This window comes from Staphylococcus intermedius NCTC 11048 (genome assembly GCF_002902385.1).
Classification (GTDB): Bacteria; Bacillota; Bacilli; order Staphylococcales; family Staphylococcaceae; genus Staphylococcus; species Staphylococcus intermedius.
Map to the genome: position 1 here is coordinate 57,672 of NZ_PPQH01000004.1, position 41,282 is coordinate 98,953.

Sequence of the window (41,282 nt, forward strand, 5' to 3'; positions counted from 1 at the left end):
ACTGCTTTATGAAAACCTTCTTCTACTGACATAATCGGATCTTCATGTTCAATACTGAGTACATAGTCGTAGCCATGAATTCTTAATTGACTGATCATTTCGCCCCATTCGTAAGGACTATGACCATAACCGACTGTGCGGAAGGTCCAAGCACGTGTTGCGACTTGTTGATACGGTTGCATATCTGTTAAGCCGTACATATTCACATTATCTTGATTAATATACGTATCTTTCGCATGGAAATGGTGAATCGCATTCGCTTGTCCTAAAATACGGATCGCTGCGACAGGGTCAATGCCTTGCCACCATAAATGACTCGGGTCAAGGTTAGCGCCTATGTATTCATTCGTCGCTTCTCGTAATTTCAAAAGGGTATATGGCGTATGCACAAGAAAACCGGCATGTAGTTCAATCGCAATTTTGACATCATGGGCTTTCGCAAATGCTGCTAAGTCTTGCCAGTAAGGAATAAGTTTTTGATTCCATTGGTAGTCATAAATTTCAGAGTACGCTGTCGGCCAAGGTGTCACCGGCCAGTTTGGATATTTTGCACTGTCGTCTGAACCTGCAATACCTGAAAACGTATTAACGACAGGTACACCGAGTAACGCCGCGAGTTGAATCGTTTTGCGTAATGTCTCATCTGCTTCTTTGGCTTCTGCTGCATCTGGAGAAATGGGATTATTGTGGCAACTGAAAGCACTAATTTCTAATCCGCGTTGTTGAATTTTGTCCATAAATGTTTGACGTTTACTTTCATCTGCCAACAATTCATCAAGGTTACAAAATTTATCGCCAGGATTGCCGCCTGTACCGACTTCAATCATATCGAGACCTGCCGCAGCCACATCGTCTAACATTTGTTCAAAATCACGATCATAAAACAATACCGAAAATACACCTAATTTCATCTTGAACACACCTTTCTATCGTTTGATTTCTACACTTTGTCGTTCTCTATCACTTTGGTAAATGGCATCAATCAATTGTGTGACACGTCTTGCCTCTTCAGGTTTGACTAATGGTTCTACCTCACCAAAGCAACTACTTATAAAATGGTCCATCTGGCGCATTGCCGCGACATCTTCATTTAAACTGACATCTTGTTCCAAAATGTGATAACCGTCTGGTCGCGGTGCATACACTTCAAACGGGAACAATTGCAATCCACCTGCATCACCTGAAATGCTCACGTCTAACTTGTCATTGTGAATATTCGCTGCCCATGAACACTCAAATTGCATACTGGCACCATTTTCAAACGTCACATAACTGGTCGCATGGTCTTCCACATCAAAGGTCGTATGGTCAAACGTTCCCCACTCATTCAATTGATGTGGCTGGCGACTTAAAGCATTGTATGTACGTCCCGAAACTGCTGTCGGTTTCACGTCATCCAACAGCCACAATACGAGGTCAAGCACATGGCATCCATAGTCGATTAAGCAACCGCCACCTTGCAGCGCTTTATTAGTAAACACACCCCATCCTGGCACCTTACGACGACGCAAAGCTTGCACTCGGGAGACTACCGGCACACCGACCGCACCCTGCGCGACGGCTTGTTTTGCCGCTTGTGCCACATCTGTAAAACGATAATGGTACGCAATCGTTAATATGCGCGCATTTCGATTGGCCGCTTCTATCATCGCATCACATTCTGCTGAGTTCATCGCCATTGGTTTTTCGCATAATACATGAACGCCTGCGTCAAGCGCTGCTATCGTTAATTCAGCATGAAATTGATTGGGCGTACAAATGATGACCGCATCTGCCTGCGCTAATAATGCTTCTAAAGTCGGTGCAACGTATGCAATATCAAATTGTGTCGCAACTTCTCTCGCAAGTGTCTCGTTCACATCGTACACACCGACAAGTTCGGCACGTTCATGCGCGATTATAAGTGGGATGTGGCGATCTCTTGCAATGCCACCTGTTCCGATAACGCCTATTTTTAACGGTTTCATCGTGATGTCTCCTTCGTTGTCTTAATCAAAATAAACAGCTTGTCCTGTCTTCGCTGACTGATAAATCGCTTCTAATATTTGTGTAACGACGAGTGCTTCTTCTGGTTTCACACGCGGTGGTGTATCATTTTGAATACAGTCAATCCATTCCTTTGCTTCCTCTAAGGCTTCGTCCACTGTCTCACCTTCATAAAAATCGACGCCTTGATTGTCCAACTCAATCTGTTTCGTATACAACGTCCCAAACTCTTCACCGTGGATGCGTAAGCCGTCTTTCATATCCGCACCGCCTTTTGTTCCGGATAACGAACATTTCGCTTCATCTACGTCTAAAGAGTTGAGTGCCCACGCGGATTCTAAAATAATTGTGGCGCCATTTTTCATTTTAATAAATCCAAAAGCTGAATCTTCTACTGTAAAGTCTTTCGGATTCCATGGTCCCCAAGCATTGGCCGCATTTTCTTGCTGGCTCAATTGATGGAACGTCGACCCCATGACAGAGGCAGGTTCATAATTATTCATCATCCAAAGTGTGAGGTCTAATGCATGTGTCCCAATATCAATTAACGGGCCACCCCCTTGAGCTTCTTCATCTAAAAAGACACCCCAATTCGGTACCGCACGACGTCGAATGGCATGTGCCTTACCGAAATAAATGTCACCTAAATCCCCACGCTCAGTCGCTTGATGTAAAAATTGGCTGTCTGGACGAAAACGATTTTGATAGCCAATGGTCAATTTTTTACCTGTACGTTTCGCGGCATCTAACATTTGTTGCGCTTCCGCCGTCGTTTTGGCCATCGGTTTCTCGCACATGACATGCTTATCCGCTTCAAGTGCATGAACCGTCATTTCACAATGTAAGTAGTTCGGTGTACAAATATGTACCACATCAATCGATGGATCTTTGAGTAATACTTCATAATCTTGATACACTTTTGCGTCCGCCGTACCATACGTTTCTGCTGCGGTCTGTGCTTTTTCAATATCAATGTCACAAAATGCGACCAATTCCACTTCCTTAATTTTTACAAGACTTGGCAAATGTTTACCATTCGCGATACCGCCACAGCCGATGATTCCTACTTTAATCCCCATACCATACACTCCTATCTTTGATGAGATTGCCGTCACTTTTGTACGATTAAACTTCTTTGTTTTGTAATCGATTACATTTTAAAATATAACAAAAATGCACCCTATTGTAAACGGATTCACATAGGATGCATCAACTTATTTCAAGATATAACGAGATATAGATTGGTAGCACTTTACGTAGACTGACGTATTAACAATTCGCCTTCAAGTAAAGTATCACGTTCTTTTAATGTTTGTCCCTTTAAAAGCACTAACAATTTTTCCATTGCACGCACACCGATTTCAGTAGCGGGTTGTGCATACGTCGTTAAACCTGGGTCGACAATTTCTGACAAAATAATGTTATCAAATCCAACAATCGCCATGTCTTCGGGCACACGTTTGCCATGCTGTTTGAGTACCTTCATAATCCCAATCGCCATCTCATCATTGGCAACAAATAGCGCTGTCGGCATCTCTTCTTGTTCGAGTAACTGCTTGCCGATACGATAACCTGACTCTAAAGAAAAGTCCCCTTCGATAATCCAATCTTCATGCACCTTCAAACCATGACTGTGCATCGCTTCACGAAAGCCTTGTAAACGGTATTGACCTAAAATACCATCCAATGGCCCAGCAATATGTCCCACTTTCGTATGTCCCGCTTCTATTAAATGACGCGTCATTAATGCAGATGCTTCAATATGATTGATTGAGACAGAAGGCACATCAATCTCTTTAATTTGTTCACAAGCGAGTACAAGGGGGTATTGTGCACTGACTTTTTCTAAATTTTCAAGATCAAGATAGGACGTGAGAACAATCATGCCATCGACTTTCTTTTCATATAAATACGAAAAATAAGTATCACCTTGTTGATTTTGAGTATCTCCAAGAATCACTTCATAACCGTGCTCACGTGCAATATTTTCAATGTTTCTGAGTATCGCTGAGAAAAATGAATTCGTAATGTCCGGTACGACAACAAGAATCGTCATTGTTTCCATTTTGCGCAGTTGTCTCCCGATATTATTCGGATGATAGCCGAGTGCTTTTGCTGCTTCTAATACACGTTGTTGATTTTTAGGCTTGACCTTTCCTGTATTACTGAGCACCCGTGAAACCGTTGCCGTCGATACATTCGCTAACTTTGCGACATCCTTTACACTTACCATAGTCCTTCCCCTTTTATGTCTTCATTTAAATTAAATATAACACAAAAAGTATACCATCGCTTATTTCATCTGATTGGCTTGTATTGCCGTCTTGCTGTTTTAACACCACATTTTGTAGACCTCATCCTACGATTCACTATTTTCAAATATAAAATAATGTACAACATATGAAATTTGACATTATAAAAATACTTTGAAAATGTATGACTACTTTAGTATATTTATTATGTATGAAACAAAACTAAGAGAGTAGGGTTACCATGTACTTTACGCAATTAAGTGTAGAAGCTTTTGACGATTTTGTAACAAACCACTTTTCGCATTATACACAAGATCCTGGACACTATCAGTATAGAAACAAATACAAAAATGATGTCCATTTAGTTGGTGTTAAAAATGATCAAGACGAAGTCATTGCGGCTTGTTTATTGACTGAAGCACGCGCACTGAAGTTTTTTAAATATTTTTATACACATCGCGGTCCAGTTTTAGATTACAACAACCTCGAACTGGTCCAATTCTTTTTTGAACAGCTCACACAATATTTAAAACAACAGCGCTGCCTTTATGTGTTAGTCGATCCCTATGTGCGTAATCATATACGTGATGCAAAAGGGAATATAACGCAAAGTTTTGAGCGTCAACAACTTTTTCAAACGTTAGACCGTCTCGGCTACAAACACCAAGGTTTTCCTATAGGTTATTCGAGTATCAGTCAAATTCGTTGGCTTTCCGTTCTTGACCTTAAAGATAAATCGGAACAACAACTTTTAGAGGAAATGGACTACCAAACACGACGTAACATTAAAAAGACGTATGAAATGGATGTCCAAGTTAAAACACTACCTATTGAAGAAACTGCGCGCTTTTTCAAACTTTTCCAAATGGCTGAAGAAAAACACGGCTTTACTTTTAGAGACTTACCTTATTTTGAAGAAATGCAGAAAATGTATGCTAAAAATAGTATGCTCAAGTTAGCTTATATTGATTTGAATGACCTTTTGAAGAAGCAAACTGAGAAATTAGACACATTAAATGCGACGGTTGCAGAAACTCAAGAAGCGCTAGAAAGTAACCCAAATTCTAAGAAAAACAAAACTAAATTAAAACAAGCCGAACAGCAACTGCAAGCGCAAGAACGTAAAATAGAAAAAACACGTCAATTAATCGCTGAAGATGGGGATGTATTAGACTTAGCTGCTGCGATTTATATTTACAACAATCATGAAGTGTATTATTTATCGAGTGGCTCGAATCCTAAGTACAATGCGTATATGGGTGCGTATCGTTTACAGTGGGAAATGATTCAATTTGCCAAACAGCATGGCATTGACCGTTATAACTTCTATGGCATTACAGGTGATTTTACGAAACATGCTGAAGACTATGGTGTGCAGCGTTTTAAAGAGGGCTTCGGTGCGCACGTAGAAGAATATGTGGGTGATTTTGTTAAACCGATTATGCCAACCATGTATCGATTATCACAGTTATTGAAACGTTAGAGGGATTGGAAATAAAAATTTTTGATGCTATGGATGCTGTATTTTGTGCAACTTGCCCTATTCATAAAATTTGTATTTTTGATTGCCCTTATGGCTTCGCGTTCCCAGGGGACTTGTCTCAACTAGCCAACGCTTGATTGAACGATGACATGCATGTAACGTTGGCGGATTTTCGACTGCGTCTGATCCCTCGGGAGTCTCAGCCTTCTGGTCAATCTCATATCAAATGCAGCCACTTAGGGCAAGTTTACAAAATGAAAACAATCCAAAACATCCAATTTTTACGACCCCTTCATTCTCTTTTTTGCTGTTTTTCATCATTAATAAATATAAGTCCATAAAAAAGTTAGGACTGGGATCAAACTTAATGTCCCAGTCCTCTTCCTTTTTTTCATTCAAAATGATTCTATTGTAAAAACCAGTAGTCTTCCTTTTCACCTTTTAGATACGTATATTCTGCCGGTATGTCCCCATTCGCTTTAATATTGTCATTGATATGATCTCTCAAATCCCACACTTGATGAATGAATGTATTGAGATTTCCTCCTAACAAACGTGAAGGGGCATCCATATTCAAAATATTTTCAACTTGTTTTTCCGAAATATGCATCTTGTCTGCAAGCTGTGCTGTTGTCAGTGTCGATTGTGCAAAATGTGCTTTCAACTCTTCACTTGTGACACGTCGTTGGGCTTTATTTAATGACATATTCATCCTTCTTTCAATCCATATGATTTGTCTTGCTTATGAATATCACCTATAATAAACGGATAGTTATCCGTTTGTCAAATTAAACAACGAAAGTAGGTGTTGCCCTGATGAGAAAAGATGCTATTGAAAATCGTCAACGTATTGAACAACAAGCGAAAATCATGTTTGAACGTGATGGCGTCGACCAAGTGAGTATGAACCAAATTTCTAAAGCGTTGAATATTGGAATGGGGACACTCTATCGTCACTTTGAAGATAAAAGCGCGCTTTGTTATGCCTTGGTCAACAACGATTCTGAACAATTGCTAGCAGAACTTGATGCAATTCAATCACAAAATGATGATGTCCAAACCATTTTCACACAAGCGATTGATACGTTTTTACAATTTAAAACAGACCATCGCGCATTACTCAAATGCATTGAAATGAGCCAAAGTAAAATAGATTTTCGACAGACACCCTTTTTCCAGGCACTTCATCAATATTTTTATACTTTAATGGATAAGGGTGAAAATGAGCGGCAGTTGACGTTTAAAGTCGATACGCTACTCAACACATTAACCACACAAAATTATGTCTTTCAACTCGAGAAACGACAGCTGACAAACGTAGAAATACGGGAGCAACTCGTCACATTATTTTTTTAATATCATATCTGGAGGTCGAACAAAATGAAAGTAACGCTCATCACTGGTGATAACAAAGGATTGGGATATGAAACGGCAAAACAACTCAAAAACAAGGGGCATAAAATTTATATTGGCTCACGGAACATGGAACGTGGTAAAAAGGCTGCACGTGAACTTGATGTCGATGTCGTCCAACTTGATGTGACAGACGATGTTTCAGTAGAACAAGCAGCTCAACTCATTTTAGAACGAGAAGGACGATTGGATGTATTAATCAACAATGCCGGTATTTCAGGAGGGTTCACACAACCACGCGACATTACCGTTGAGGATATGCAACGGGTGTATGACACAAACGTTATGGGATTGGTGCGCGTCACACATCGGTTCATTCCATTATTAGAGCAATCTGAGCAGCCTGTCATCGTCAATGTAAGCAGTGGACTCGGTTCATTTGGAATGGTTACCAACCCAGAAAAAATGGAGTCAAAAGTAAATTCACTCGCCTATTGTTCATCTAAATCTGCAGTAACCATGCTAACTGTGCAATATGCGAAAAATTTACCACATTTCCAAATTAATGCAGCTGACCCTGGTTCGACTAATACAGATTTGGTTGGTGACGCAAGCAACAATTCAAAACCTGCTTCAGAAGGCGTACGACCAATTGTTCAACTTGCAACGATTGGTAAAGACGCCCCAACCGGTACATTTATCGATGGCAACGGACCTATCCCTTGGTAAATCAACTCTGATTCAACCTCATTTTTATCGTTATTATCATCAACTGTAGATATAGCTCCACGATAAATAGGTCTGGCATTTCATAATGTCCGAGCCCCATCAACCATTCACAAAAACACTGGAGGTTTCAATCAATGAAAACCATCACATTTGAAGAACATTTCGTACTTAAAGAAGTTCAAGAGGCCATGTCTGACATACTTCAACCTTCACCTGATGGCGTGCCACTGAAAGCAATGTTAGAAGCTTTGGAATCGAAAACAGGATTTACAAATGAAGACGACATTACACAACACGCGCATCGTATTCAATTTATGGATACACAAAATGTTCAAATGCAAGTACTCTCTTATGGCAATGGGTCACCTTCTCTCGTTGAAGGCGATAAAGGCATTGAACTTTGCCGTTATACGAATCATCGCTTGAAACAATATATTGATGCACATCCTGACCGCTTTTTAGGTTTCGCAACATTACCTATTCATTCACCCGACGCAGCTGCCCAAGAATTAAAATACTGTGTGGAAGAATTAGGCTTCAAAGGTGCGCTCATTTTCGGACATCCTAAAGGGCATTTTTTAGATGACGCGCAATTTGATGTTATTTTCGAGACCGCTGCTTCACTGCATGTCCCTATTTACTTACACCCCGCTCCTATTAGTGATGATGCCTATCAAGCTTACTTCAAAAGTGAAAATTATCCAGATGCAACAGCCGCTTCATTTGCAAGTTTTGGCTATGGTTGGCATATGGATGTCGGTATTCACGCCATTCGCCTTATTTTAAGTGGCGTGTTCGATCGCCATCCCCAACTTAAAATGATTATTGGACATTGGGGAGAGTTCACACCATTCTTTTATGAACGGATGGATGACACAATACATGCACCCCATTTAAAACATGCACTGAGCGATTATTTCAAAAACCATTTCTATATCACACCAAGCGGTATGTTGACACGTCCTCAATTTGAGATGGTTAAAAATGCAGTCGGTATTGATCACATTCTTTATTCTGCCGACTATCCTTATATCCAGCCACAAAACTTAGGTACATTTTTAGATGAACTCGGTTTAAACGAAGAGGAAAAAGAGAAAATCAGTTATAAGAATGCCGAAAAGTTATTAAATATATCTACCAACATAAAAGGAGGATTTTAAAATGGAAACTTTAACAGTAAAAGATGCTAAAATTCGTTACCATCAAGTCGGTGAAGGTCCAGTACTCATTCTCGTCCCCGGCGCAAATGGGACAGGCGATATCTTTTTACCACTAGCAGAACAATTGAAATCACATTTTACAGTCGTGGCAATCGATCGTCGTGACTATGGGGAAAGTGAACGAACTGCCCCACTTCCTCCAAATGCACAACAACCCGATGACACGACGCGCGTGAAACAAGATGCAGCAGACGTTGCAGCACTCGCACGTCATTTAAGTGATGCACCCGTGTATATGCTAGGTTCGAGTTCAGGTGCGATTGTCACAATGCACGTGTTGAAAGACTACCCAGATGTCGTGAAACGTATCGCCTTTCATGAGCCACCAATCAATACATTTTTACCAGATAGCCAATATTGGAAAGACAAAAATGATGAAATTGTGCATCAAGTGCTCACTGAAGGTTTACAACAAGGCATGCAAACTTTCGCGCAAACGTTGAACATCGCACCGATTGATGCTAAAAGTATGTCGCAACCTGTTTCTGGTGATGATGCAGCCCAACGCCAACAATATGAGCGCATGCTGTTTTGGGCAGAATATGAAATCCGTCAGTATACACATTCAGACATTACTGTTGCAGATTTAGCAAAACACGCTGACATCATTACACTCTTCAATGGAACCGATTCGAAAGGGTCATTTCCACATGAAGTCAACGCGTATTTGTACGAACAATCACAACTTGACTTGCGCGACATTCCAGGCGGTCACTTAGGTTATGTTCAAAAACCTGAGGGCTTCGCGAACGTCCTTCTTGAGATGTGGACATAGTTTGAATATCGAAAAAGACCAGATGCTCTACGGAAATTCGTAGTGCTACATCTGGTCTTCTTTAAATTTTATTTTGTTATTGGAATAACTGGAACGAGCAAGTGCGAATCAAAATCGCCACCTGTATAAATATGATACTGGCCATGGTTTACTGTCTCGTCATGTTCATAACGTGTTTTTAAACCAGGTGTACTATTACCTTTGACTACTTCACTTGCTTTCACGACCACTTGAATACGTTCACCCTTTTTAAACAATGTGCCTGACGGTAAAATTTCAACTTCTACAGGAACGACTTCTCCCGGTGTCAGTTTATCCTCATGCTGATGTGTATGCCATGGTTGTAGCGGTGTAGAACGGTTCGAATCCAATGCACGGTGAGACACGCGTAACCAACCTGTGGCCACTTGACCATGCTCGATATGGTTAAAGTCTGGAAAATGCACTTCCTCGCCTCGACGGTCTAACTTTTTAATCCCCGCAAAAATATCCATATCATCCGCTTCTTCAGCCACAACCCATAATTTCAACTTCATATTCCCCGTCAGTTCCATATTTGCATCAAAAGTCATCTCAAAACGGACTTCATCTTGTTCAGCATCATCGCTTTGGTATGTGGCACGACTTGATTTTTGCGGTTGTTCCGATGTTAACGTCATCGTCTGTGCATCTAAATAGAATGGTGTCGCTTCTGTTTGTGGTAATGGAAAGTCCGTTGCATCTTTGACATTTCCTTGATAAAACTTTTCACGGACTTCATAACGTACTTTAGGGGTATCTGGCCAATCATTGTCGATGCCTTTTAAATAATAATCGAAAAAGGCCTTTTGTTCTTCAAGTGACTCTCGTGCATAATACATTTCCCATTCTTTACGGCCGTGAACTTTTAACCATTTTTGTTTGGAAGCCGCTTGTTTAAACCCCTCGAATGTCCCACGGTTGTGCAAGCCTTGTGTCGACCAGCTAGCGCATACGAACATGGGCACTTCAATTGCTGACAAATCGGCTTGTTTGCCTTGCCAATATGTATCGAACAGTGGATGGTTTTGTTGTGCCGCGATTAAATCTTCTATCTGTGTATTCGGCCATCTTGCGACAATGCCCTCATACCAAAAGCGATAAAACCCTGTATCAGGAATCCCTCCATGAAAAGCCACTTCACGATACATATCATTGAGGCCTTCCCACGGGATGATGGCTTTCAAATGTTGCGGGTTTAATGAAGCAACCCACCACTGTGTCACAGCAAGATATGACACGCCATTCAAGCCCACGTTGCCATTACTCCAAGCTTGCTGACCTGCCCAGTCGATCACTTCTGCGTACGCTTGTGCTTCAGCTAATCCCCAAGGTGCGAGCTGACCTTCAGAACCAGCAATCCCAGGTAAGGCCACCTTTACAACGACATAGTCATTAGGCACCCAAAATCCTGGGTCCGGTGATTCTTCAGGGGTGATACTTGATGTTGGTATCGTACCTAAAGTCGGCCATAACGCACCCATATTCGTAATCTTCGGGCGATTATCTTTGCCGTATGTATCCGCAGACATCACCACTGGAAAACGTCCTTCTTTGTCTGGACGGATGACATTCACATATAATGTTCGACCATCTTCTAACGTCACTGCTACATCTTTTTCAAATATCATCTGTTGATTGCCATACTGCACACTATCCACAACAATGTGATTGATGCCTTCTTGTATCGCTTCAATGGGTGTCACTTTGAGTTGTGGATGGCCTAATTTTTGTACTGTCATTCCCTTTCACTTCCTTTTATTTTAATTGCAATTTCATTCTAAACATGTCTTGAAAACTTTAACAATCTACAATAGTTTAAAGACTGTTTGAAATTCGACATAAATATTAGAATTGTATATAAAAATAGCCCGATAAACGAATTTCAGCATTCACTTACCGGGACATTTTAGAAATATTTATTGATCTTGTTTTTTATTTTCTATTTTTGGAATGCGCACATCTAAACCAAAGTATGCTTTCAATAACTCACGATAATTCTCTGCAGTAACTGGAATTTTTTCTTTACCGTCCTTAGTCGTTATCGTCACATTGTTCATTGACATCGTATTATGGCCTTCTGGTGTTTTTTTATTAATCATCAACATTTTTTTAAAGGCATATTTCGGGTGATTAATTGTAAAGTCATAACGTGCGTCAAAATAACCGAGACCTCGATCTACATTTTCGAAAAAGAGTAAATCCGTCCACGCTGTACTTTCACCATCATTTTTAATTGTTTGAACATAATACGCATTTTCTTCATCTTCAGCCGGGATAATCCGGTAAATATCATCTTCGTCATAGACATACGTACCATCTAGTGGAATCGGTTGGCTCGGAAAATGACCAAAGCCTGTATCCGCAATATAATCTTTACCATCGATAGTAACGAGTGTAGTCAAATGCGTATCCATCTCTTTCCAATCTTTGTTCGGCGGTTTCACATAACCTGATAGTAGCTTCGTATCAAAACCACGGTCTTTAAGATAAGCATTCGTTACAAGGTTATTTTCATAGCAAAGTCCGCCGCGCTGTTCATTGACAAATTTATCAATATTCTTTTCCACATCCATCGTAATTTTGTCACCGTTGAACACATCTATCGCTTCAAAAGGAATGTTCAACATAAAGTGATAAATGAATTTTTGTAACGCTTCAAATGAATGTTTTTCCATATCTTCTTGATTGATATCGATATAATTTTCAAGATCTTTAAAGTTCATGTCGCTCATCCTTTCTTCAATAAAGTGACTTACATTAATCTATAAAGCACCGCGCTACAACCTAATTCCCATTTCTCACAACAACATCGTCTTCATTGATATCTCAACGAACGTCATTGAAAAGTACAATTAAACAACAAATCATTATATTAATATGATAAACGTCACTATTTATTTTTACAAACGGAATGAATTCCACATAATCAAAACGCTTCAATATCAGGGTTTTCACACACAAAAAGAGACGAGCATATTTTCACACTCGTCCTTCAAAGCATTATTTTCATATTGTGTTTGAAATGATTCAGCGATTGCCTTTCAAATTGTAGTTATGTTCAAAATTTTAAAATACACCATCAATTTGGATACTTTAATTTTGTCTACATCGAATAAATAATATGCTCTTATTTGTCAATTTCGACATTTTTATTATGGCAGAGCATGATAGACTTAAATTATAAATTGTGATTATTTTCACATAAAGGAGTAGATCATTTATGAAAAAAGTATTCATTGCGGGAGCCATTCCTGAAGCTGGACTTGAACAACTTGAAGCACAATTCCAAGTAGAAATGTATACAGGTGAAAAGCTCATTTCCCATGATGCATTACTTGAAAAAGTACATGATGCAGATGCTTTAATCAGCTTATTATCAACACAAGTGACACGTGAAGTGATTGAAGCTGCACCAAATTTGAAGATCATTGCTAACTATGGTGCTGGTTTTAATAATATTGATATTGACGCTGCACGTGAACACGGAATTGATGTGACGAATACACCGATTGCCTCAACTAATGCAACAGCAGATTTAACAATGGGTATTCTACTTGCTGTTGCGCGACGTATTCCTGAAGGCGATCAATTATGTCGCACAACTGGTTTCAATGGTTGGTCTCCACTCTTCTTCAGAGGACGAGAAGTATCTGGTAAGAAAATTGGTATTATCGGCCTTGGTTCTATTGGAACAGCTGTGGCAAGACGTGCCAAAGGTTTCGATATGGAGGTTTTATATACTGGTCCTACACGTTATGAAGACAAAGAAGCTGAGTTAAATGCACGTTATGTCACTTTAGATGAATTGCTTGCTGAATCTGATTTTGTCACTATCAACAGTGCTTATAATGATTCTCTTAAGCACATGATCAACTATGAAGCGATTAAAAAAATGAAACCAACTGCTTATTTAATTAATGCTTCACGTGGTCCTATCGTACATGAAAGTGAATTGGTTCGCGCACTAGAAGACAAATTAATTGAAGGTGCAGCACTCGATGTTTTCGAATTCGAACCTAAAATTACTGAAGCATTAAAAACGATGAAAAATGTTGTCATTACACCACATATCGGTAACGCAACATTTGAAGCAAGAGATATGATGGCTAATATTGCTGCAAACAATGTTGTATTAGCACTCACTGATCAAACACCGAAATATATCGTTAATGCATAGGAGGCCTTAACATGTCACAAGCCAATCAGCGTTTCTTTAATATGAAGGAATTGGAAGCTTTTTCTGATGAAGCAGCTAAAAAGACCATTTTCTATCAATCTGAGCACTCTGCTGGTGCAGTTTGGTGTCTGAAACCTGGCCAAACATTACCTTGTCATACTCATCAAAATGCAGATGATGTATGGATTGTACTGAGAGGGGAAGGCACATTTTATACAAACAACCATGAAAAGAAAACGATAAAAGCTGGCGACATTTTCGTGTCATTACCTGGAGATGCACACGGTATGACGAACACAGGAGATAAGGATTTCGTCATGTTAGGTTTTGCGACACCAATGCCACTTGATTTTATCCCTTATGAAGAAAGTTCAATATAAATACTACAGTTGAATTCGATAGTTCACTTAAAAAACTGGGCCTGTTCATACAAATTTTATATCTTTTGCAATAACACATACTGATTTTTCCGAAAACTAGAGTATAGTGACAACCCTATACTTTATATTTACTTCTAATGTAAACATATCGACGACACAAATAGATTTAAAGTACAGGCCCAGTAATTTTAAGAAGCATATATTTCAAATCAATAACACTCAAAAATTTAGACAAACCTTCTTTAACAGTGGTTTGTCTATTTTTTTCTAGATATATGGGTTCTTTTCTCTATTTAGTTATAGTAGCCAATGTATATATCTTTTAGAAACACATTACTGTCTTCTAATTCTAAAAAATTGTAAATACGTCAACAATCTCCAAATATATTCAAGTGGTCCGTATTTAAAGTAACGCAACCATACCATTGAAAAAATCATTTGGAACGCAATAATGACTAGAGACACCGCACCTGACATTGCGATACCTACAGTCAGAAATTGTCCGACAAGTAAAATCAGTGCAGTATTTAATAAATAGTTCGTTAATGCCATTTGCCCATAATATTTAAAAGGTGATAAAACACGTTTTATCATAGGATTTTCTAAAATTGTTATGAAAAATAAAATATAGAACAAAGAGATAAACGGCGCGGTATAAACTGTGAGATTTGAATAAAAATTATAGCGATCTGCAAATGCTTTGTTGTCCATCTGACCTTTGACTAAATCATAAGTCGGCGCCACATAGAAATAATGTAAAAGCACTAAAGAGATGGCAAAACCTATCAATGACAAGGCAAGTGTAATTCGAAGTGCCTTTTTGTGCTGGTAAATCGTTCGATGGAGACCATATTGTCCAATCGTATAACCCAATACAAAGAGTGCTGGGACGAGCGTAAGTTTGTTTCCACTCAATACACCTAAAATTAATAAAATGAGCCCAATCACTAAATTATATCGCCTCTTCAAGAAAGTCAGTGGCAATAGGAATAGACCTATAATGGCATAAAAAAGGAGTGCTTCCCCAGGTTGGAAAATTTGATGAACAATACCAAACAGCAGTAACACTATGCTTCGTCTTACATATAATATAAATGGATCTACATTTTTACTTTTCGCATTATGAAAAAAGATATAAAATCCTATACCAAACAATAGCGAGAAAATGGAGAAAAACTTTGCTTCAACAAATATATTTAAATACTTGTTATAAAGGACATCTACATGGCTTTGATAGGTCGGCATAGACAGCCCGTGATGATATGAAAAATATTCGAGGATCGGTAAAATATTGGCAAAAATAATACCAAATAGCGCAAAACCCCTTAAATAATCTAAAACTTCAATTCTCTTTTTTATCGGATTCATAAAAATCTCCTTAATAAATTTATGAGATTTATATTACATACCATACTCTAGACATACAATAAGTCTTGCGCCGGATTTTCTGTTACAAGACAAAAAGCTGAGTCTTTCGTAGTTTATAACGAAATTCTCAGCTCTTAACGATATTATAAATATTCTTCTATATAACGATCTTTAGATGAAATCAATCCAACGAAAAGAAAACCACATGCCATCATCATGACTAAAATCAAAGGAATGCGCCATCCATTTGCAATATCATGTATAGTACCTATCACAAACGGACCAGAAGCTGCCACAATATAGCCAATAGACTGTCCAAACCCCGATAAAGCGACACTCCCATCACTTGTATTTGCACGGATTGAAAAGAATGTCATACAAATACTAAATGCTGCCCCTAATGACAATCCTAAAATAATCATTGATACAAATAAGAGCGATACTGGTAGTGTCAATAAAGTAATGAATCCCGCCATATACAATATGAAAATAATCCAAACCAGTGTACTTTGCGACTTCATTTTTGACGCGATGATTGGGAAAGTAAATGTCATTGGGACTTGCGCAAATTGATTTAACATAAAGTAATAACCAGCAGCACTCGGCGACAGACCTCTATCAATAACGATTGAAGGCAACCAAGCGACAACGACATAAAAAATCATAGACTGAAAACCCATTGTCAATGCAATTGCCCAAGCAAGCGGCGTCCGTGAAACTTTCAATCGTTGAACACTTCGCTTTTTCGACTCATTTTTTGATGGCGTAAATTGATCTATCGATAAACGACTATTATGTTTACGCCAAACAATAAGCGCACAGATACAAAGCAATATCCAAAATCCTAATGAGGCTTTATACCCTAATGAACCTATTTGAGACAATGGATAGCTGAGTCCTCCTCCAAGCCCGGCCGTAAAATTCATTGTTGCACTATATATTCCTGTAATCATCCCAATTTGTGTTGGAAAGAGCCATTTTGCATAACTTGGCAATATGACGTTACCGTATGCAATTGCTACACCAATAATCATTGTACCGACGATAAAAAATTCAATTGTTCCTAGAATACGAATCATCAAACCCACGATTAATAATAGCATCGCGCATGTAACTAAATTGGCCATCGACATGTGCGCCATTGTTCTCGCTACAAAGAGTGATACCATACCAAAAATGACGAGTGGAATCGTCGTGAGCAAGCCAGCTAATGCATTATTAATGTGTAATCCACCCTTAATTCCCTCAATGACAGGGCCAACTGATGTTAAAGGTGCTCGAAGTGTCGAAGCAACAAGAATGATCCCAATCACAATCCACCAATGATCCTGAATTCTAAAAATGTACGTCTTCTTTTCCATATTTCACATCCTCGCCATTCTCATTTCATATGGGTATGATTTGATGAGAAAAACGAACGTTCACGGCACTATTCATTCTCCGTGTGTCGTTCGTTTTTCTCATAGTCATTGACACGTCATATTATTTTAAAACAATTCGAGTCCCTGCTTTTCCTGCTAATGCATCCACAGCCTCATCTAACGCACAAATAATCGCTTCTTTACCTGACTTCGCAAATTGGAGTGCAGCTTCTATTTTAGGAAGCATACTGCCTTTTGGAAATTGGTTTTCTTGAATGTATTGTTCAATTTCTTCAACTGAGACCTCATGTAACGCTGCTTGATCTGGACGACCATAGTTAATATAAACGTTAGGTACATCCGTCAACATCATGAAAACATCTGCTTCTATTTGTTCAGCCAATTTAAGACCTGAACGATCTTTATCAATCACTGCTTCCAATCCATGCAGTTGCTGTTCTTCGTCTTTATACACAGGAATACCCCCGCCGCCTGATGAAATAACAATCGTACGGTCAAGCATTTGCTTCATTTCGTCCACACCGTGAATACGCATCGGTTCTGGTGAAGGCACAACACGTCGGTAACCTCGTCCTGCATCTTCAACCATTGGAAAACCTTGCGCTTCCATTTGTTTAGCTTCTGCTTCATTAAAAAAGACGCCAATGGGTTTTGTTGGTGATTCAAATGCTGGATCTTTTGGATCAACCTCAACCATCGTCAACAAACTGACAACATTGTCTGTCATATGACGTTTTTGCAAATGATTTTTGAGACATTGCTCCATCATATAACCAATAAGCCCTTGTGATTGTGCATTACAAGCATCGATTGGTGATGGTGGCACTGTCGCTTTAGCTGCTTCATTTTGCGCAATAATATTACCTACTTGTGGTCCATTTCCATGTGTTACAATAATTTGGTGACCCGCCTCTTTAATTTCTACCATATGACGTGTTGCATTCTCTATATTGCGGTATTGATTTTCAAAGGTAGGTGTTTGCTTCGGTTGTAAAATCGCATTCCCCCCTAGTGCAATCACTACTTTTTTTCCCATCATTTATTCACTCCTTAATTAAACCAATGTATATACCGTATAATGTGTCTTTTCCTGAGCTCGATCCCACTTCAACAAGTGCTTGAATCGCCTCATCAGAAACAGTGTCGTTAAGTTGACTAATTCTCGAACTAAATATGCCTTGAAGTGCAAGATTAAGAAAGTTTTCACTAATGATTGTTGTACGTTCTTGTGCGATCAGTGTCATCATTGTTTGAAAATGTACCGGTGCAATAAACGGTTGAATAAAATGACTATATAGCAAACCAACAAGAATATCGTCACCTGTTGGGGTTAAGCCATTCCCTCTTCCTACAAGAAACGTTAATTGTGGTATCACGTTCTCTTCACTATCTGACAGAACACGCTTAAATTCTTTCATGCGTGATAATGAAAAATCAGTATGGGCATAGTCTGAAAAATCATACGCATTCAAATGCATCCATAACGCCTCTACATCTGCGTCGTGAAAGTTTTGACGTGGTTCGTCGATGATCGTATCCAAATCTAACGAAAACTGCGCATGTTTTAATTTGAGACAATCTACATGAAATTCATCATTACGCTGAATTTGTGCCAACATTTTCTTCTTCGTCTCTTCATCTACCGATATACCAAAAGGAAACGAGCCATTTTCATTCGTCCCAACAAAAATAATGGCCCCATTTTGATTCATTAAATTAAATCCTTTTTGAAATTGACTGTGTACATGCCAAGTTGTTGTTTCTTTTAATAAAGCAAGTACGATCGACCCGACCGCACTTGCATGATACATCATCCTTCAAACCCTAACTTTTTGGCATATGCTGTAATCGCTTTTTCAAAACATGCGATAGGTGGGTGTACCGTGCCCGCACCGATTTGACCATAACCGGCTACTTTATGTGCAATACCAGTATTGATTACCGGTGTAATGCCTGTTTCGACTACTTTACGTGCATCAATACCTAAGCATGCACCTTTAAAATCCCAAGTTGGAATAATAAAATTCGGATTTTCACCTACACAAATTTCCATCATCTGATTACTTGTTTCTAATGCATCTTGAAAACCACCTGTACCAACAAAACGTGTAACGGCTGGTGCTGCAATCATTGCCATACCACCTACACCTATTGTTTCTGTAATGGCAGAGTCACCAATATCTGGGTTCGCATCTTCAGCTGAATACCCTGTAAAATACAACCCTTGTGGCGTATTAACGGGTGCTGTAAACCATTCGTCTCCCATACCTGCAATACGAATACCAAAATTTTCACCGTTACGGCACATCGCAGTGACTACCGTGCCATGTTGAATTGTACGTGCTGCATCCATCATTGCTTTACCAGTTGCCATAGCGATGTTTAAGAAAAATTGATCTGTATCCGCTAAAAATTGGATGACTTCTGTTTTTTCAGCACTTGATACATTTTCTAATTCTGTAATTGCTGGTGAAACCTCTTTTAAAAACGCTAACGATGCTGCGATATTACGTTGATGGAACTCGTCCCCCATTGCGATCGCTTTTGCAATAAGAACGTTCACATTCAATCCGTCTTCAAATGTTTTCAACGCTTTACTTAAAACAGGACCAAGTACGTCTCTCATCCACTCTAATCGCTCAATCACTTGTGTGTTGTATGCACCAAAGCGCAATACTGCTCCAATACCTTCATTCATTTGACAGTAGGCTTCATTGCCATTTTCTTTATTCACAACGACAAGGACTGGCATATTGGGTGACGTAATTCCTCCCATAGGTCCTACTGCATTGACATGGTGACATGGAATGAAAGTAATGTGATTGTTTTCCAATAATTCACGTGCACTTGCTTCATCATTTGCCCAACCTTCGAAAAGAATCGCACCTACACATGAACCTTGCATCGGATCTGTCATATTTTCATATTTGATAGGTGGTCCTGCATGTAAAAGCACATGTTCTTTCAACTCTGGAATCACTGATTTTGCAGGAACGACATCCGTTAAAAATGGTGCTGCTGCAATCATCTTTTGAATGACTGCATCATTTGCTTCATCAATTGTTTTATATGCCATTAGATTGTCTCCCTTTCTAAATGATTTAAAAATTGTAAGACTTTCATGAGTTTCTCATCGCCACCTGCAATAGGTTTCCAATTGAACTGTACGCATTCTGCACCACTGTCACGAATAGCTGCTGAAAAACTCTTTAATCCAATATTAATAATGCTCGGTTTAACATTGAGCAGTTGAACCATCTCATCACTCACTGTTAAATCTACTGTTTCTTTATCAAATGTCTTTTCTACACGTTCAGGTTGTGAGACGTCATAACCCAATAAATGAATCGCTGTACGCACCATTTGATCGTTTGTTTCGCAAATCACAGCACCTGCACGTTTTAAAATATCAATTTGTTGTTGATAACCTTGATGGTCTTGTGCCGTACCTACAACCGTCGCTAACACAACAATGTGGCGCCCTTTTTCTTTCGCATGTTGAATGACTTTTGAAATGGTTGGTGCCAGTTCAGATGCCATATCGTCATGGCTACCATTACCGATGACGTCATCAAGTAAAATTACCGCAGTTGTTTCATCTTCAATGGACGCTTCCAACATTTCGATACGTTTTTCCGGATCAATCATCGGGTGTGGCTTCCCTTGTGTATAAATGTCATCACCTAAGTCAATCACAGCATGAGCTTCAGTTTTTAACATATAACCATCTTGTTTTTCTGATTTTGTATTCTTTAACGCATGATTAATTAACATTGCTGCTTCAGAAGCAAGTGTTCCTCCTGAATAAAATCCCTTAATTCCCATTTGACCTTCTACAAACTCTGCTTCAATATCTGTTAAAATCGATGGCTCGAAATGTGGTGTTTCACCGTTCGACAGCTGAACAGACACACGTGCAGCTTCTTCTAATGTATATGCATGATAAATACCTGGTTCATGATACGTAGGTACATCTCCCAAGAAAAGCGTTACAACAGGTTTCTCAATATTTCTTAATACATTAAGCACCTTTTCTTTAACTTCTTTTGCTGGTGGTTTAGAGATCACCGTAATCACTTTGACTTTTGGATCTTGATTTAACGCTTTAATACTATCTAACATTGTGATCGCACCGATTTCTGTCGATAAATCACGTCCACCAGTACCAATGGCATTTGTAACACCTTTGCCTTCTCTATCAATGATCGTCGTGACTTCTTGAATACCTGTTCCTGAAGCACCAACTAATCCGATATCTCCTTCATTGACAATATTCGTAAAAGCAAGAGGTACCGAATGAATAATACCTGTTCCACAATCCGGACCCATTACGAGTAGGCCTTTTTCATGCGCCATTTCTTTCAAGCGTAATTCATCAGCTTTAGGCACATTATCACTAAACATAAATACATGTAATCCTTCATTGAGTGCATTTTCAGCTTCCATTGCAGCATATTGCCCAGGAATCGAAATCAACGCCATATTCGGTTGTTTCGCTAATTCCATTGCACGCTTCCAATTATGCACTTCTTGTTCGTTTGACGATGCATCGACATTGTTTTCGCCTTTCAATGTCGCTTCAACCATTTCGTCAACTTCATTCACTTTTGCTTCATCTTCAGTGTCAATGACAACAACAATGTCATTAGGATTCGCTTGGTCCAATTCGTCTGAACCTAACCCCGATGCTCTAAAAATATCTTTATTGGCTGGTGTCCCCATCATCACTGATACTTTTTTCACGCCATCAATTGAATTCAGTTTGTTTGACAATAACATTAATACGATTGAATCTTGATACGTATTTTCTTTTATGATTGTATATAACATGATGTTCCTCCATTTTTATTTCGACTTCATTCTGCAAATCGGTTTTTCCCATGATATCGGTCATAATGCACATCATCTGATTTAAGATAGTCATATATCTCGTCTACAATTTCGATTCCTTCTTGATCATATTTTTTACTACGCAAGCGACCGCGTTCACCTGGGAAATAAATTTCACTAAAGCCAGGTGCTGCTGGTTGTGCTTTAAGTTCATCTAACATTTGTGCAACTTGACGTTTAAATTGATCTGCATCTGTAAAATAAGACGGATTAATCACAATGTGCAGTTGGCCTAAGTCGCGACCTTTCGTTAAATCTTCATACATTGAAGACACATGCATACCATGTGGGACCCCCAATAAACTTCCCGCTAGAATGTCGACCATCATCATTAAGCCGTATCCTTTAGGCCCTGCAACTGGTAACAATGCATGTACATCTCTTGAATCAGTTGTAGGCTCACCTTGTGCATTAACCGCCCATGTATCTGGTATGGACTCTCCTTTACTACGCGCATCTAATACTTTGCCCCATGCTTGGACAGTTGTAGCCATATCAAATGTAATGATCCGTTCATCACTTGTCGGTGCGCTAAATGCGATAGGGTTGGTTCCAAAGTACGGTTCTGTTCCTCCAAAAGGGACAACCATTGGATCAGACTGACACATGCTCAACGCAACCATGCCTTCCTTTGCTGCTTGTTCAACAAAATATCCCAACGCCCCACTGTGTGAAAGATGCTTCATGCCGACAACTGCTATGCCTGATTCGCGTGCCATATCAATTGCATGCTGCATACCTATCTTGGCAACCTGATGCCCTGGTCCGTTGTCACCATCGAATATAGCTGTTGATGGGCCAGTTTTTTCAAATTGATAGCGAGGGTGAATTGTTATGCCACCTTTTGCAATACGTTCCGCGTAATACTCTACACGGACTGCACCATGTGAGTGTATACCACGATGATCTGCAAACGTTAAAACGTCAGCCACATCATAAGCCGCTTCTTCTGGCAAGCCTGCTTTCATCAATTTTTGTTGTATTAAATCAAATAATGCTTGTTTCGTGACTTTCATACAATCTCCTCCATTGCTTAATATAGCGTTGGTGACTCAAGATATTGCACGATGTCAGTTGGAATTGGAATACCTGATTGTGCATACGTTTTTGCCACTGTTTCTTGTATTTCACCCGGATAATACACGTTGTCAAAACCTTTTGCCGGCTGAATTTGATGTAATTCTTTAACCATTTGTTCTACTTTATTTAAAAAGGCATCCTGATCTCCAAAGAAACTCGGATTAATCACTAAATGAAATTGACCTAATCGACGATATTCGGATAAATCTTTATACATGGATGTAACATGCATCCCATGTGGCAAACCTAACAAACTTCCGGCTAATATATCGACCATCATCATTAAGCCATATCCTTTCGCGCCTGCCATAGGTAAAAGTGCGCTCACCTCATTCGGGTCTGTTGTTGGATGCCCTTTATCATCGACAGCCCAAGTATCTGGAATCGCACGCCCTTTACTTTGTGCATCTAGAATTTTGCCCCAAGCTTGAACCGTTGTTGCCATATCGAATAAAACCGGTGTTTCATCGACTCTCGGCGTTGCAAATGCAATAGGATTTGTCCCATAGTACGGTTTTGTCCCACCATAAGGCACGACCATTGGATCAGATTGACACATCGTCAATGCCACCATTCCAGCTTCAGCGGCTTGTTTAGCATAATAACCGATCGCACCACTATGTCCCATTTCGTATATGCCAACAGCACCGATTCCGCTCTCTTTTGCTAAAGTAATCGCATGTTGCATGGCTTCATAAGCAACAAAGTGTCCCAGGGCATTGTCGCCATGAAAGACACCTGTACTTGGTCCTGTCTGTTCAAATTTCATTTGCGGTTCCAAATTATATCCTTTTTTCACAATGCGTTCTGCATAATAACGCATTCGAACCGCACCGTGCGAATGAATACCTCTTTCATCTGCAAAAATTAATAAATCTGCTGACTTTTCTGCTTGTGCAACGGGAAGTCCCGCTGCAACAAGCTTTTCTTTCATTAATTGACGTAGCTGTTCACCTTCTACATAGGTCAGATTTTCATTTTCCATGTCAGTCACACCTACTTAAATTTCAACATCTCTGTTGGCATCTTTTGAATAAATATAAGCAAATGGTTCCTCTAATCCAATCGCATATGTCGCTTGTGGCACATATGCGCCCATAAAGATATAATCACCTTTATCGACAGGTAACCAGTCATTGTCTAAGTTGTACATGCCACGACCACTTAATACATAAGCACCGTGCTCTTGTACATGTGTTTCAATATAGCCATGTGAAGCACCTGGTTTGAATGATAAAATGTGAATGTTCATGTCATATGCAATGTCAGCAGGCAATAAATCTTGAATTAGGACTTCATCCATACCTTCATATGGCGTTTGTTTCAGATCATTAACGTTGCCAGATACAATTTCTGGTGAATGCCCTTCAATAGGTTGATAACGCTTTTTATATAAGAAAAGTCGACTATCTTCACCATTATTATTATTTTCAAATGTTAATTTTAAATGCGGCGGCACATAGAGGTAACCACCTTGTTTTAAGCTATACGCTTTATCTCCGGCATAGGCTGTAATTTCACCATATACGACATATACAAATGACTGCACGCCATCACCTGCAAAGCCTTGTTTGTTACCACCATTATTTTTAACTGTTACGAGATAGTCCACAAAGCGTGCACCAAGTCTTGGTGATCCTAAAATTGTAATATCGCAACCTTCAAATCCTGGAACAACATTATTTACGACGCCATCTGGTGTGATCACCGCGTAATTATCCTTTTTAATGACTGATCTCGTTTCTAATAAACCTTCTCTATATCCTTGATTATGGTTTAAGTAACCCATACATGACACTCCTTTATGATTGTTTATTTTTAATATGCGAGCTGGTATAAAACCTCTGCTAATACTTCAATTCCTTTAATTAAATCCTCTGTTTTCGTTTCTTCTGCGGTGTTATGTGATATACCATCAATAGACGGTACAAAAATCATGCCAGTTGGTACATGTTTTGCAAAGATTTGCGAGTCATGACCAGCACCTGATGGCATCACTTTATAATTACCATCAGCTAACTTCTCTGCTGCATTAAGTACTTTTTCAATAATCGTGTCATTCATTAATGTTGGCGTTTCATCCATCCATAAATTAATGTCAACATCCATTTGATTTCGCTCTGCAACACTTCGAATGGTTTTCTCAATTTCATCCGCAAATGTATTTAAAATTTTCTGATCGACATGACGTGTATCTACTGAAAATTCCACTTCTCCTGGAACGACATTGACTGTATTTGGTGTTGGTGTCACATGACCAAATGTTAAAACAAGTGGGTCACCAATTTCTTCAGCGCGTGCTGTCAGTGTTTGAACAATTTCACTAATGGCCACAACTGCATCTCGACGTAATCCCATTGGTGTTGTGCCAGCATGGTTCGCCTCACCTTTCAAACGAACTGTGTAACGTTTTTGACCTACAATGCCATTAACGACACCGATTTGTTTGCCTTCAACTTCAAGTACTTTCCCTTGTTCGATATGAATTTCTACAAACGCTTTGATGTCATCACGTACTTTATTATCTTTACGGAAGTCAAACCCCGCTTCATGCATTGCATCTACAAAGCGAACACCTTCCGCATCTTCAATCGTTTCAACATCTTTTTTGTCTGCGAGATTAAAGAAATTTTTACTTCCCCAAAATGTAAATGGAAAGCGACTTCCTTCTTCTTCAGCCAATGACAACACTTCAATTGAGCGTTTTGGCTGACCATATTTTTCTTTTAAATATTTTGTTGCGATTAATGCTGCTAAAATACCGTACTGCCCGTCCAAATGCCCACCTTCAACGACAGTATCAATATGAGAACCTGACATCACCGTTTCTTCAGGATGCGTCATACCTACCAAACGACCTGAAATGTTTCCAACAGCATCTTTTTGAACTTCGAAACCTTCTTGCTCGAAAATTTGTATGAGTTGATCGACTGCTGCTTTCCATTCTTTTGAATATAAAAGACGTGTAATGCCCCCTTGCTCAAGGCCCCCAAAAGAAGTAAAAAGTTGATCCATTTTTTCAAACTCGCTAAGTATGTTCATTGTACGTCCTCCTTACTCATCTATATATTTCATTATAAAAATAATATGACGCTTCTTCATTGACGTAACAGACAATATCTTACCTCTATTTTATGCATTTCGTACAAATACAATCATCATTTGGTAAGGTACTATATATTTAGGAGATTATTACTTAAAAGGAGCATATCCGATGACTGAAAAATCTGTGCTTGAGACATTTGGTACAACATTCAAACATACAGGCCGTTGGTATCCGACAACGAAGCGTGATGCCCCTCTCGGCACACTGCTTTATATTCACGGAGGGGGTCTCGTATTTGGAAAAATGGATGATTTACCTGAAGCTTATATGGATATTTTAAGAGGCACATTCAACGTATTTACTGTGCCTTACCGTTTTATTCCAGAGGCAAGACTGACAGACATTGTTGAAGATATCACAGCAGCATATGATCATATATCTGAACAACAAAATGCCCCCATATACGTAATGGGACGTTCATCTGGCGCATATCTCGCTAGCTTACTTGCTACACTTCGCCCAGTACATGGACTGATTTTATTTTATGGCTATTACGATTTTAAACACGCGGCATTTCATCGTTTACCATCCGATCAGCACCATATCGCTTCACTACTTACCGATAACCTTGAAAGCGAATTGACACATAACGAACCAATATCACACGAAGAAACACCTATGCGCTACTTGCTTTATCTTTATTACAGACATCGAGGTATTTGGTTAAATCGCATGGGCGAACACATCGAGGCATACCAACTTCAACATTCAGACCTTAAGGCATTACCATCGACTTTCCTTGCGCACTGTACATTTGATCCCGATGTCCCTTTTGAATACAGCAAAACAATGGCACGCTACATTCCACAACATCATTTGGAGACGATTTCAAGTCACGCTCACGATTTTGATCGTCAAGTTACTCAAGATAACATCAATATTTATCGAAAAGCGACACAATTTTTATGGCAACAACAATCACATTAAAGGAGTGTTGATATGAAATTAACTCGTGTATTAAAAACCCTTAATAGTTTTAATAATTTAGGCTTAAGTACCTCTTTGAAAGGGATTAATCGGCTTGCTTTCACGCACAACGAACGTTTAGCAGCGCTCAAATTCTCTATGTACTGCCAAGAAGAAGGATTACAGGTGTATTTTGATGGCATTGGCAATGTTATCGCTAGACGTGAAGGTCGCTATCCAGATTTGCCACCTGTCCTGATTGGTTCACATATCGATACCGTGCCAGAAGGTGGTCGCTATGATGGGTTATTAGGTGTCGTTGGCGCATTAGAATTTGTACGCTATTTAAATGATCAGCAGATTGAGACCGATCATCCTATTGAAATCATTGCATTTACTTGTGAAGAATCTGCGCGCTTTAATGTAGCCACACTCGGCAGTCGTTATTATTGTGGGGATCTTTCAACAGAAGAAATGAAAAAGTTATCTGATCAAGATGGCAAGACTTTATATGAAGTGGTACAAGAAACTGTCACAACACAAGCAGTGGACCGCAAACCCGCACCACAACCGAAAGCTTATGTTGAGCTTCACATTGAACAAGGGCCTGTTCTTGAAAAAACGGCAACTGATATTGGCATTGTGACACATATCGCAGCACCTCAACGATTTAAACTGACACTACAAGGGGTAACAAGTCACTCAGGTGCAACACCTATGATGATGCGACAAGATGCACTCACTTGTGCAGCTGAAATCATTACACAGATCGAAGCAATTGGACAGCGCTACCAAGAAAGCGGCCTAGTTGTCACTGTGGGGCATATCGACATTCGTCCTAATACGATGAACGCGATTCCAGGTGAAGCGACTTTGTTCATTGATCTTCGCAGTATCGATACGACAGCTCGTGATGAAGCTGCTGCTGCCATTGAGCAAGCCATTGCAACGACGACACAACAACGCGATATTCAATACACTTTAACCACACTTACCGAGGAGACGCCAACACAACTATCTCAACCGATTGGTCAAATGATTGAATCTATTTGTCAATCGAATGAAATCACGTATCAATATTTATTTAGCGGCGCTGGACATGATGCGATGCAATTGGCAAAATGTTGTCCTACAAGTATGATTTTTATCCCTTGTGAAAAGGGCATTAGCCATTCACCCGATGAAAATGTCACAGATGCGCAAATACGTATAGGTGTTGAAGTCCTCATACAAACAGCACTTCAGTTAAGCTATAAAACCACACAAGTCAGTTCATAACAAAAGCGCGGTGCATGATCCAATTGAAACCTCGTCACATTGAAATTTCAACGGATTACACACCGCGCTATTACTTATTCTCTATAACTTAATTATGAAATAAATTCACCATATTTTTCATCGCTCAATCCCTTTTCAATGTCATAAATCACATGACCTTTTAAGATTGTTTTCACAACACGTGCACCAATTTCACGACCAATATATGGGCTGATTTGGTGTCTATACGCTAAGTCTTCAGCTTGTAATGTGTAAGATGTATTCGGTGCTATGAATACAAAGTCCGCATCTTTGCCAACTTGGATTGTTCCTTTATTTGTTAAACCAAATCGTTTTGCTGGATTATGTGCAATGATTTCTGCAAAGCGTTGGAGTGACATTTGACGTTTATTGACACCTTCATCAAATAATACATCCACATTGTTTTGTACGCCTGCGATTCCGCCCCATGCTTCAAATGCGTTATCTTTATCTTTAAGGTCAGGTGTACATGGAGAATGGTCAGATGTTACAAACGAAATATCGCCATTTAAAACACGTTGCCACATACCTTCTAAACGTGATTTTTCACGAATTGGTGGTGAACATTTCACAACTGGTCCAATCTCATCCAACTCTTCTTTGTAAAAATAGAGGTAATGTGTACATGTTTCACAAGTGATGTCTACACCTTCTGCCTGTGCTTTTTTCACTTCTTCTACGCCTTCTTCACAAGCAACATGTACAATATGCACACGACAACCTGTTTCTTTCGCAAATAAAATAATTTTTCGAATCGGTTCAACTTCTGTAAATACAGGACGTGAATCCACATATGCAGCTAAAGTTGTTTCACCATTTTCATATGCTTGTTGACCTAACACATCTGTAATCGCTGCATTTTCAGCATGGATAGATAAAATTTTGCCAGTTTTAGCAATTTGTTTCATACCTTCATATAATGAATAGTCATCTACATTCATAAAGTCGCCATCAATTGAACGATCACCACATGTTGCTACAAAGCATTTATATGCAACAACACCGTCTTGATCCAACTCTTGAATACCACCATTTAAGTTGAATGGGACTAAGCCACCATAGCTTGCAACATCGACAGATAACTTGCCTTTACCAGCATCAAATTTAGCTTGAATTGATTCATGATCTACTGTCGCAGGTACTTGGTTGAGTGGCATTTCAACAATTGTTGTCACGCCACCTTTTGCAGATGCGCGTGTGCCTGTTTCATAACCTTCCCATTCATCACGATAGCCTCCACCTGGCTCTGTAATATGAACATGTGCATCAACCATACCTGGTGATACGATATGACCTTGAGCATCAATCACAGTATCAGCATCTCCCAATTCTTGCCCAATTGCCGCAATCACACCGTCTTTAATTCCAATTTCTACATTTGCTTCTCCATCTTGTAAAATAACACGACCGTTTTTAATAATTGAATCAAATTTCATCATAATCACCTTTTCTTCTTAACATTTGATTAAGTGCAAGATAACAAAGACCCGCAATAAAGAAACCTATAAACCATGATAATTGTCCGATAATACCAAGTTGTGGTATGAAGCCCAAAGATGAAACAATTACACCGATAATCGTTGCAACATAAGCACTCATATTAAAACGCTGAACACTTTTCGAAACATCATTCATATCAAAATAGAGTTTCTCTAAGTTAATTTTTTTCTTAGCGACAACATAGAAATGAAAAACCATAACCCCTGCGACCGGACCTAAAATAGCGCCAATCATATTTAAGAAAAGAAAAATACTATCATTATTTTCCATCATCTTCCACGGCATAATTAAGATACTGACAATCCCTGCAATAACAACACCTTTACGGTATGTAATTTTCTTAGGGAAAAGCGCACTAATTTGATAGCCGGCTGGAATAATGTTACTTGTCGCATTGGTAGAAATCGTTGTCATTAACAAAATCCCTACAGCAAATATGATCGCAATGTTACTATCCCATCGCTCAATAATGTTTAAAATATTCCATTCTTGTTTGCCATAATAAATCGAACCACCGATAAGAATACAAATACTTGAAAACGCGAATAACACATGTGCCACAACGACACCAGATATCTGACCAATAATTTGTGCTTTCGTAGATTTTGCGCGTTGAGTAAAATCTGCAACACTCGCACCAGGTGCAGCCCATACAGCAAGCAATGAGTTAAATACGATAAAAAAGCCTAACAATACTGGATAAGCTGTACTACCGTTTGTTGACAACTCATAATTTAAAATGTTGGAAAAACCGCCACCTGCTTTGATTCCCCAAATTGTCATTCCACCAAAAATGATATAAATGAGTGGATTTAACACTGCTGTGAATTTGTTGAGGATTTTTCCACCGCCAAATCCAATCGCAAAATTAATGAGCCAAAAGAGCATAAATGCGATAAATCCTGATACCGTAATACCTAAAAATTTATGTCCACCGCCAATGTCAGAAAAACCAGGAAAAATTTTGTTTAATACGATAATCAATGCAACAGAGCCGGCAAAAGTTTGTAAGCCAAACCATGCGATCCCTGCAATAACACCACGTAAAATTCCAGGTAGTTTTGCACCGATGTCACCATAAGTTAACCGCAAATGAATCGCAAATGGAATTCCGTATTTGGAACCGGCATAGCCATTCACTGCAAGTAAAATCCCAATTAAAAATGAACTGATAACGAGTGCAAACATGACTTGTAGCGGCGAAAGACCGAGTATTAAAAAACCACCTACAGCTGCATAGTTCGGAATATTATGCACCGCACCCATCCACAATGTGAAAAAGTTAAAGGCTGAAGTATCTCTTTGCTCAGGGCCTTTGGGCATAATATCTTTATTGTAACCACGTTGCTCATAGAATGTTGGGTCATACTGATGCAAAGCCATGATGATCCCCCTTTTATGAAGTTTTCAAGATTGTATACAAATCTTTCAAAAATTAGTGTACTATTGAAGCAATGAATATTCTTTGTCACTTTTGACATAAACAAATATTTTTTTAGTTATTTTATACAAAGGTGGTGTGTCCATGGCAACTTTAGCGGACATTTTAAAGGTGGAACAATTTTCGGGGTTATCAGTTTTGAATGATGAGGCCGATTTAAATCGCGTTGTAGAAAGTGTTGATATTACTGAAACACCTGACGTCATGAACTATACAACAGCAAATGCGCTACTCTTAACAACAGGGATGAGTTTCCAAAATAATCAACGTGCGCTCATTGACTTTATCCGTGAACTTCATCATGTTCCTATAGCAGGGCTCGCAATCAAATTATCTCGCTTTTTACAAAAATTAGATCAAGAAGTTATAGATTTTGCGAATGAATTGAACTTTCCATTGATTGAGATTCCTTCACATTGGAAACTCGGACCGCTTACACATCATATTTCATCCTTTATTCTTGATGAAGAAACAGAAAAACTATACTACGCTTTAGATATTCAACAAAAAATGAATCGTATGCTCATTAACGAGTATCCCGTTTCTACCATGATTCATCAAATGTCTAAAATATTGAAAGTGCCTGTCCTGTTAATCAATCCGTTTCACTTAGTTGAATCAAAAGGGGGACATTTTGAAAATGATCAGAGGGCTACACAACAAGCACTCAAGTTTTTTCACCATACGTACCTGAAGCAAGAATTAAAAAACGATCATGATTTCCAACGCGAATATGTCGTTTTAGAGGTCCCTGCTTTCAAATATTTTCCATACTATTTGCTCATTTCAAAGGCATATACGTTAAGTTATCCTTTTAGTCATTTAGCATTAGAACAAGCTATCAATACACTCAGCTTTGCAATTTATAAAAATAGTAAAATTCGAGCAACCGAACAACATGAAAGCAGCCAATTTTTCACTTCTTTGATGTACAGCAAAGATCCAGAACCTATTGATATGAGAATGAATCCAGAATTTTTCAGTCGTTATAACCTAAAGCATTCTAATTATTATCAAGTCATCATTTGTGGTGTCGACAAAGAAGAAGGTATCGAAAATAGTATTTATTTATCAGAACGTCATCAACTCACATTTGATTGGCTTTATAGCATGATGACAGAATTGGATAACGATATTAGTGTCTTTGGACTCAATGATCAAAATAAATTTGCGATTTTACTACAAAAAAGACACACATACTATTTAGACTATTGTCGATTTTTACAAAAGGAATATCAAAAGCACTTTGACAGTACGATTTCGTTTGGTATTGGTCACGAGGTCACAGACTTCAAACAAATCCCGATGTCTTTTGTAGAAGCCAATGACATTTATGATACGTACGTTGAAAAAGAGGAAAAAGAGTTTTTGAACACATATAAATCAAAAAATGTTGAAGAACTACTCCAACTGGTACCTACTGATAAGTTACGTCCATTTGTCACATATACTTTAGGTCCATTAGCCTATCCAGACAACCCTAAAGATCAAGAATTGAAAAAAACATTGAAAACATTTGTAGAACATCAATGCGACATTACACAGACGGCTAATATTTTGTTTATTCATCGGAATACGGTTAAATACCGCATCAAAAAATGTGAAGAATTGCTGAATATGGATGTCACACACCCTAAAAATTCATTAGATATCCGCATTGCTATTTACACATCTGAACATATCGCTATGTAAAATTTGTTAAATGTTACAAAAAAAGACGTGTTTTTTATAGATTTCACCAATTATTCCCTCTCTAGATACGCGTAAACTAGAAATAAAGAAAAATCAGGAGGGAATCATTATGAACAAACAGGTGACGGACGCGAACTATTATAAAAAGATTATTATAGCGCTTGTCCTTGGTTGGATTGCAATATGGATTTATCGTACTGTTTTGACGCCGATTTATCCGCAAATCCAAAGCGATCTCGGCAATGTAAGCGACTCTCAGATTGGGCTCGTCGCAAGTGTATATTTCTTTGCTTATACTGGTATGCAAATTCCATCGGGCGCACTTGTCGATAAATTCGGCCAAAAGCGCGTGTTGATTCCAGCATTCTTAGGATTTGCGATTGCAGCCTTTATCATCGGAACTGCACATACACTGACTCAAGTTTATTTAGGGGCATTAGTTGCGGGGATTTCTACCGGTTCTTATTATGGTGCTGCTTTTTCACTTTCAGCCAAATACACACCGAAAGATAAAAAGAGCTTCTCTAACGCCATCATTAACAGTGGCTCAGCTTTAGGGATGATTATCGGATTAGTAGGCTCATCCGTGTTAGTAGGCGGACTGAATATCCAATGGAACTATATGCTCTTTATGACTGGCATTGTTATTTTAGCAGTTACAGTTGTCTTTATTCTCTTTATTAAAAACGACAAAGCGCAAACGATGCCACAACAAGTCAAAGCACACCCTACTACTGTTTCGACATCAACACAGCATACAAACTTGTTTGCACCAAAGCAACTCGTCATCTATTTCGTCTATTTCGCGACATGTTACGGATACTACATGATTGTGACTTGGTTACCATCATTCTTAGTTGCCGAAAAAAACTTTGAGCAATCGTCTGTTGGTTATGTCGCAGCGATTGTCGCTATTACAGCTGTCCCAGGGGCACTACTCTTTTCAAAATACATTGATAAAAATGCACATCAACGACTAAATTTGATTGTGATTTTGCTTTTTGCAGCTGCTATTACAATTAGCTTAACAGTTTTCTCACCTACACCGATTGTACTCTATATCGCACTCATTCTTTATGGCTTACTCGGTAAATTAGCGATTGACCCTGTGCTCATTACGTACGTGTCTGATTCAGTGAAAGAAGATGTTGTTGCAAAAGCACTTGGCATGTTTAACTTTTTCGGCATGTCTTCTTCTGTCGTTGCACCTTGGTTAACTGGACTCATTGGAGATATGACAGGTTCAAAAGTGATTGCTTTTTACATTTCAGCTATTTTATTAGTGATTGCTGCACTCCTCTTTATCGGTGTAGTCATGCTACGTAAAGATGAGCAACCACATGCAGAATAATGAAAAAAACGAGCAGTTGCCCCCACAGCTGCTCGTTTTTTCATTCAATAGTTAGATCATTTCCGTCCATAGACACCATAAGCCATGTCACGTATAAATGCCGCATCATGACTCTTGGCTTCTTGCTGCATCTGTTGTTTCCATGCTTCCAGTGAAAATTCTTCGCTCACCACGCCATGTTTTCGCATCCGTGGTAACATCATTTCCGTCAACCATTGTAAATCGTTGTTGTCAGACGTTTGAATCATCGCTTCTGCATTCACATGAATCTCGGTCATACCTGTTTGTAGAAATAAGTTATACAATTTCTGTCCAATATGAATATCGCCACCTTCTTGTTGAACCGTTGACCACACACGTTGAATGGCTTGTTGATGTTCCGGTAACGCCGCCGCGCCAACACCGCCATTAATCGCATCACTTTCTTGAAAACACATGATGCCTTGAGGTTTTAAGTGTTCTTTCAATATTGCCAAACTTTGAGGAACATCCGGTAAATACATCAGAATTCTTCGTCCCACAATCACATCGAACTGTCCGAGTGATGCAGATAACTGATAAAGGTCCGCATTCAAAAATTGCACGTTCGCTGACTCGTTTTCTTTTTCCGCAATATTAAGCAGGTCCTGATTCATATCTACACCGATGACCTCACCTGTATCACCCACGAGTTTTGCAACAAGCTGTGTCACTTCACCTGTCGCACAACCTACATCCAACACACGCATCCCCGCTTCAATACCCACATTTTCAAGCAATCTCTTTATAAAATCATTTCGACCTTGCATGACACGACCTCCTCTTTAATACAACATCGATTGTACTGTATGATACAGTCATTTTCGAGTTTTGTGATTAGACGATGCTGTATGGAGCGTGAATGGGTGTTTTCTCACTTAAAGTCCGCACAATTTGATCAACTTTTCTTAATCATAAAAGAACATCAATAAACAGTCGTAACACTTGAAGCTACGACTGTTTATTTCATTGCTTATGCATTTTTCTCTTCATCGATTGTCTTATAATATTCAAATTCACTGATACGCGTTTTATCCCCGACAATAATAAATTCCTTCTTTGCACGTGTTACAGCCACATTGATTAAATTTGGTTTTTGACATGACCATTTAATTGCACCATTTTGTGTTTCGTCTGTACCTGTCACAAAATACACTTTAGCTGCTTCTTTACCTTGAAAAGTATGCACTGTTCCAATTGATGCCGTTAACCATTCTGAAACACCTATCTCTTTAGGGATTTGCATAGCTAATTTGATTCGAGCTAATTTAATCACTTCATTTTTTACTTGAGTAAATGGTGATATTACAAAAACACTCGGTGGATTTTGGCTTTTCTTTAATGCTTCTTCCCAATCTTGACACAGAGCAGAAACGACTGCTTCCCCTTGCGCTTTGACATATTGCTTTGGATTCGCTTTTCCTTTAACATCTAACCATGATACTTTGCCTATCACACCTTTTTGTTCATTGTTTTTAATATACTGAGGTAGCACCATTTTTTCTTCATATGCTATCTTATTACAGATTGTAAACATAGGATTCAAACACCTTCTATGTACCCATAACGGTATACCTATCCATTGTTTATGACTTTGGGTCTCTTTCCAATAACCATAACGATTGGCATAATCAGAAAGTGTCTGTACAGAAGCCTCTACACTTACAAGTCTTTCAGGCACATCATAAGCTTTTCTCACTAAATCAACTAAATTTTTGTCGAGCGTAACTACCGGTTCAATTTGTATTGGATCTCCTACTGCTACAATATGTCTTGAACGTTGAATTGCACCTACTGCTGCTTGAGGAACAGCTTGACCCGCCTCGTCGATAAAAAGATAGTCGATAAAATCTTTAGGCATCGTTTGATACATCATTCTAAAACTCGCAAAGGTAGTACTAATCACAGGGAAAACAAGATGGATCACATTCCATGCATTTTCTACTTTACTAGGTGATGTCACCATATATTCAAAACGCCTTTGAAAATCATAAAGACCGGATTGAATTTGTTTGGCATTACCTACTAAAATCAACTTATGTAACACCATCGCATTTAAAAACAACATGCCCCGATGAAATTGTAGTTCATCAGAAGTCCATAAAACTTTTTCTTGTCTTGCTTGATATGCCTCATTGGTATCTTCCCAAAAATCATCACTTGGCATATGAATATCGGGATGTTCTTCTAGAAATGTCGAATAAGCCTCTCTAGATAATTCATAACCTTTCAATCGTGCTTCAACTTGATTTTTTTCTTCCTGTAGACTTTCAAACAACTGTTTGGATTCATTTATAGCTTCATCTATAGCTGCTTTTTGCTTATTCAACGCAACCTTTTTCATCAATAGTGCTTCAATTTCAGTTCGATAGGCTTCAACTTTTTCATTACCAGAAAATCTATTTTTAACCTTTTCCATTAAAGACATGTTTGATTTCATCGCTTGAATCAACTGTTCGATATCCGCTTTATCACTTTCTATCTTCTCAATCTGTTTAACGATAGCTATTCTATCATTTTCAAGATTTTCAACACTTTCAAATTGATTGATTTTTGTCTGATATTCATCTCGTAAATGAATATCATTTTGACATTGCTGGGCTTGCTGTTGCATATTTTTATAAAGCTGGACACCTTGCGAAATTTCTTCTTTCAATAATTTCACTTGTGCTAATGTTTTTTCGAAGTTTGCTTTAGCTGCTTTCCACTCTTTATTTATTTCAGTCGTATTCAAAGTTTCAATTAACAACTTATTCAACGGTTGACTTTCACTATCTGACAGCATTTGTGCCATTACTTTATCAATATTTGCCTTTTTACCAAATACACCTGAAAACAATCCCCAAGCTGGTTCTCCTATCAACCTTTCAGCTATGTCCTTAAACAATACTAATTGCTGAGCTGTATTTTGATATGCTGCTTCATAATGAGGAAATTGTGTATTTTCTCCATTCCTTATGATTTCAGACAGTTTTGGCAAATCTTTAGAAATATTTTCGACAGCTCCGTTGTTACTTGAAGCCACAACCATTTTGAACAATGTATGTTGATGATTCAGAAAAGCCGTCGCATATTGGTCAGTTTCATGAATTTTCTTATATACAAAAGCATCAGTAGGACGTGATAATTCAGCAAAGGTTTTCGCTCTTTCAACAATATAATGTGCAAAAATATCTTTAAGTAATGTCGTTTTACCCGTACCAGGTGGACCATTCACGGAACTGACTTGATTGACATTACTTGTAATTTGATTGACAGCTACTTGCTGCATCAATGACAGCCTATGTTCAACTAGAGACGGCCACCGACCATCAGGATAATTTTGAGGTTCTAAATAGTGTTCAATCAACGCTCTATTTTCATCAATAACATTTCTATCGTTATCATTTATACCATGGATATACTGCTTTAACGTCTCATTCGGATTGTTTTTCGCCATTTCCAAGTCTGAAATATAGAAACTATTCAAATCATTATTCTGTTTGTCATTTTCGATGTGATGTATTGCAACCGCATGATTGAAATATCCTGATCGTTCGGATACTAAAACTTCAAAAAAATGACGATATAATTCATCTAACTGTATTATCTTTTCCTTATCTAATGGATTGTTGCCAAGTACTTCTTCACATTTATGTTTAAATTTTTCGAAATGATCATAATATATTGCTTCAATATCTGCGCCTTTATTTTGTTTAATTTGTGCAAGTGCGCTCATCAACATCGGCACATGCAATGTTTCAATAAGTACGTTTCCTTTATCATCTACCATAAATGTATAACCATAACAGTCTGTTTGATCGACGTTATACACTTCTTCATCATTGAACATACTGCGCAATAACTTTTCAACTTCTCCAAATTTAAAATTAAATCGATACATTTGAAACTGGATTTTACTTTTGCGTTTCAAGTCTTCTTTTAATTGAAACCTTTGATCTTCCCATATCGTATAATATGAAGTGAAATCGTGTACTTTCTTTTGTTGTTCATTTTGTATAAAAATCTCTTTATTTAAATACGCTTTGACATCTTCAATGGTGCCCGGTTGTAATGTTTCTAACAATGACCAAGCTGACAGTGTATTTCTCACTAATTCCCCCATTAGAAAACCTCCAGAATTGTCTTAATATTCATTTATATTTTATCAATAATTCTGTATGTTTTATACTTTTTATTGAAATCAGTTTAATCTATGACACAGCGTCAACACTTTATATTATTTCTGTATCTGCCACAGTTTTACCTGTGACGCCTCCACATATTACTTATGACCTTATCATTGTTAATTCTTCACTCACCACGTCATGTTTTTCCATACAGAGTAACATCCATTTCGTCAACCATTGTAGATCATTATTGTTAGACGTTTGAATCATCACTTCCACTCGCACAACCTACATCTAACACACGCATTACCACTTCAATGCCCGCACTTTCAAGTAATCTCTCTATAAAATCATTACGCCCTTGCATGACACGACCTCCTTCTTACTTCGTTATTCTATTGGATTCATAGCGAAATGCATAAATAAACAGTCGTATCTCTATATGTTACGACTGTTTATTTTTCCGGCTATTTTGTTCAGTTCTAGATTCGACAATACTATATTTTCCCATTCCCAGACTCGTTTTTATTCCTACACCACTGAATGCCCCGAAGTTCAATAGAAAATGACTCAATTGCAATACAGGAAGCGGTCCATTAACCTTTAAAGTAATCTCACCAATAAATGATGGGATTTTAACTTTTTCCAAATGAAATCGTGTTGTTTTTAGGCGGTAGTCAACAATATGGATATGATTATTTAAATATTGTAATGTATCATAATCATACATTTGGTATGCATCAAAAAACGTGTCGAACTGCATCATTATACTTCTAAAAAGACTATTTATATCAGGAAATATCATATATGTTCCATTTGACTTAAATGACATAGGTGTCTGAATCTGTAATTTTATAAAACGACTAAGTTCCTGCTGATTTAAATACTGATTCATCATCTCTTTTATATCTATTTTTTCTACTGTGAAAGACATGAAATCAACAAATGCCTTATAACGCTTTAAATACAACCTTTTTTCTTGACCAAATAGCATCAATAACTCCTCTGTTAATTGTTGAGACAAACTTACAATCTCCCATAAAAGCTGTTGCTTATCATTGATATAAATACGTTGTTTCAACGGACTATAAGCAGATTCGTGATGTAATATAGTGGCCAAATCATCGGAAAATTGATCCATTAAGGCACCATGGAGAACACTTCCCATATAAGAAGCGCGCATAGTAGATGGTATTTTTAAGTTAACTGTTATTTTATTCATTATAACAACCCTATAAGTTTTTCATTTTTATATTCTAGAAAATCAAAATCTTCTTTTTTTATATCAGGAAACGAGTGTGATATCATTTCAGGAATCGCTTCTACTGCTTTTTTTATTTTTTCCATGTTTTTCTTACTTTCTAGTTTAAGTGGCTCTAATTGATGCGCAATGGAGTTTCTTAAATCATTAATATTCATGATGGATTGAGATGCATTCAAAATTGGTGATTTTTGGTCAATTGCAGCTATGATATCAATATATGCTGGTAAACTCACTGTATATTTAGCATCAATGTTTTTACCTTGCTGTTGCAAATATAATTTGTATTTACCAATTTGTGCTGATTGCTTTGCTCCATTGTGATTAATATACGGTTTACCTTTTTTATCTATGATGAAACTTGGCCATTTTTGATCAATATAATAACGAAGGATGTACTCAGCAATAGATTTCACTCGAATGAGTGTTTCCGCAACGTCATGTCGCTTATATCTCATACTTAATAGTAAATAATGTAACAAGACTTTCTGTAAATCCTTATTTGTATACTTCTCAATAAGTTCAGGAAATACAGTATGCGTTTTAATTTGCTTTGTTAATGCTAATAATTCTTCCTGTAATATATGACTATTCCTCAATTCTGAATGTTCACTAATAACGTGATACGCAGCTTCATAATCATAGTGTTTAATAAGTTCTTTCAACTGAGAACGTAGCATTGCCTCTCTAAAACTAATAATATTAATCGGTTTAGATCTTGCAGGTGCACTCTTTTCCCTTTGACTAACTTCTATCAATTCTTCCATTTGATGACTAGGATTCGCAAAATGGCGTACTCCATTGTTCGACGGGTCAGGGGCCGCAACTTGAATACACACCTTTTGCTCTGGATATGTAATATATTCTAAACATAAAGTCGATTCCATTTGTGGCGTTCCACTCGTAACATTAAGCAATATTTCTGGTTCATCATGTCTATATCTAATTTTTTGAATATGTTCGTGAAAGGTTTCTTTATAGCTATCAAAATCGTGCTCATGCACAATATTTTCTATAATAAGTTTTACCTTTGTTGTAGGAGATACAGACTGAACAATCGCTTCCCAATCAAAAGTTTTTCGACCAGGTATACGTTCAGTGCCTTCCCAAATACTTTCTGTAAAATACAAGTAAACATACTCAGGCATATAGTGTCTTACAATATGTAACATTGCACCATCATAATTGTGATTCCATGGGTCTGTATTACCTATAGGACTAAATAAGACTTTCAAAATTAACACCCCCACATACTATTTTTGATTGAAACTAATTTGACACATACCTTGTTGATAATACTCATTTTTGGCTAGATTTACCGTTCCTTTTAAAACGATTGGGACATTTCGAGGTATTCTTCTCATTTTGGCATAAGGATTTTTATGCCTTTTTTTCAAAATATTAAAAGTTTTTTGTTTAGCGATTGTATAGTTATGACGTTGATAGTATAACGTTTTACTCGCAAATCCTACACCACCACCAATATATATGATATTGTGTTTC

General features: G+C 38.2%; 34 protein-coding genes and 2 pseudogenes (1 of these 36 only partly in view). 11 read left to right on the forward strand and 25 right to left on the reverse strand.

Features of this window, described 5'->3' with window-relative positions; genetic code table 11:
- The 4 genes from CD138_RS01200 to CD138_RS01215 all read right to left on the reverse strand — a co-directional run.
- Nucleotides 1-911 carry the 5' portion of a sugar phosphate isomerase/epimerase family protein gene (locus tag CD138_RS01200; RefSeq protein WP_019168827.1) on the reverse strand. Its footprint begins 58 nt before the window's first position, so only the first 911 of its 969 coding nucleotides appear in the window; its start codon is at nt 909-911; its stop codon lies off the left edge, out of view.
- A 15-nt stretch (nt 912-926) separates the two neighbouring features.
- Nucleotides 927-1,967 (reverse strand): Gfo/Idh/MocA family protein, encoded by a 1,041-nt coding sequence (locus CD138_RS01205; RefSeq protein ID WP_019168826.1) that lies wholly within the window; start codon nt 1,965-1,967, stop codon nt 927-929.
- Nucleotides 1,968-1,988: 21 nt separating this feature from the next.
- Entirely contained in the window at nt 1,989-3,065 is a 1,077-nt protein-coding gene (locus CD138_RS01210) for a Gfo/Idh/MocA family protein (protein WP_019168825.1), read from the reverse strand.
- Nucleotides 3,066-3,238: 173 nt separating this feature from the next.
- Nucleotides 3,239-4,219, reverse strand: a complete 981-nt coding sequence (locus CD138_RS01215) for a LacI family DNA-binding transcriptional regulator (protein WP_019168824.1) — start codon at nt 4,217-4,219, stop codon at nt 3,239-3,241.
- A 260-nt stretch (nt 4,220-4,479) separates the two neighbouring features.
- Here CD138_RS01215 and CD138_RS01220 point away from each other — a divergent pair, with 260 nt between their 5' ends.
- On the forward strand, nt 4,480-5,721 hold the full coding sequence (locus CD138_RS01220) for an aminoacyltransferase (protein ID WP_019168823.1): 1,242 nt from the start codon (nt 4,480-4,482) through the stop codon (nt 5,719-5,721).
- A gap of 406 nt (nt 5,722-6,127) precedes the next feature.
- On the opposite strand, the gene CD138_RS01225 is transcribed toward CD138_RS01220, so the two are convergent.
- Nucleotides 6,128-6,427, reverse strand: a complete 300-nt coding sequence (locus tag CD138_RS01225; protein ID WP_019168821.1) for a DUF2316 family protein — start codon at nt 6,425-6,427, stop codon at nt 6,128-6,130.
- A gap of 110 nt (nt 6,428-6,537) precedes the next feature.
- Here CD138_RS01225 and CD138_RS01230 point away from each other — a divergent pair, with 110 nt between their 5' ends.
- From CD138_RS01230 to CD138_RS01245, 4 genes are all read left to right on the forward strand, one after another.
- Nucleotides 6,538-7,077 carry a TetR/AcrR family transcriptional regulator gene (locus CD138_RS01230; RefSeq protein ID WP_019168820.1) on the forward strand — a complete coding sequence of 180 codons (540 nt, stop codon included), beginning with the start codon at nt 6,538-6,540 and terminating at the stop codon, nt 7,075-7,077.
- A 24-nt stretch (nt 7,078-7,101) separates the two neighbouring features.
- The gene (locus tag CD138_RS01235) at nt 7,102-7,803 is read left to right on the forward strand and encodes an SDR family NAD(P)-dependent oxidoreductase (RefSeq protein ID WP_019168819.1); all 702 of its coding nucleotides are present in this window, start codon (nt 7,102-7,104) and stop codon (nt 7,801-7,803) included.
- 134 nt (nt 7,804-7,937) lie between these two features.
- Nucleotides 7,938-8,963: an amidohydrolase family protein gene (locus tag CD138_RS01240; RefSeq protein ID WP_019168818.1), complete on the forward strand. Its 1,026-nt coding sequence runs from the start codon at nt 7,938-7,940 to the stop codon at nt 8,961-8,963.
- Between the two features lies 1 nt (nt 8,964).
- Nucleotides 8,965-9,798 carry an alpha/beta fold hydrolase gene (locus CD138_RS01245; RefSeq protein WP_019168817.1) on the forward strand — a complete coding sequence of 278 codons (834 nt, stop codon included), beginning with the start codon at nt 8,965-8,967 and terminating at the stop codon, nt 9,796-9,798.
- Nucleotides 9,799-9,866: 68 nt separating this feature from the next.
- Here CD138_RS01245 and CD138_RS01250 read toward each other — a convergent pair whose 3' ends face one another.
- Both CD138_RS01250 and CD138_RS01255 read right to left on the reverse strand, forming a co-directional pair.
- Nucleotides 9,867-11,558 carry a CocE/NonD family hydrolase gene (locus tag CD138_RS01250; RefSeq protein ID WP_019168816.1) on the reverse strand — a complete coding sequence of 564 codons (1,692 nt, stop codon included), beginning with the start codon at nt 11,556-11,558 and terminating at the stop codon, nt 9,867-9,869.
- Between the two features lie 177 nt (nt 11,559-11,735).
- On the reverse strand, nt 11,736-12,542 hold the full coding sequence (locus CD138_RS01255) for an arylamine N-acetyltransferase family protein (RefSeq protein WP_019168815.1): 807 nt from the start codon (nt 12,540-12,542) through the stop codon (nt 11,736-11,738).
- Nucleotides 12,543-13,039: 497 nt separating this feature from the next.
- On the opposite strand from CD138_RS01255, the gene CD138_RS01260 reads away from it, so the two are divergent.
- Complete coding sequence (locus CD138_RS01260; RefSeq protein ID WP_019168814.1) at nt 13,040-13,996, forward strand: NAD(P)-dependent oxidoreductase; 957 nt, start codon at nt 13,040-13,042, stop codon at nt 13,994-13,996.
- 11 nt (nt 13,997-14,007) lie between these two features.
- Nucleotides 14,008-14,376, forward strand: a complete 369-nt coding sequence (locus tag CD138_RS01265) for a cupin domain-containing protein (protein ID WP_019168813.1) — start codon at nt 14,008-14,010, stop codon at nt 14,374-14,376.
- A 333-nt stretch (nt 14,377-14,709) separates the two neighbouring features.
- On the opposite strand, the gene CD138_RS01270 is transcribed toward CD138_RS01265, so the two are convergent.
- The 10 genes from CD138_RS01270 to allC all read right to left on the reverse strand — a co-directional run bounded on the left by CD138_RS01270 (nt 14,710) and on the right by allC (nt 26,138).
- A complete protein-coding gene (locus CD138_RS01270; protein ID WP_019168812.1) occupies nt 14,710-15,744 on the reverse strand; it encodes a DUF418 domain-containing protein in 1,035 nt (344 codons plus the stop codon).
- 143 nt (nt 15,745-15,887) lie between these two features.
- Nucleotides 15,888-17,105 (reverse strand): CynX/NimT family MFS transporter, encoded by a 1,218-nt coding sequence (locus tag CD138_RS01275; protein WP_019168811.1) that lies wholly within the window; start codon nt 17,103-17,105, stop codon nt 15,888-15,890.
- A 121-nt stretch (nt 17,106-17,226) separates the two neighbouring features.
- Nucleotides 17,227-18,162, reverse strand: coding sequence for a carbamate kinase (gene arcC / locus CD138_RS01280; protein WP_019168810.1), 936 nt, complete (start codon nt 18,160-18,162; stop codon nt 17,227-17,229).
- A 7-nt stretch (nt 18,163-18,169) separates the two neighbouring features.
- A complete protein-coding gene (locus CD138_RS01285; RefSeq protein ID WP_019168809.1) occupies nt 18,170-18,940 on the reverse strand; it encodes an oxamate carbamoyltransferase subunit AllH family protein in 771 nt (256 codons plus the stop codon).
- Nucleotides 18,937-20,202, reverse strand: a complete 1,266-nt coding sequence (locus CD138_RS01290; protein ID WP_019168808.1) for a YlbE family protein — start codon at nt 20,200-20,202, stop codon at nt 18,937-18,939. The genes CD138_RS01285 and CD138_RS01290 overlap by 4 nt, the downstream gene beginning before the upstream one ends.
- Complete coding sequence (fdrA, locus tag CD138_RS01295) at nt 20,202-21,956, reverse strand: acyl-CoA synthetase FdrA (RefSeq protein ID WP_019168807.1); 1,755 nt, start codon at nt 21,954-21,956, stop codon at nt 20,202-20,204. The genes CD138_RS01290 and fdrA overlap by 1 nt, the downstream gene beginning before the upstream one ends.
- 26 nt (nt 21,957-21,982) lie before the next feature.
- The gene (allD, locus tag CD138_RS01300; RefSeq protein ID WP_019168806.1) at nt 21,983-23,032 is read right to left on the reverse strand and encodes an ureidoglycolate dehydrogenase; all 1,050 of its coding nucleotides are present in this window, start codon (nt 23,030-23,032) and stop codon (nt 21,983-21,985) included.
- Nucleotides 23,033-23,049: 17 nt separating this feature from the next.
- Nucleotides 23,050-24,081: an ureidoglycolate dehydrogenase gene (allD, locus tag CD138_RS01305; RefSeq protein WP_019168805.1), complete on the reverse strand. Its 1,032-nt coding sequence runs from the start codon at nt 24,079-24,081 to the stop codon at nt 23,050-23,052.
- Nucleotides 24,082-24,096: 15 nt separating this feature from the next.
- Entirely contained in the window at nt 24,097-24,885 is a 789-nt protein-coding gene (allE, locus tag CD138_RS01310) for a (S)-ureidoglycine aminohydrolase (RefSeq protein ID WP_019168804.1), read from the reverse strand.
- A 29-nt stretch (nt 24,886-24,914) separates the two neighbouring features.
- Nucleotides 24,915-26,138, reverse strand: a complete 1,224-nt coding sequence (allC, locus tag CD138_RS01315) for an allantoate deiminase (RefSeq protein ID WP_019168803.1) — start codon at nt 26,136-26,138, stop codon at nt 24,915-24,917.
- A 172-nt stretch (nt 26,139-26,310) separates the two neighbouring features.
- Between allC and CD138_RS01320 the strand changes: the two genes are divergently transcribed.
- Both CD138_RS01320 and CD138_RS01325 read left to right on the forward strand, forming a co-directional pair.
- A complete protein-coding gene (locus CD138_RS01320; RefSeq protein ID WP_019168802.1) occupies nt 26,311-27,129 on the forward strand; it encodes an alpha/beta hydrolase in 819 nt (272 codons plus the stop codon).
- 12 nt (nt 27,130-27,141) lie between these two features.
- Nucleotides 27,142-28,386: a M20 family metallo-hydrolase gene (locus CD138_RS01325; protein ID WP_019168801.1), complete on the forward strand. Its 1,245-nt coding sequence runs from the start codon at nt 27,142-27,144 to the stop codon at nt 28,384-28,386.
- A 92-nt stretch (nt 28,387-28,478) separates the two neighbouring features.
- Here the strand turns inward: CD138_RS01325 and allB are convergent, their stop codons facing one another.
- Both allB and allW read right to left on the reverse strand, forming a co-directional pair.
- Nucleotides 28,479-29,843, reverse strand: a complete 1,365-nt coding sequence (allB, locus tag CD138_RS01330) for an allantoinase AllB (RefSeq protein ID WP_019168800.1) — start codon at nt 29,841-29,843, stop codon at nt 28,479-28,481.
- Nucleotides 29,833-31,290, reverse strand: coding sequence for an allantoin permease (gene allW / locus CD138_RS01335; RefSeq protein ID WP_019168799.1), 1,458 nt, complete (start codon nt 31,288-31,290; stop codon nt 29,833-29,835). The genes allB and allW overlap by 11 nt, the downstream gene beginning before the upstream one ends.
- A 142-nt stretch (nt 31,291-31,432) precedes the next feature.
- Between allW and CD138_RS01340 the strand changes: the two genes are divergently transcribed.
- Both CD138_RS01340 and CD138_RS01345 read left to right on the forward strand, forming a co-directional pair.
- Nucleotides 31,433-33,040 carry a PucR family transcriptional regulator gene (locus CD138_RS01340; RefSeq protein WP_019168798.1) on the forward strand — a complete coding sequence of 536 codons (1,608 nt, stop codon included), beginning with the start codon at nt 31,433-31,435 and terminating at the stop codon, nt 33,038-33,040.
- 109 nt (nt 33,041-33,149) lie between these two features.
- Nucleotides 33,150-34,391 carry an MFS transporter gene (locus tag CD138_RS01345; protein WP_019168797.1) on the forward strand — a complete coding sequence of 414 codons (1,242 nt, stop codon included), beginning with the start codon at nt 33,150-33,152 and terminating at the stop codon, nt 34,389-34,391.
- Nucleotides 34,392-34,447: 56 nt separating this feature from the next.
- Here the strand turns inward: CD138_RS01345 and CD138_RS01350 are convergent, their stop codons facing one another.
- The 6 genes and pseudogenes from CD138_RS01350 to CD138_RS01375 form a co-directional block, all read right to left on the reverse strand.
- Nucleotides 34,448-35,179, reverse strand: coding sequence for a methyltransferase domain-containing protein (locus tag CD138_RS01350; RefSeq protein ID WP_019168796.1), 732 nt, complete (start codon nt 35,177-35,179; stop codon nt 34,448-34,450).
- 203 nt (nt 35,180-35,382) lie between these two features.
- A complete protein-coding gene (locus CD138_RS01355) occupies nt 35,383-38,514 on the reverse strand; it encodes an AAA domain-containing protein (protein WP_019168795.1) in 3,132 nt (1,043 codons plus the stop codon).
- A 278-nt stretch (nt 38,515-38,792) separates the two neighbouring features.
- Nucleotides 38,793-38,885 (reverse strand): annotated as a pseudogene (locus CD138_RS01360) (50S rRNA methyltransferase); the annotation flags it as partial.
- A 78-nt stretch (nt 38,886-38,963) separates the two neighbouring features.
- Nucleotides 38,964-39,740 carry a CRISPR-associated endoribonuclease Cas6 gene (cas6, locus tag CD138_RS01365; RefSeq protein ID WP_019168793.1) on the reverse strand — a complete coding sequence of 259 codons (777 nt, stop codon included), beginning with the start codon at nt 39,738-39,740 and terminating at the stop codon, nt 38,964-38,966.
- On the reverse strand, nt 39,740-41,014 hold the full coding sequence (gene csm6, locus CD138_RS01370; protein ID WP_019168792.1) for a type III-A CRISPR-associated CARF protein Csm6: 1,275 nt from the start codon (nt 41,012-41,014) through the stop codon (nt 39,740-39,742). The genes cas6 and csm6 overlap by 1 nt, the downstream gene beginning before the upstream one ends.
- Before the next feature lie 18 nt (nt 41,015-41,032).
- Nucleotides 41,033-41,282 (reverse strand): annotated as a pseudogene (locus CD138_RS01375) (type III-A CRISPR-associated RAMP protein Csm5); the annotation flags it as partial.

What these genes read in the sequence shown, in the direction of transcription:
- CD138_RS01210 (WP_019168825.1), bottom strand. Translation starts at nt 3,065, where the DNA reads ATGGGGATTAAAGTAGGAATCATCGGCTGTGGCGGTATCGCGAATGGT.
- CD138_RS01215 (WP_019168824.1), bottom strand. Translation starts at nt 4,219, where the DNA reads ATGGTAAGTGTAAAGGATGTCGCAAAGTTAGCGAATGTATCGACGGCA.
- cas6 (WP_019168793.1), bottom strand. Translation starts at nt 39,740, where the DNA reads ATGAATAAAATAACAGTTAACTTAAAAATACCATCTACTATGCGCGCT.
- CD138_RS01205 (WP_019168826.1), bottom strand. Translation starts at nt 1,967, where the DNA reads ATGAAACCGTTAAAAATAGGCGTTATCGGAACAGGTGGCATTGCAAGA.
- CD138_RS01290 (WP_019168808.1), bottom strand. Translation starts at nt 20,202, where the DNA reads ATGGCATATAAAACAATTGATGAAGCAAATGATGCAGTCATTCAAAAG.
- fdrA (WP_019168807.1), bottom strand. Translation starts at nt 21,956, where the DNA reads ATGTTATATACAATCATAAAAGAAAATACGTATCAAGATTCAATCGTA.
- CD138_RS01275 (WP_019168811.1), bottom strand. Translation starts at nt 17,105, where the DNA reads ATGGAAAAGAAGACGTACATTTTTAGAATTCAGGATCATTGGTGGATT.
- allW (WP_019168799.1), bottom strand. Translation starts at nt 31,290, where the DNA reads ATGGCTTTGCATCAGTATGACCCAACATTCTATGAGCAACGTGGTTAC.
- allD (WP_019168805.1), bottom strand. Translation starts at nt 24,081, where the DNA reads ATGGAAAATGAAAATCTGACCTATGTAGAAGGTGAACAGCTACGTCAA.
- CD138_RS01255 (WP_019168815.1), bottom strand. Translation starts at nt 12,542, where the DNA reads ATGAACTTTAAAGATCTTGAAAATTATATCGATATCAATCAAGAAGAT.
- CD138_RS01320 (WP_019168802.1), top strand. Translation starts at nt 26,311, where the DNA reads ATGACTGAAAAATCTGTGCTTGAGACATTTGGTACAACATTCAAACAT.
- CD138_RS01225 (WP_019168821.1), bottom strand. Translation starts at nt 6,427, where the DNA reads ATGTCATTAAATAAAGCCCAACGACGTGTCACAAGTGAAGAGTTGAAA.
- CD138_RS01285 (WP_019168809.1), bottom strand. Translation starts at nt 18,940, where the DNA reads ATGATGTATCATGCAAGTGCGGTCGGGTCGATCGTACTTGCTTTATTA.
- CD138_RS01250 (WP_019168816.1), bottom strand. Translation starts at nt 11,558, where the DNA reads ATGACAGTACAAAAATTAGGCCATCCACAACTCAAAGTGACACCCATT.
- CD138_RS01355 (WP_019168795.1), bottom strand. Translation starts at nt 38,514, where the DNA reads ATGGGGGAATTAGTGAGAAATACACTGTCAGCTTGGTCATTGTTAGAA.
- CD138_RS01245 (WP_019168817.1), top strand. Translation starts at nt 8,965, where the DNA reads ATGGAAACTTTAACAGTAAAAGATGCTAAAATTCGTTACCATCAAGTC.
- CD138_RS01340 (WP_019168798.1), top strand. Translation starts at nt 31,433, where the DNA reads ATGGCAACTTTAGCGGACATTTTAAAGGTGGAACAATTTTCGGGGTTA.
- CD138_RS01270 (WP_019168812.1), bottom strand. Translation starts at nt 15,744, where the DNA reads ATGAATCCGATAAAAAAGAGAATTGAAGTTTTAGATTATTTAAGGGGT.
- CD138_RS01350 (WP_019168796.1), bottom strand. Translation starts at nt 35,179, where the DNA reads ATGCAAGGTCGAAATGATTTTATAAAGAGATTGCTTGAAAATGTGGGT.
- allC (WP_019168803.1), bottom strand. Translation starts at nt 26,138, where the DNA reads ATGAACATACTTAGCGAGTTTGAAAAAATGGATCAACTTTTTACTTCT.
- CD138_RS01220 (WP_019168823.1), top strand. Translation starts at nt 4,480, where the DNA reads ATGTACTTTACGCAATTAAGTGTAGAAGCTTTTGACGATTTTGTAACA.
- allD (WP_019168806.1), bottom strand. Translation starts at nt 23,032, where the DNA reads ATGAAAGTCACGAAACAAGCATTATTTGATTTAATACAACAAAAATTG.
- CD138_RS01240 (WP_019168818.1), top strand. Translation starts at nt 7,938, where the DNA reads ATGAAAACCATCACATTTGAAGAACATTTCGTACTTAAAGAAGTTCAA.
- allB (WP_019168800.1), bottom strand. Translation starts at nt 29,843, where the DNA reads ATGAAATTTGATTCAATTATTAAAAACGGTCGTGTTATTTTACAAGAT.
- CD138_RS01230 (WP_019168820.1), top strand. Translation starts at nt 6,538, where the DNA reads ATGAGAAAAGATGCTATTGAAAATCGTCAACGTATTGAACAACAAGCG.
- CD138_RS01265 (WP_019168813.1), top strand. Translation starts at nt 14,008, where the DNA reads ATGTCACAAGCCAATCAGCGTTTCTTTAATATGAAGGAATTGGAAGCT.
- arcC (WP_019168810.1), bottom strand. Translation starts at nt 18,162, where the DNA reads ATGGGAAAAAAAGTAGTGATTGCACTAGGGGGGAATGCGATTTTACAA.
- CD138_RS01260 (WP_019168814.1), top strand. Translation starts at nt 13,040, where the DNA reads ATGAAAAAAGTATTCATTGCGGGAGCCATTCCTGAAGCTGGACTTGAA.
- CD138_RS01325 (WP_019168801.1), top strand. Translation starts at nt 27,142, where the DNA reads ATGAAATTAACTCGTGTATTAAAAACCCTTAATAGTTTTAATAATTTA.
- CD138_RS01345 (WP_019168797.1), top strand. Translation starts at nt 33,150, where the DNA reads ATGAACAAACAGGTGACGGACGCGAACTATTATAAAAAGATTATTATA.
- allE (WP_019168804.1), bottom strand. Translation starts at nt 24,885, where the DNA reads ATGGGTTACTTAAACCATAATCAAGGATATAGAGAAGGTTTATTAGAA.
- CD138_RS01235 (WP_019168819.1), top strand. Translation starts at nt 7,102, where the DNA reads ATGAAAGTAACGCTCATCACTGGTGATAACAAAGGATTGGGATATGAA.